Below are 52,843 nucleotides of genomic sequence, written 5' to 3' on the forward strand. Positions count from 1 at the left end.
GGCAAACGGGGTACTGCTTGCCCTGTCATCGCTCATGTCCGCCGAGGCCTTCGATGGATACGGTTGGCGCATTCCCTTCGTCCTGAGTTTTGTTCTCGTCATTGTCGGTGTTTATATCCGTTTGCGGGTGAGTGAAACGCCAGCATTTGAAGCGCTGCGCAAGACCGGGGTCGTGCAAGTCGGGCATCCCTTGCGCGATGCATTACGCCTGCATTGGCGAACCGTGTTGCGCTGGATGTTGTTTTTTTGTGGGCCGGCGGCCATTTTCTATTTGATCGTGGTGTTTTCGCTCAGCTACGTGACCAAGACTTTGGCGGTCCCGAAACAAACAGGCTTCCTTTTGCTGATGGGCGCGAACATCTGTGCGATCGTCGGGGCGCTTGCCGGGGGCATGTTGAGCGACCGTATCGGACGCCGGAAGGCGCTTGCATTGGGGTCGTGCATGACCTTGTTGATGCTCTTTTTGTACTTTCAGATCCTCGATACAAGGCACTTCTTCCTCATGCTGCTTGCGATGGGATTCTTTCTCGGTTTTACGCAATTCCAGAGCGGCATTCAGCCGGTTGCTTTTGCCGAGGCTTTTCCAACGAATGTGCGGTATTCAGGTTCGGCGCTTGCCTATACGGGGGCGAACTTGATCGCCGGTGGTCCCATGCCCGTGCTGGCGGTCTGGTTGTTTGCGGTCTGCAATGGATCGCCATGGGGTGTGGTGGCGGTTTGCGTCGTGCTGAACGTCATCTCTCTCGTCGCTATTCTTACGGCACCGGAAACCCTGGGCATCGATATGAACCGCGCTGATTCCAAGGTGGCGGTGATGGGTTCCTCCGCGCACGACGCGATCCAGTCCCACTCTCATTGATACGCAGGAAAAAAGATGAAACCTCGGGTATATGTGCTGAATGGTTCGAATCTCAACATGCTTGGAAAGCGCGAGCCGCATTTGTACGGTACGACGACGCTGGCGGAAGTAAAAGCGCGGACCGAGGCGCTTGCGCGCGAACTTGACCTGCAGTGCGACTTTCGACAAACAAATCACGAAGGCGTGATGGTCGACTGGCTGCAGGAAGCGTTTGAAGCCGACGCTGCCGTTATCATCAATCCAGCTGGATTTTCGTTCTCGTCCATTCCGGTGCTGGATGCCGTCAAGCTGATCCGCCGACCCGTGATTGAGGTGCACATTACCAACATCCACCAGCGAGATGAGCCATATCGACATTCCCTTATCTCGCTTGCCGCCCGCGGCGTCATATGCGGACTGGGGACCGACGGCTATTTGCTGGCGATGCGTGCCGTTTCAACCGCTTTGCACGTTTCACGAGGCTGAGGGCGAAGTTTAGTACAGATAGGGGTGGGTTATTCCGTTTGCGTGCCGGATCGTGGTGTGTCACGACGCAAGGCGTGACGCAATATGATCAGATAATGGCCGACCGCATGTGCACGGCCTTTTCTGTTTTGATCCATCGCGCTGAAAGTTACGGTTCGGGAACGTTCCGTGCGATATGAGCGTACCACTTTACACAGTAGCCAGACGTAGGCTGCGTACGCCAGGCTGACGCCTGAGACCGGCGAAGCGCGTTACGCGCTCGCTTCCCTCTAACGGTAGTTGGTGTCGCGAGCATGCAACGCCAACGCCTTTGAAAGGAGTGTCTCCATGTTCATGCACAACAAACGTCTGCAATACACGGTACGGGTTGCAGGCGCAAATCCGGGTTTGGCAAATCTCTTGCTGGAGCAGTTCGGTGGCCCGCAAGGTGAACTTGCGGCGGCGTGCCGTTATTTCACCCAAGCGGTGGGAGAGGACGATCCGGGTCGAAAAGATCTGCTTTTTGATATCGCAACAGAAGAACTCAGCCATCTTGAGATTATCGGCTCGATGGTCGCGATGTTGAATAAAGGCGCAAAAGGCCAGCTTGCCGAGGGCGTGGAAGAAGAAGCGACGCTTTATCGCGCCATGACGGGCGGCGGTAATGATTCACATATCACGTCCTTGCTTTACGGTGGCGGTCCTGCACTTACCAACTCGGCTGGCACACCATGGACAGCGGCGTATGTCGATACGATAGGTGAGCCCACGGCGGATCTCCGCTCGAATATCGCGGCGGAAGCGCGTGCGAAGATTATTTACGAGCGGCTGATCAATGTCACGGATGATGCGGGTGTGAAGGATGCCTTGGGTTTCTTGATGACGCGCGAAATTGCGCATCAGAAGTCCTTCGAAAAAGCCTTGCATTCGATTCAGCCGAATTTCCCGCAAGGAAAGTTGCCCGGCAAACCAGAGTTCACGAGCGTCTACTACAACATGTCATCGGAGGATGACGTGCGGGGTCCATGGAATTCGGGAGGGGATTGGGAGTTCGTGGCGTCGCCGGAGCCGGCGGTGGATGGTGGCAATGGCAAGGCGATGGTAAATGGCGCGCCAAACGACGTTGCCGCGTTGGAAGCGATGGCTGCCCGGACGGCATCCAACCCTAAAGCTGCTCCGATTACCGGGGCGGATCTAGGATCGGGCAAGGCCGTACAGAAATCGCTGTAGTCGCAAGTCATTGAGAAAGGCGTGGGGGGGGCAGTAGGCCCATCTCACGCAATCTTCGCCCCTTGGGTACCGCGTCCTTTTATTGGAGAACAGGAAACAGGATCTGCATGCTTGGCGGCGCCCATCCCGGACGTCCGCATCGCTTGCCGGTCTCCCGTTGCGATGTGATCCACGAACGAGAAAAATAGCAATGCGCATTGCAATGCTTACGCATATCAAACATCCGATACGTCAGCCCTTCGCAGGCGGGCTGGAGTCGTTCACGTATGACATAACATTGGGCTTGCGCCGTCGGGGACATGATGTCACGCTTTTTGCCAGTTCAGGTTCGGCGCCGGAGCTGCATCATGTCGCGATTCTCGACGATGAAAATTACGCCGCATCCGGTATCAGAGGGGCAAGGGAAGCTTTTTTCAAGGAATACCTGGATGAGCATGTCGCGTACATGACATGCATGCAGCGCCTCGACAATCAAAATTTCGACGTCGTATTCAATAATTCGCTCCATTACGTTCCCTTGACGATGGCATCGCTTATAGCAACCCCGATGCTCACCGTTCTGCATACGCCTCCGTTTTTCGAACTCGTAAATGCAATCTCCGGTGTACATCGTAAATCGAGATTGCGGTTTGCAACGGTTTCGAATGCGAATGCACGAAGTTGGGGAAAATGGGTACCACATTGCGATGTCGTCGCGAACGGCATCGATCTTTCAGTGTGGAGGCCCGGCGGTTCATCCACCTATGAGCATGCCATTTGGTTTGGTCGTTTAGTGCCCGACAAAGGTGCCCATCTCGCCATTGACGCCGCGCGCCTTGCCGGCCTTTCCATTGAGATCGTCGGTCAGGCGACAGACGAGGCTTATTTTCAGGCGGAGATTGCACCGCGGCTGAACGATCGGGCCCGCTATATCGGTCACTTGGCGCGAGCCGATCTGATTGAACGTCTTCAGCGCGCGAGCGTGTGTTTCGTGACGCCCTGCTGGGACGAACCATTCGGGCTTGTTGTTGCCGAATCACTGGCATGTGGCACGCCTGTCGCGGCGTTTGCAAGAGGCGCGATACCTGAGCTTTTGACGGCCGATTCGGGCTTCACTGCCCCGCCGGGCGACGTTGCCGGATTAGCCAAGGCGGCCCTGGCGGCGATGTGTCTATCTCGTGCGGATTGTCGTCTCATCGCCGAATCACGTTGGCGGCAAGCGGCCATGTTTGAAAGCTACGAGCGTCTCCTGAGCGCAACCATGCAACAAAGCGCGGTAGTCGATGCGTGAGGTTTCGATTGGCTATTACGCCCATCATCACGGTAGCGGGCACCTAAGACGCGCGATGGCCATCGCGAATTGCATGGACCATCCGGTAACCATTTTCAGCAGCGCGACGCTGCCTGATCACGTAAATAGTCGGATAAGGTCTTGCTTGCTACCACTTGATATCGCTCAGGAAACGCCCGTCGATTTTGCGGCGGTGCCGAGCTTTCACTATGCGCCAACCGGACTACGCGATATCGCAGGGCGGATGAGCGTGTTGGCGAAGTGGTTTCGTGCCGAGTGGCCCTGCTTGCTGGTCGTCGATGTCTCGGTGGAGGTTGCGCTATTTGCGAGACTCTGTTCGGTGCCAACGATTTACATCCGGCAAAACGGTGAGCGTGACGATCTGCCGCATGAATTGGCATATGGTAGCGCCGAGAAACTTGTCGCGCCTCTTCCAAAAGCATTGGCGCTTCGCGACGGGCGCGGGCAATGGGAAGACAAGACGATTTATACGGGCTTCATCTGCCGGTTCGCGAACCCGCCGCGCACGTTACCGTCTCCGGCACGGACGGTGGTTGTGCTTATCGGTCATGGTGGTACCAATTTGACGTTTGAACAGGTTCGCGCTGCCGCTGTCGCAACACCAGATTGGCACTGGTCGGTGCTCGGTCCGCTTGACGTAAGCATTGCGGCGTGTCCTGCCAATGTGTCGATCGAAGGCATCATCGATGATCCGCGTCCTTTTCTGAGCCAGGCCATGATCGTCGTTGGTTCCGCGGGTGATAGCGTGGTCGCTGAAATGGCCGTCTTGCGCTGTCGCTATATTGCGATTCCTGAAGTACGTCCTTTTGATGAGCAGGTCTCGACCGCTTGTGCCTTGATGCGGCTGGGCGTTGCAATTTCCTGCCCGCGATGGCCGGACGCCGGCGATTGGCCCGCATTGCTGCAGCGTGCTTCGCTGCTCGATACGCATCAATGGGACCGACTGGCCTCGCACGATGGCGCAATGAATGCCGCCCGTGCGATACGGATTGCAGCCTCGACCTGGCAGCAAAACTTCACAGGCTCTCGCCATGGTTAGTGTTCTTACATTGGTGCACGGACGGCCCCGCCATCTCGATAATGTATTGGCTGGGCTTGAAAACAGTGCAGTCAAGCCTGACGAGGTGATTGTCGTTCATATGAACGAGAAAGCGCAGCCTCGGAAAAGCCGGTGTTTTCCGATAGTGTCCCTGGAAGTATCTGGTGAGGGCACGTTGCCGCTTGCGGCCGCACGCAATATCGCGGCGTCTTCCGCTACCTATCCAGAACGCATCTTCCTGGATGTCGACTGCATCCCGAACGCGGAACTCGTGGGTCGTTACGTCAAGGCGATGAGAGACGCACCGGGTGCGCTGTACCAAGGAGAGGTGCGTTATTTACCGGCGCATGTCGATGCATCAACTGCCACCGTTGCGCACTTGCAATCTGTTGCGTGCGAGCATCCCCTGCATGCCTTCCGCACGGGCGGTGGCGAGATGCCGTATGCGCTCTTCTGGTCGTTGAATTTCGCTTGCACGAAGACGGTATTTGACAAAATAGGTGGGTTTGACTTGCGATACCGAGGGTATGGCGGTGAGGATACTGATTTCAGTTATCGTGCGCGACAGCAGGGTGTTGCGCTCGTGTCCTCGCCCGCGTTGGCCTTCCATCAATACCATCGCACGTATGACCCACCGCTCAACCATCTTGTCGATATCGTCAATAACGCGGAGGTGTTCCGACGGATATGGGGTGTCTGGCCCATGCGAGGGTGGTTGGACGCCTTTGAAGAGAGAGGGTATATCCGCATGCTTTCAGAGCACGTCGAGCGGATTCGGCTTCCATCGGACCACGAGATCGCAGCGTGTATGAACCAGACGCGAAATGGTTTCTGAGCACGGGAAGATGGCGTTGGCGCACTACCGGCGCAAATGATGCATTCCTCAAATAATCGGCAACACCAACAATCCCGCCAAGGCGCCGCCGCCAAGCAGCCAGAGCGGATGCAGGCGAATCCGGCTGGGCGACAGCAGTGACAGTCCGGCGCAAACGGCGGTAATAACCCAGGCGAACCACGTGGTGTTGGACGCCTCCGAGATCAATAGCGCGCTGGCACCGACTAATCCGGCTGTGACGGGTATCAACGCTTTCTGCGCGATCTTGCGCCATGGCCGATCCTTATACCGGTTCCATGCATGCAGTGTGATCAAGGTCACGATCGACGACGGCCCGAATTTGGCAAGCGACGTGACGAGTACGCCCCACCAGCCCGCGACATGCCAACCCACCAGCGTCACGACCATCATGTTCGGACCCGGGGCGGCCTGTGCCAGTGCGAACAGCGCGCTGAATTCGGCTGCCGACATCCAATGATGTACTTCAACGACTTGCCGCTGCATCTCGGGAAGGATCGTATTACCGCCGCCAAACGCCAGTAACGATAACTGTCCGAAGATCACTGCCAAGGAAATCAAGGTTGCGATCATTTCTCCTCCTCCGCGGCACGTTCGCGCTTCGTAATGATCCAGGTTGCCAACAGGCTGGCCACGCTCAGGACGATCATCGTCGGCAGCAGCGGCAGGCGCAGCAGGGCAATGGCGACAAATCCCGCCGCGGCAATGCTCAGCGCGATCGGCGATGTACGCAACGGCCACAGCACTTTGACGGACATGGCGACGAGCAGACCGGCCGCGGCGGCGGCGAGCCCGGCAAACAGATGGACGACAAGGGGGTTGTCTTGCGTGTGTTCATAGATTACCCCCAACGCAATCACGATCAGCGACGGTCCGGCGATCAGTCCGACAATAGAGGCGAGAGCGCCGCGCAAGCCGCGAAAACGCATCCCGAGTGCTACCGACAGATTAATGACGTTGCCACCGGGCAGGAATTGGCAGAGCCCGAGTAGTTCGGTGAATTCAGAGGCGGACAACCATCGACGTTGCTCCACGACGGTACGGCGAACCAGCGGTAAAGCGCCACCGAACGATGTCAGGCCGAGCCCGAGGAAGCCGAGGAATAATTCACGGGTGGTGGGTGTTGGCCCGCCCTCTACGGCGGAATCAGGCAGGGAATGCGGAGTGGGAGCGGTCATGGTGCCATTTCTATCGGTGTGGTGCTATTGGTCACGCTGGTCCCAAGCGTAACGCGCTCCGCCGCGCAAGCAAAACGATTTCTCGGCAGCACTTTGTGAGTTAAAATCACAAGAATGAATCGACGACTGCCCCCTTTTTCCGCGCTTCGCGCCTTTGAAGCTGCCGCTCGGCACGAAAGCTTTACTGCGGCCGCAACGGAATTGCATGTGACGCACGGTGCAATCAGCCGACAGGTGGCCGCGTTCGAAAGCGCGGTTGGTATCCCGGTGTTTCATCGGCATGGCAAACGGGTGCGCCTGACTGACGCCGGGCGGGAATACCTGATTGCGGTAAAGCGCGCGTTTGACGACATCGCAATCGCGACGGATCGGTTGCGTGATACGGGTGTAGTACACGTTCTTCGGGTGAATGCGCTTCCGACGTTTGCAATGAAATGGCTGCTGCCGCGTTTGTCGCAGTTTCAACGTATGGTCCCGAATGTCGAGTTGCGACTGGCGACGTCGAATACACCGGTCGATGTAATCGATGATTTTGACGTCGCCGTCCGTCGCGGTCCGGCACACTGGCCGAATTGCGCAAGTGGCCATTTTCTGGAAGAGAGTGAGTTGCCGGTCTGTAGCCCCGCCTTGCTCGAACGCATACCCATCCGAAGCCCCGACGATCTGGCAAAGCATGTGCTGCTGCACTCGGATACTCGCCCGGACGCCTGGCTTCATTGGCTCGATGTCGCGGGTGCCAAGACAAAGAGTCGCAAGCGTCAGTCGTTTGACCATTTTTATCTGACGTTGCAAGCCGCGGTGGATGGGCTCGGGGTAGCGTTGGGTCCGCTGCCGTTGATCGACGATGAGCTGGCATCGGGTAGATTGGTGGCGCCCCTTGCGGGCCCGCAACGCGATGCACGTGGCTATTGGTGGGTCGCGCGCCGTGAAGTGGCCGATGCGCCCTTGGTGGTGCAGTTTTGCCGGTGGTTGGAAACACAGGCCCGTCAGCCGGCGGAACCTTGACCTAGGTGCCGCCGCCGGTACAGGATGACGTCAACGACCCGCGATCGAATCCATACCGGTCTTGCGTATCACCGATTGCACGTCCGGCGAGGCAAGATACGCGAGTAACGCATGGGCTTCCACGGGATGCGTCGAATCGATGGGGATCGCTGCCGCGTAGCGGGTCACGGATTGGTCTTTTTCCGGGATACGGCCCACGAAGGTGATGCCTTTGACGGGCAACAGTTCTGCGACTTGCTGGAAGCCCAACTGATATTTACCCTCCGCAACGGCCTCGGCTACCGGAGTGCGGGGAATCATCGTCGATTTGCTGGCGATTTGGCGGTCGATGCCGAGTTTCTTGAACAGGTCGTCCCTCAGATAAACACCGCTGGCACTATCGGAATAGGCGATTGACTTCGCGTGCAACAACGTCGCCTTCAATTTTGGTTCCGTTGAAATATCGGGCGTCGGCTGTCCTTCGCGCACCGCCAGACCGATCCTCGAATCCCCTAATTCCACGCGAGAACCGGGTACGATTTTCCCTTCCTGGATCAATTTGTCCAATGCATAGCCGACCATGATCACGACGTCCGCTGGCTCGTGGCGCGCCAAACGCTTTGGAATGGCTTGTGGTGTGTCCCCCATCGACGGTCCGAGTATCGTGTCGAGCCCGACCCCTGTGTCCTGCGTAAACGCCGGTCCGAGCGCCCTATAGGCTGCGGTGAATCCACCTGAGGTCATTACGTGCAGCGTGGTGACCTCGCGGTTGGCAGCTTGCGGCACGGCGTCACCTTGTGCATGAGCCAAGGTCGCGCCGGTACCGGACAACGCCAATGCACAGATCAAGAGGGGAAATCTTCGCCCGAGCATACGTGGCACGCTGCGGGGTACCTCGCCCCGGCGGGGCGTCGCCGGGGCGCTGCGCGCTGTTTTGGTGCAGATGGAAAGGCGCATTTGCAACATCCCAGTCTCCAATATGGGTTTTTAATAGAACAATGATACGGCAATAGTTGCCTGGTGGGGTGTAGCCTATTTTTTGACGGCGCGATGACAGCGCGCGGTTTGCCAGAGCACTCAGATACTTAGGCAGCTTGTGGGCGATTTACCCACACCCTTGCCAACAGAAATTGTGGATAACTTTGCAGTATGTTTTTCTATTCAAGAAACGGTATATACTGTTTATATTGTTTATTCTATTTACGGGAGCCCCCTGATGATTTCCACCCAAAAACCAGCCGCTACGCTTGGCGATATCGACCCGGCAGGCGCAGCACCGGCGAAGAAGGCTGACGTAAAGAAGCCCGCGGGGAAGAAAGGAGTCCCGGTCACGGCGCAGCGCAAGACGAGCGAGGCAAAACCGGACGCGCCGAAGGCGACCGAAAACGCCCAAAAGAAGGCAACGAAGGTTGTGCACAAGCAGGTAAAGACTTCACCAAAGCCGAAAGCCAAGACTGTAAAGACGGCTAACGCGGAAGTCGCTGTGCCTGATACGTCAGTCGGCGCGCCGGCCAAGGCCAAGCGCGCGAAGAAGGAAAAGGTCGTTCGCGACAGCTTCACGATGCCAAAATCGGAATATGCGATCTTGACGACTTTGAAGCAGCAATGCCTCGATGCCGGTATCGCCGTGAAGAAGAGCGAATTGCTGCGCGCCGGGTTGGCTGCGCTGGCGGCCATGCCGTCCGTGCAATTGGTGGCGGCGGTGAAGGCGTTGGAAACGGTGAAGACGGGCCGTCCGGCGCAAACCGCATCTTGATCCGTCGCGTTGTCCTAGGCTGCGTTGATGCCGGCCGGCACGATCGAATCTGGCGAGCCGGTCAGGGATGGTCAGCGATCAGGCGTCGCGCGGTGCGGTCGACATAGCGTTCGTCATGACCGCTGGGAACGTGTTGGAAGGCGATATGTAAATAGGCGTGCGCCAGCGTAATCCGGGCGTTCGCATTGCCCACACCGTTGCGTGTCCTTGAGTGACAGTGTCGCATCGCGACCTGCATGATGAAGCTGACGGTGACCTTGCCATCGGTGCTCATATGCAGGTCGGCCACCAGGCAGCAGCGGCGATATTCTCGCGACGTTGTGGCGACGAGATATCGAAAGCACGCGGCTTATCATCAGACTTCGCACTGTTCGCGTAGTCGATCACGGGCGCGGCCGCGTATCCAGTTTTGGCAATGGCACCGCCAGCGATGCCTTCCGACACTGCCGACGCCCGACCGCTTCGTCTTTTCAAGAAATGCACGCTTGCTCTTAAGCATTTGTCTCGCGGGGTGGCGATATTAGAAAGAAGCGAAGGAGCGTGTCAACCAGAAGGCTCTGTTACCTATGAAATTGCGGTATATGGGCCTGGTTTCAAGTGGCTGGTCGGCATGCATCCGTTCGAGGCGAAGGCCTTGGTGATGCACGGGACCGTGCGGATCGAAAACGGCGGTGGTACGCAGGGCTACCACGGCGGGGACATCTTTCATCTGACCGAGGAAGCACGGCACCGTGAGTGGTTTGGTGTCAACGGCGTACGCTATCTGGTCGGCCGGAGATCCTGAATCGACTATGTAAATAGTCTCGGCCCTACGGCTACCTGCCTGATATACCACGCGAGCACCATTGGTCACGCGGATTGTTTATTCGAATAATTCTTCAGTGGTCTAGTGCTTTATGGTCGGTTATAAAATGCCCTAGGGGCAAATAGAATGGATGTGACGCAGATACGCGCCATAAACCGTCATACCGTCGTTACGATAACGGTTTACCCTTTGCTGCGAATGTTGTCTGCTGGCATGTGATTGGGGCGAGGGTCGATGAATGAAGGACCGGTCGGTGCCACCGCGCGTGTCGCCGAGACATCCGTCATCGACTATCAAACTGAGGCCATTGATGCAGCCACACGCTATCCATCAATCGTCCGCGCCGGGGCAACGCGCGGACGCATTGTTGTCGTCTGAAGGCTTTACAGCGAAAAGTGGGACGTCCGTTCCGGCGGCAAGGAAAAAGCCGGCGACGCGATTGTCGCCCGGCGATGGCCTCACGGTTAAGACCTTGCTGCGCTTCGCTTTTCTATTGGTCCTGCTCGGTACGCTCGCGATTGGCGCGATGTCGATATGGCAAGTGCGCCGCTTGAATCAGGCGGTCGGCTCGGTCTATGACCAGGGGCATCAGGCAACTCGCTCCGCTGAGGAGTTGCGCGGTGCCGTGCTGGCCGCCAGCCGGTCGCAAAAGATGTTGCTGACTGCCACTACGGCCAATGAGCGCACGCAGCTAGGCGAGGATATCGAAAAATCGCTCGCGGCCATTGCGAAAGAACAGGCGACATTGCAAGGCTATGCAGCGGGTGAGAAGACCTCCGTCGATGAGCAGAAAGCACTGGGCGATGCGGTGGCGGCGTGGCGTGACCATCTGCATACGTTCGTGAAGCTGGTACAGGCACAGTCACTCGACTTGTCGCAAATGAACTGGCAAGTCGGCACGCAGGACGTGGCGTTGTTGCTGGAAACCACGAAAGTGGAAAAACAGGTCAGCGCGATTGTCACGCACCAAGGGGAAATGGCCAAGTCGACGTTGGACACCGCCAACGGCGTGTATCGTTCATCGTATGTCACGTTGATAGTACTGACGATCGCGATGTTGGCGGTCGCGTTCCTGGTCAGCGAATGGGTTGTTAGACGGCTCGCCAGGCAACTGGGCGGTGAACCGGGCTACGCAAAACAGATCGCCAGCCGGATCGCGACCGGCGATCTGTCGGAGTCGGTATATCTCAAAAAGCGCGACGACAGCAGCATGCTGCGGGCGTTGTCGAATATGCAGGCCGAGCTTGTGACCACGGTTTCCGGGATTTCGAGCAGTGCCGAGGCAATCACCGTTGCATCGGGAGAAATCGCGATGGGCAACGCTCATCTCGCCACGCGCACCGAGCAGCAGGCCAGCGCATTGGAGCAGACCGACGCCAGCATGCAACGTCTGACGGACGCCGTTCGACGCAATGCGGAACACGCTCAGCAAGCCAGCGCGCTGGCGGATGAAGCGTCCCAGGTTGCGCAGCGCGGTGGTGATGCCGTGCAGCGCGTGGTCACGACCATGGAACGGATTGCCTCCAGCGCGCAGGATATCGGCAAGATCATCGGGGTGATCGAAGGAATCGCGTTTCAGACGAATATTCTGGCGCTGAACGCCGCGGTGGAAGCGGCGCGGGCCGGTCAGGAAGGGCGCGGTTTCGCCGTGGTGGCGGGCGAGGTCCGCAATCTGGCACAACGTTCGGCGGCCGCGGCCAAGGAAATCAAGACGCTGATCCAGGCATCCACGGCGTCGGTGTCTAGCGGGTCGGCGATTGCCGGCGATGCGGGTGCGACAATGCACCGTATTGTCCAATCGGTCCAAGGGTTTGCGGACATCATGAACGATATGGCGGCGGTGTCTCAAGAACAACGCGCTGGCATCGACGAAGTTCACGACGCGATGCAACGGATGGAAGAAGGTACACAGCAGAATGCGGCACTCGTGGAGCAGGCGGCGGCCGCGGCACAGTCTCTGGATGACCAGGCGAAGTCCCTGAAAGACATGGTTGACCGGTTCCGTCTGACGCGACGCTAGGCACGAACACAGTACGGGGCGCCTTTCAGTCCCGTGCCCACTACATTGCCCCCGTGTCATTCCATTTTGCGCTTTACAATAGACAAAGTTTGAAAGAAAGAGCGCTGTCTTTAGCATGGTCTGCATTGCTTTCCATACGGCGTAACCCAGTCGCTATCGGGGCTTGCGCCGCACACAATCTTAACGTTCCAGGCGGGTACGGGATTTGCTCGTAGTTTAGCCATGAAGCCCGAGCCCTCACATACGCTTGACCGTTTTATGACAGTAACCCGCCGGTTTCCGAGCAAGATGACGATATTGGTCGCAGATGACGAGCCCGCCGTGCGTGATGCGCTCGCGGGCCTGCTCGAGATCGAGGGTTTCAGCGTACTTTGTTGCGAGGATGGCGTGTCGGCGTTGACGTTGATGGCGCAGCAGCGTCCAGATGTGGTTGTAACGGATTTCATGATGCCGCGCATGTCTGGACTGGAGCTGGCCATCGAGATGAAGGCCAGTCGCCTGCTCTACGACGTGCCAATCATTCTTGTCAGTGGCGCGCATGCCACGCTGGCGCAACGCGAGTCCCCGTTGTTTGCCGCGATTCTCGAAAAACCCTATCTGGCCGATACGTTATTGCAACTGATTGACCAGTACTTACTTCCTCGCCCGCATACATCCGGAAGTACTCCGCCGGACCTCGATCCGCCGGCCATTACGCCACCATTGCAGACGGTCCGTACGACGAGTTGACCACGAACCTGCAAGCATGCCGGACCGCGGGAGCGGGATCCGATGCAGGACGGAAGCGCTGCAATAGGCACCGATTCCCGTGCAATGCCGACGATGAAGAACGTGTGACCGTCATCATAACGTCATGAAAATGCCATGACCGTGTCTCATGCGAGTGGCGCAATGCGGGTACTGCCACTCACGCGCATGCCATGGATCCGAAACCGTTCGCGGCATTACTCTTAGGTCCGCAAGTTCGTGTTGATGCCGGCATCGACACCGGTATTACGGCCCGGACCGGCGACCCCGCTCCCGATGCATTCGCGAGGTCGTCTCCGCGTATCCCTTCGCAAGACGAGTCCGAGCAACGGCATGACCCTGTTGGCACCCATCAGGCTGCCGACAGGCACACTGACGGGCCCGGTAAAGAGGGCGAAGATCAGGAGCCGGCGCCGATCCTGTATCGGACCATCTGGCTTTCCGACATCCACTTGGGATCGAGCGGTTGTCAAGCGGACTACCTGCTGGATTTTCTCAAGCATAACGAATCGGAAAATTTGTACCTGGTAGGTGACATCATCGACGGATGGCGTCTCAAAAAGGATGGTATTGGCCGCAGGCGCACAACGACGTAGTGCAGAAGGTGCTGCGCAAGGCACGCAAAGGGACACATGTCATCTACGTTCCAGGCAATCATGACGAGATGGCGCGACAGTTCTGCGATATAGCGTTCGGTGACATTCTGGTGCGGGATGAGGCATTTCATACGACCGCCGATGGCCGACGTCTATGGATCGTCCACGGTGATCTTTTTGATGGGGTGATTCAGCACGCTAAGTGGCTTGCCTATCTGGGAGACAACTTGTACTCCGCGATTCTCGTGCTGAACCGGTGGTTCAACCGCATCCGCAACAAGCTTGGTTTCGGATATTGGTCTCTGTCTCAATATTTGAAACACCAGGTGAAGAACGCCGTAAATTTTATTTCGGCTTTCGAGCAAGTGATGACCGACGAAGCGCGTCGACGGGGCTGTGATGGCGTGGTCTGTGGTCATATTCATAAGGCTGAGATCCGCGACATCGATGGGGTGCTGTATTGCAACGATGGCGATTGGGTGGAAAGTCTGTCCGCGTTGGTGGAGACATTCGAAGGCGAGCTGAAGATCGTCTACTGGACGGTGAAGCACTCGTCTGAAACCACGGTACGCGCCACGTCGGTGCCGGTGTGACCTTTCAACTGATTGCAGGGGATGCTTTGTCAATGAAGATCATGATCGTGACGGACGCGTGGGAGCCTCAAGTCAATGGGGTTGTGCGCACGTTGAAGAACACGACGCGCGAATTGATCGCGCAAGGCCATCAGGTCGAGCTGCTTACGCCACTCGAGTTTCGTACCATCCCGTGCCCGACGTATCCCGAAATTCGCCTGTCACTGTTTCCGAAGCAGCGTCTTGAGACGCGTATCGCCCAATTCGCACCCGATGCGCTGCATATCTCCACCGAAGGGCCGTTGGGAATGGCCGCGCGACGCTACGCGATCAAGCAAGGGCTGCCATTCACCACTGCCTATCACACACGTTTTCCGGAATACGTGCAGGCACGTTTTGGTCTTCCCGTGGGCCTTACCTACCGATTCTTGCGCTGGTTCCATGGTCCATCGCGGGCGGTGATGGCGCCCACGCCGGTGGTGGTCCATGATCTGGAGCACTATGGTTTTCGCAATGTCGTGTTATGGACTCGCGGCGTTGATCTCGATATCTTCCACCCCCAAGATGCGCACGCGCTGAACACGGCGCATCCCATATTTCTGTATGTCGGACGGGTGGCGGTGGAGAAAAACGTCGAGGCATTTTTGAAGCTGGACCTGCCCGGCTCGAAATGGGTGGCAGGTGACGGTCCGGCGTTGGCCGACTTGAAGACCCGCTATCCTGACGTCAATTACCTCGGCGTGTTATCGCAGCCGGATCTGGCCGAGGTGTATGCGAGCGCGGACGTATTCGTTTTCCCCAGTCGCACCGACACGTTCGGATTGGTGTTGCTGGAAGCGTTGGCCAGCGGTACGCCGGTGGCAGCCTACCCGGTCACCGGGCCTATCGATGTGTTGGCCGACGGTCCGGCAGGCGCAATGCGTGAGGATCTACGTGAGGCGTGCCTTGCCGCGGTTCAGATTGATCGCGCCACTGCGCGTGCGTGGGCGGAGCGCTTTTCCTGGGCGGCCGCGTCGGAGCAATTCGCATCACATCTGAAGCCTGTGGTACCCGCTGCGTCGCAAGACGTGCATCAGGCTGCCTGATGCATCCCATGCATCGGATACGGTCGGATGATGACGACAAAGCGGATGCTGTTGGTCCGTCGGACGTGTTGCCCGCGCGGAAACCACGTGCGCCATCGCCCCCGTCAGAAAGTGCGCCGCTGCCGTTTAACCCATATAAGGGTAATCGGGGCGTGACACGGGCTTGGCACGCCATGAAGAACTCGGTGGCCGGAGTAAGGGTGGCGATTCGTGAGGAGAGCGCCTTTCGGCAGGAGCTGACGCTGGCGGCGGTCCTCTTGCCAATGGGGGTGTTTATCCCCGTGGAACCGATTGCGCACGTGCTGCTGATCGGCTCGGTATTGTTGGTGCTGATCGTGGAACTGCTGAACTCGGGCGTCGAGACCGCGATTGATCGCATTTCATTGGAGCATCACGAGCTATCCCGCCGTGCCAAGGATCTTGGTAGCGCTGCCGTGATGTTGGCGCTAGGGCTATGCCTGATGACATGGGGCATTCTCGCGGGTCCCTGGGTCTGGCATTGGTGCCAGGAATGGGGAGGCGACTGGCTGCTGCCCCGCCTCACCGGCTGGCTTTCAACCATCAGGTGAGTATTAGTCGCCGCTGCGGCCGAACTCGTCCCGGCATTGCCTCTGATCGAGCAGATCACGAGAGCAGCGCCTAACGCGGAAATCAAATGGTCGCTACTGAACCGCCGTCGACCCGGTAGTTGCTGCCATTGACAAAGCTGGCGCGCTCGGAGCAAAGGAAGACGATCGCGGCGGCGACCTCCTCGACGCGACCTCTACGCTTCAATTCGATGAAGGGACGCTCCTCGTTGAGGAAGGTCCTCACGGCGTCGTCGAAGGACGTGCCTTTTTCCTTCGCGCGTTTCTGCATCATTGCGTCGGTCATCGGGGTCTGGATGTACGCAGGCGATACCGCATTGACCAGCACGCCGTGCCTTGCGTAGGTCTTCGAGAGGCCTTTCGTCAGGCTCAGGACGGCTGCCTTGGCCGCGCAGTAAGGCAACTCATCGATATATGGTTGCACGGCATCTTCGGAAGCGGTCAGCACGATCCGGCCCCAGCCACTTTCGCGCATACCTTCGATGAACGCTTTGACCAGCCGCACCGCGGCGAAGAAATCGATGTCGAGTGTAGTACGCCATCCTTCTTCGTCGATTTCATGAAACAGGCCGGTGGCGCCGGTCACACCGGCACAGTTGACGAGAATCTGCGGCTGTCCGACCTTGCTCAGAACCGTATCATGCAATGCCTTGACCGATGCAGGCTCCGTCAAATCCGCCGCGACGGCAAATACCTTCGGCTGCGTCGGCGTCTGTTCCTTCGCGAAGCGCCGTAATTTTTCACCCGCCGCTTCTATCGTGTCACGATCCTTGTCACTGACGATGACGGTCGTGCCCTCTTCAAGCAACATTCTTGCCGATTCGAAACCAATGCCGGAGTCGCCGCCGGTAATTAATGCGATGCGTTTGCCGATTCCCAGATCCATGATGTCTCTCCTGTCACCTAGTGGCCGTCATGGCGCGAACTCGCAAGAAGTGGTCCCGGATAGACGTCGGACGGCGGATGTCCATGGGTCACGGCGCACTGGCCCGAAGCATTGCCAACGCGTCACGCTATTCGGCGCGTCCTGGATGGGTATCTAAAAATCAATTGTCGAGGTGAGTGTGATCGTTCGTTCAAGACCGATGCCAAGCTGGCTTGAACCGGCCGATGCCCAGTAATGCTTGTTTGACGCATTGTCGACATTCAGCTGGAACGATGCGTGTTTGCGGAATAACGTTGTCTCATAACGTGCACCGGCCGAAAACAAGGTATAACCGCCGATAAAAGCCTGATTCGCATCATTGATCGGCCGGGAGCTGATGTAGTATGCACCGCCATTCAATGACAGGCCCGGCAAGTGGGGAACCTTGTAATTCAAGAAGGCACTGGCGGTATAGCGTGGTGTGTTTTCCGGGCGCTTGCCGTCTGTTGTTGGATCACTATTGTTCATCAGGCGGGAATTCAGGTACATGCCGCTGAGAACAATCGACAACCTTTGCGTGGCATCGCCCTGGAAGGCAAACTCGACGCCGCGATACCGGCCCATGCCGCTCAAGCCGTAGTAACCCGTGGCATCGGTGCTGGCGGTGGGCTGCCGCAAATTGAAGACGGCCAACGACACCATGGCCTGCGTGGACAAGCGATGTCGCACGCCAAGTTCTTCCTGCCGGCTCACCGCGGCAGGCAGCACCTGATAAGCATTACTGGCCGTGGCTGGTGCGCTGCCGGGTGACTCCAATCCTTCCACGTAACTGCCGTAGATACTGGTCGACGGTGTGACTTTGAAGACGAGACTTGCCGAGGGCGAGGTGCGGTGCACATCCTGCGTGACGGTTCCCGCTTGCGTCTGGTGGTAATCGGAATATCGTGCACCTAGGGTGAAATCCCACTTCGGCGTCAACGCGATGCGATCGAAAAGATAAACGCCTCGCGTACGTACGTGCTGCGCGTAAAACGCCTTTGATCCTGCCGCCGTTAAGGCGGTGATACTTCTCGGGGTGTACAGGTTCTGCGTTGCCGTGTAATAGTAAGTTGTGAAATCGGGCTGGAATAGCCAGTTTTCCTGTACACCGAGCGTGACGTCATGCGCGACCGGCCCTGTATTGAACAGCCCGTTGACCTCCGCGCGCACGTCCTTGTTCTCGTAGAACTGGCCATTCTGCTTGCTGCCCTGCAAAGTGCCTGCGCCGGTATTGACGTTGTATTTCTGCATGATCCACAGCCAGCGGTCACGTTGCGTGATCGACTGTCCAATCGTGAAGTTCGCCGACCAGTTATCCGTGAGGTTGTAATCCGCGCGTAGCAATTGCGCCGTGGAAGTTGCATTCGTTTTTTTGTCGTTCGGCACGAGCAGCGTGGTTGCGCTGGGTAGCCGCGGCAGGGTGATCACGCCATTGACGGCGGCCTGTGGCGTAATGCCCGCCTGTTCGGCGATGCGCTGGTCAATATGTTCCAGATCGTATTTCAATGTCAGGCGGCTGTTGACACGCCAGTCCGCCGCCACGCTGGCAAATCGCCGGTACCCTCTGTCACCCTCAATCGATGATTCGACATGTTCGTCCATCGCGTTGACGCGCAGGCCAAACTGGTTATCGCGACCAAACCGGCGCGAGACGTCCGCCTTGACCCCGGCCGAGCCATGTGAATCCAGTACCGTGCCAACACTGGTCACGGGCGTTTCGCCTGCGCGCTTCATCACCATATTGACGATACCGGCCGGGACGGTAAAGCCGTAATACAGCGCCGAGGCACCCTTGAGGACTTCGACGCGCTCCTTGTCCTCCATCGGCATCCAGATATTGTTATCGATCGGCAGGACGCCATTGAGGAAGTAACTCCCGCGGTTGTCCAGCGTGATGCCGCGTACCGTCAACTGGTCATAGGCAATCCCGCTTAATTGCTGGCGTGCGACTCCGGCAACGTTACGCAGTGCATCGTAAAGGCCCGTTGCCGCTTGTGCTTCAAGTAGATCGCGCGTGACGGTGCTGACTGTCGCTGGAACATCAAGTGCGTCGAGGCCGCGGTACTGCCCGGTTTGTACGATTTTGCCTGCGTAGTTGGCGCCATTGCCGAGAGTGGATGCCTTGACGGAGACGCCGGGAAGGGCTTCGCTATCCTTCGTGGTAGCAGCGTCTTTCCGCGCGCGCGCCGTGTCGGTCGTGTTGATGTTTGCCGTTGTTGCGCTGCTGATCGAGGCGACCTGCGCGTGTGCCGCGTATGCGCCTGTCGACAAGCCGGCGGCGATCAAGCCCTGCATGATCCAATGGGGCGTGGACGAGACAGTCATGGTTCCTTCGTACTTTTTGATGGGATCGCGAACCCGGGCATACCTCTGCCTGGTTTGCACCAGCGATGAACGCGTTAAAAATCATCTCGCCGGAAAATTAGCCGCTGAGCAACGCAAAACAGAGAATAAAAATGCGAACGATTATCGTTTGCGTGGCATATTGATTTAGATACGCATGTCATGTCAAGCAGTGTGTAAAAAATGCGTCGGAAAAATGATATATAAATGAAAACGATTTGTAGGGAAATTGGACGCTTTGTGCCCATCTCCTGTACTGCTAGACGCGTTTGAAGCCATCGCCCGCCAGTGCCGACCGGTGCGTCATGCGGGTCTTCAATGTCAATGGTGACCAGCAGGACTGAGGACAGGAGCAACCCTCCTCATGCTGTACAGCGCCATGGAAATGACGTCTTCATCAATTCATGCCCTAAGCATAACGAATGAAATGCGTATCAGAAAATGTCGTTTCCAGGCCCGCATCTGCCGTTTTCAGGAGGGATAGCGGTTTGTTTATGTCACGTTGATCGTTTGCTTATTCTGCAGGACGTGCCGCGGCACCCTTCACTGCGACGGGTTACGCGAATTGCCTGTTCCGGTCGCGGGCTCCCATGCTACGCTAGCGTTCGATAAAGCCAATCGATGCAAGAAAGCGAATGCGATGGCATTGCGCTAGGCCGCACGACAGTAATAGTGATGCAGGGGGCATGAACGTGACGTTAGAGCAGTTGCGGATTTTTATCGCGGTAGCGGAGCGCGGACACCTGACGCAGGCCGCGGAGACGTTGTCGCTGACGCCTTCAGCGGTCAGCGCCGCACTGCGCAGTCTCGAACATCGCTACGACGTCAAGTTATTCGATCGCATTGGTCGTGGCATTGCCTTGACCGAAAACGGCAAACTCTTCCTGACACATGCGCGTGCCGCTATTCAGAGCGCGGCCCAGGCGGAACAGGTGTTGACGGACCTGTCCGGGTCCGAACGTGGCAGGATTCGGTTGCGAGCCAGCCAGACCATTGCAAGCTATTGGCTGCCGCGACCGTTGGTGCGCTTTCGACAGCGTTTCCCAGGCATCGAGGTGGTGCTCGGCGTGGGTAACACGCAGACTGTCGCGCAAGCCGTCGTTGAAGGCAGCGCGGATGTCGGTCTGGTCGAGGGAGAAATCGACCAACCTTTGCTGGAGCGCGTGCAGTTTGGCGCGGACCAGTTGATCGTCGTGGTGGCCGCCAAGCACCGGTGGGCTCGTGCGCGCAATCTACGCGTGTCGGAACTGATGCAGGGAGAGTGGGTCAGTCGAGAAGTAGGCTCCGGCACCCGGTCCGAGTTCGAAGCTTTTCTCGAAAAACAGGGTGTCGCACCCGCGGCGCTTCCCATCATCATGACGTTTCCATCAAACGAAGCGGTGCTAAGCGCGGTAGCAGACTCTGACTTTGCTGCGGCCGTGTCTACTTTTGCCGCGGCTCCGGCGCTCGCATCGGGCCAGATTGTACGCGTTCCGGTGATCGTGGCGGAGCGGGCGTTCAGCGTGTTGACGCATCGCGAGCGTTTTCGTACGCGTGCCGTTTCGGCGTTGATTGCTGAATTGACCGGCATTCAATGACAAAGCGCCAAGCCCCATGCCCCATCTCTCTGATCGATTCACGCGTCCCCGGCTGAAAATGGATCCTGTCCCAGCGGAAGGGTCTGCCTATTATAAAAAAACTTTGTGACTCGCATTTTATTTTTTCAGTTGTCCTGGTAAATTATTTGAGATATTTATGCATTTTTAAAAATGCTTAAATTAATTAAAGTTCATGCTTTAGCCGGTCGTTATGCTATATGACCTGTCTCCCCTCATGCCACGCGATTGATTCTCGTAAGAAATGTCTAAAGTCCGGGCGTTGCCGGGAATAAAAAAACGACTCTACATAAGGCTAACCATGCGTTCGTTGACGCTGCGCAAGAAACTGCTTCTTCCATTGCTGATTTGCTGCATCGCATTAACGGTGCAGGCCGGTATTAGTGCATTTCAACTACGCGACAGCCAGCTTGCCGCGCGGAAACTCGACCTCGCACATGTCATCGATACGGCTGTCAGCATTTGCACGTTTTATGCGGATCAAGTCAGCAGTGGCAAGTTACCCCAAGATGAGGCCAAGGCACGTGCGATAGCGGCGATTGGCGCCCAGCGCTATGGGGTCAGTGGCTATATAACCAGTGTGACGACCAAGTCGATCGTAATCGACAATCCTTTGAGTCCGAAAATCAATGGCAAGGACATGTCGGGGTTCCAGGACGCGCGTGGTTTGTATCTTTATCAAGCGATTGCCGCTGCCGGTGCAACGCCCGAGGGACATGGCTATATCGAATATTGGTGGCCGAAGCCGGGTGAGAAAGACGCAAGTCCAAAGATGGGCTATGTCGCCCGGTTCGCGCCATGGCAGATGGATTTTATCGCGGGTGAATATTTCGATGACATCAACGCTGATTTTTATAAGGGAATCGCCAAATCAGCGGCGATGCTTGTCGTGCTTGCACTCGTCGTGGGCGTGGTGGCATGGCGTGTGTCGTCGGACGTGTATGGCTCGGTAGGCGGCGAGCCCGCCGTGGCAGCGGCCGCTGCATTGCGTATTGCACAAGGTGATCTGAGTGCGGACATTGTCACCCGAGAGGGTGATGGTACAAGTCTGCTGCTCTCATTAAAAGAGATGCGTGCACAGTTGTCACGCGCAATGGGCGATATCAAGCGCTCGACGGAATCGATCACGATCGCGTCCCGGGAAATTGCTTCGGGAAATCACGATCTATCGGTGAGAACCGAGGAACAGGCGGCCGCGCTTCAGCAGACCACCTCGAACCTCGACGAGCTGGTGAGCACCGTCGATCGCAATACGGAGAACGCGGTACGTGGTGCCGCTTTGGCGAACACCGCCTCCGAGGCAGCCGTGCGTGGCGGTAACGCCGTGGGCGAAGTCGTGACGACGATGCGTGGCATCAGCGAAAGCGCCCAGAAAATCGCCGAGATCACCGGCGTGATCGATGGGATAGCGTTCCAGACCAACATCCTCGCACTGAATGCCGCGGTGGAAGCAGCGCGTGCCGGAGAGAACGGAAAGGGATTTGCCGTCGTGGCGGGGGAGGTACGTTCCTTGGCGCAACGCAGTGCGATTGCGGCAAAGGAAATCAAGACCTTGCTCGACGCGTCTACGGCGCGCATTGAGACGGGGTCGCGAATGATCGAACGTTGTGGCGCGACGATGACCGAGGCTTTGCAATCGGTGGATGCGGTAACGAAGGTCATGGGTGACATTGCGCAGGCGTCGTCGCACCAAACGCAAGGCATCAATGAGATCAGTAAGGCGTTGCGGCAGCTTGATGGCGTGACGCAATCCAACGCTGCATTGGTTGAGGAAGCCGCCGCCGCGGCGCAGTCGCTTGACGATCAGACAGCGCGTTTGAGCGGTGCGGTATCGGTATTCCGTGTGTAATGGGGTGGTCTGTTCAAGCGATGCAACGTGTCTACACCGGCACGTCCCGCATGTAACAGGTTGCCGATAGTCTCGAAACCTTTCTTTCTTTTTATTACCCGGTACATGCTGTGGGATGACGATCATGTATCCACACTGCACGGTTTAGCGCAGAAAAATGCCTTAATCAAAGAGGTCTCCAAATATCACGGTGTGTTCACCGAATATTGGGACAAATGCGGTGGTCCACCCGCTGTACTGAAACTTACACATTGCTACGTACGCGTACAGCTTATTCGGGTTCAATGGTCTCAACCGGAAAGGGCGTGTCGTGGCGCATGGTGCGTTCAGGCTCGCCAACGATCCGGAGCAAATACCGGATCAGTTCCAAGGAGGGCAATGTGAAACGGTGGACCTTGATGATGGCGGCCGGCGTTGTACTGGCAAGTTTGCTGGGAGGATGTATTGTCGTTCCGGCACCGGGGTATTATGGCGGTGGCGGTTATTACCATCACCCGCATTACGACTACTACCGTTGACAGGATGGGCTTTTGAAAAGATAGCGGGCGGAGCAGTGGTGACCTGGATGTTGTCAGGCGAATCATAAAACCACTGCATCGGGATGACATCGCGGTGCTCCGTGCTCATGGGGCGCCGCTTTTTTCATCAAGGAATGGATGACGGATGCTGCCCATGCCACAGATGCCACGTCATGGGAACGGGTGGCGCCCATCGTCGGATGGCATCACGGCGACAACATGCCCATGCAAAGGTGATGGTGCCGTGGTTTATTTGACCGTGAATGTATAGTCGCCCTGCGTACGATGTCCATCGTCGGCAACCGCAACCCAGTGGACTGTATAACTACCTGCCTTCAGTGGCTTTAGCGGTACCGACATCCGGGTGCTTTCTTTCGGATCCACCGTCGACGGACCGGAAGAGACAGCCTGCCCCGCGGCATCGGAGACATCTATCTTGCTGAATCGTGCAGCCAGGCCTTCCGTGTAATTGATGGTAACGGCTGGCGGCGCGCTGTCGACCACGGCATCTTTGGTCGGGATCATGGTTTTCGGATGCGCGTGGGCGAATGCCAGCGGCGCGGCGCTGGCAATCGTAAGGAATAACGCAGTGTTTGTCAGGGTTGCACGAAAGCGGGTCATGGTATGAAAGTCTCGATCAAAAAGGATCAGGCACTGACCATATCCCCGCTGTCGATCGCCTCAGATGAAAGCGGTCAGGGACATGAACAGAGCACGTATTGTAGCGCCTCCATCAGCCAAAACGGCATGCTTTAGCGGAGTGCCGCATCCCGACGTACCCTTGTGCCCTTCTTGTCGAGGGACAATGCGGCCATCAGGCGCAAGATTGCATTCGCAGCCAACCATGCACCGACCATGGCGCTGCTATGGAACGTATGGGTGAGGCGACCATTACATTACCGAGACCGCCTGACTGCCGGCTTGCCAACAGGTGAAAAAGGCCCGTTTACCCGGTTTCGCAATTTTCGCGAGATATACGACAGCGTCGTATGGCAATGACGCGAACGGCTCGACAAAAGCCGGATGCGACTCATTCGTGCGAAATGACATTACGGAATGCAAGGTATCGATATGCCGTGAAGTAATCCAAGCACATGTTTGCAACATGATTACAAAGAAATGACTGCGCAATCTTTCGCTTTGGGATACTCCGGTTTACACGCCAGTACGACAGATAGGCAAGATGATAAGCGGGGTTACAAGATGAGGCCGAAGCACGTACGTCACATGGAATTTCGGGTGCCCTCCTCGAATTTTGGTGGTGATTCGAGATGTCGTGTGGATTGAAGCAATAGCGTCAGCGTGCGGTACTGTCGCGTTGCACGAATGCAAAACCCGTATCTATGGCATTGCCGGTCACCATTGACGCGGAGACGGTGTCCGCCGTTAGTGCGCTGAATCGTCGAAGCAATGTATAGGCGACGCGCTCGCCTATACCGCGCTCATCCACGCGTACCGTTGACCAGGCCGGATAGAGGTGTGCTGCCGCACTCCGATCGCCGAAGGCCCATCACGCCCGAGTCCCAATATCGCGGGTGCCGTCAGAATCTCCATCGTTACGGAGTGCGCATTGAGACGCTGGAGTTCGGCCATCGCGCTGCGGCTGCGGCGCAATTCACGAGGATCATCAACGGAAACGATCCCAAAACGGCGATAGCCCTTTTCGAACAAATGTCGAGCAATAGCGACACCCACCGCCTCATGTGAGAAACCAATGACGGTGTCGATTGGATTGGCGGTCAGGTCCCACATCTCCACAACGGGAATATGCGCTTGTTTCAGGCGTGACACGGTCAGCATAGTGTGGTCGATGCCCGCGAGGACCACGCCCGCCACACGCGCGACATCAATCAACGATACTTGCTCGGTGCCACGGTACAGGTTCGCTTCCGCATGGCCGGTATGTGCGTCGTCCGAGGTCTTGGCACCAGCCGCGGTCGGACGTGATGTCTTGTCTGCGGATCGTAGCGGCTTGCGTCGCGATTTTGTCAGGGGTGCCGCTTTTTTTTGGTTTTATGACCATCTGTCATCACCGTCATAAGCCTTTGCCGGTCATTCCCTCTCATTGGCCGGCGCGCTCGTCACATTGTATCTGCAGCCTCGTCCCGTAAGGGAGGCTCGAACCTTTCGCTGTCGGGAAAACCCTATGCGGTCCATGCTGGACAAAGCGCGAATGATTGCGCAGTCATTCGTTGCGTTTGCTGGCGCGTGCCGGCTTTCTGATGATGTTTATTTCCGCTCGACCAAGGTGGCGCCTCGTGTGTGGCGCTTGGAGATCGTCTATGTCACTTCCTCGAAATATCCCGTCTGCTGCGATATCGGTCGATAGCATTGCGTGGATTGGCTTGACCTCGGGCAGACTTCCTCTCGCCACAGCCACCAGTGATGCAAAGTTACTGACCGGTCGGCAAAAACCAATGACCGAGATTGCCATGCTGTTTGCGCAAATTGAGACAAGAGACGGTCATCGCGGTTTGGGTTTCAGTTATTCGAAACGCGGGGGCGGTGAGGGCCAATTCGCGCATGCGGCAGAAATTGCACCTGCTTTGATGATCGATGCGAATCAACAATGGGATTGTCCAACCGCTCAGCGAATGTGCCGTACTTTTGAACCATTGAACTTGATCTGGATCAAGGAGCCCCTGGATTGTTATGACGTTGACGGCCACGCTGCCCTGGCGGCAACGTTCGATACACCCATTGCAACTGGAGAAATGCTCAGGAGTCTGGCGGAGCATCGCGCATTTATCCAGGCAAAAGCCGCTGACTTCCTGATGCCTGACGGCCCTCGTGTTGGTGGTATTACCCCGTTCCTGAAGGTTGCCGCGTTGGCAGAAGAGGCCGGCATCATGCTTGCACCCCATTTCGCCATGGAACTGCATGTGCATCTGGCTGCCTGCTACCCAACGGACCCGTGGGTGGAACACTTCGAGCGGTTGGAGCCGTCGTTCAACGAACGAATTGAAACGCACGCGGGACGCATGATCGTTCCAACACGCCCTGGGGTGGGGTTGTCGCTCAGCGACCCGGTGCGAGGATAGACCGTCGCACGTTCCGAGATCGGCAAGCGGGCCTGACCACCATGTCGACGCGTGACCAACGTCAGGGCATTTCAGGATGCCTGCCCGGTGTCAATGATGGGGCTGGAAAACCTGTAGTGCCCGACGCGTGGCATCGTTGCGGCCTCGCGAGATGTAATCAAGAGCGTGATTTGCGTTAGCGCGGCGTCGATGGAAACCTCTCCCTGCAAACATATACTTTGTAACTGCCCTATAGAAATCGCCTGATCGCTCCGTAATCCAGATAGCGCCGTGAAGTTTTCGGCGCACCGAACACGTATCGGCTTATTGAGAAAAAAGAGGGGTAGGGGTGGAGGAAGACATGCAGCAGTCGAAGAAAGGCGTGACGGTCCGCGCTGGATTATTGACCGTCCTGGTGGCGTTTGCGGCTATGATCTTACTGGGGGGCGCGGTTGGGGTGGTCTCGCTGGGAGGCGCCGATCGGACGAATACGACGTTAGCGGAAGTCGCGCGCCAGGTGGTCCTTGCCAACGACGGCTACAAGGACAGTACGCGGACGCGCGCTGCCTTGACGCGGGCTTACTCGGCGTTAAAGGAACGGGGCGATACTGCGACGCGCGACGGCGCATTGAAATCGGCGCAGACGACGATCGACAAGGCTGCGACGGAGACCCAGGCATTGCGCGATGCCCCGGTGGTGGATGGCATCGACCCGTCGCTTGCCCGTGCGACTGCCGACACGTCCATTGCTCTGGCGACGCTGCTTGAATCGGCCCGCGATGCGCTACGTGCGGGCGACACCAATGCATACGTGGCAATCAATGACGCGAAGATCACCGTCGCCGGACAGCGGTATACGGCGAACCTGGAAAACTTTCAGTCACAAGCAAGCGCGGCGATGCGTGCGGCCAGTGAATCAGGCGCGGCGCAGTACCATCGCGTCATCGGATTGGTCGTCATCGGCATTATCTTTTCATTGGTGCTGCTATTAGTCACGCATATCACCCTAAGACGGTGGGTTATCGGACCCTTGCAACAGGCGAGTGGGCTCCTTGATCGGATTGCGGCCAATGACCTGACCGCGACCACCACGTATCGCAGCAATAATGAGATAGGGCAGTTGTTCGACGCGATGCGCAGGATGCAGCATGGCTTGGCGGAGACGGTATCGGTCGTACGAAGCCGCTGCGAAGCGATCAACACGGGCACGCGTGAAATTGCCGCTGGCAATCTCGACCTGTCGGCGCGTACGGAGCAACAATCCGCATCATTGGGTGAGACCGCGTCCAGCATGAAAGAATTGACTTCCACCGTGAAGCGGAATGCCGATCATGCCCGTGAAGCCAATAATCTTGCCAACTCCGCGGCGTCGGTGGCGAAGCGTGGCGGTGAAGTGATCGGTGACGTTATGCGCACAATGGACGATATCTCGGCCAGTTCGCGCAAGATCGCCGACATCACGGGCTTGATAGACGGTATTGCCTTCCAGACGAACATCCTTGCCTTGAACGCCGCGGTAGAAGCCGCGCGTGCTGGCGACCAGGGGAAGGGCTTTGCGGTTGTCGCGTCCGAAGTGCGCAGCCTGGCGCAGCGGAGCGCCAGCGCCGCCAAGGAGATCAAAGGCTTGATCGAGTCCTCGGTGTCGGACGTATCGCATGGAAACCGGCTGGTGACCCAGGCTGGGACGACGATCAGCGAGGTGGTCGGCAGCGTGGATTCATTGGCAACCTTGATGGCTGAAATATCGGCGGCCACGCTTGAACAAAGCGATGGTATCTCCCAAGTGGAGCAGGCCGTAAGCCAGATGGATCAAGTAACGCAACAGAACGCCGCGCTGGTGGAGGAGGCGTCTGCGGCTACGAGTTCGCTCGAATCACAGGTCGAGGACATGGTCTCGGCAGTGTCGGCTTTCCGTTTGAGATAAGGTATGGGGCGTGCGGCGGCGATCTTCAGGTCACGCCGCACCATGTCACTCTATTGCGCCGACCGAAAACGCATTGCCGACGCTGACGAAATTGCCGCCACCCAAATAATGCAGCGTGTGTAGCGAGGGTTGGCTGCCATCGAACCGCCAGTGACCATCTCGAAAAATGGCGGGATCGGCCGCGGCGGATACGACGTCGCAAAAGCAGGTGTCGTACGCGTCTTCCGTATGCGCTTCCGGTATCAAACGACATTCGAGCCAGGCAGAGCATCCCTGTTCAATCACGGGCATCCCGAGCACGGGTCCAACCAGCGATGGAATACCATGAACGGCAAACTTGTCTTCATCGCGACCCGACACAATGCCAACGTCGCGCGTCATCCTTGCACCATCGACATTCGGCACACAGATGGCAAATTGCCCGCTCGCTTCTATAAGTGATTTGGTGAAGGTTTGCTTGTCAATCACCACGGCGAGGCGAGGGGGCACAAATTCAACGGGCGTGGACCATGCTGCGGACATCACATTGCGGCGTCCATCGTGCAGTGACGTAATCATGACGGTTGGACCGTGGTTCAACAAGCGGCTCGCGTGTTCAAGGGCGACCATGGCGAAGCGGGAGCCCGCAGGAGGGGGGGTGACGGTATTCATCTATGAATGCAAAGGAGCAAGGTAGGGGAAGAAAGTCGCTGGCTGTGATATTTGCCGACGGAGTCCTGAGTGCGATGACGCGGCAGTCATGGCGATCCGCCTCGCTTGGGACGCGAAGCACGGATGCAACCGTGCGCGTCAGTCAGTATAAGCTGTGTGCTGATGGCGTGTGCAACGCCGGGATAACTCGCTATCGGAGGTAATCAGCAAAATGAGACAATCCGTCACCCATCATGCATCGGCGGTAGTTCCGCTACTCTTCCTCATTGCCGTCTGCGCGGTTCCTCCGGCCAATGCAGCGAACTTTGTGGATAATTTGAAGGCGCAAGCGCAACAGCAGTTGAACGGCGGCCAGCTTGACGGGTCAAAGGGTGCCGGCAGCACGGCTAATGCAATGAGTGGTGCGCTCGGAAGCTTGGGAATGCCGGCGATGAGTAGTCGCACTGGCATCAATGCGGCCGGCGTGTTGGTTTACTGCGCTAAAAACAAATATCTGAACGCGTCAAACGCTCAGACTGTCAAAGACAAATTATTGCAAAACGCAGGGCTGAGCGGTACAACGGCACAGCGGGACAGCGGCTATCGCGAGGGCGTTTCCGGCTTACTCCAAGGCAGCAACGGCACGACGCTCAACTTGGACAATATCAAGGACAATCTGAAACGCAAAGCTTGCGACTACGTGTTGGATCATGCGAAGTCGTTTATCTAGCGATTTTGCATGGCGACCGCCTCGACTGCGTAGTGGCCATTAAAGTGATAACAGGTGCATGGCCAGCAGACTCCATGCGCCCAAGGCGACAAGGGCCAATATCGCAGATGCCACCACGCGACCACCAGATCGCGCTATATCTCGAATGTCGACGCCCAGGCCGAGTGCCGCCATCGATAAAATGGTCAAGAACGTGGAAACGGATTGTGCGGGTGCCAATGCCGCCTGCGGTAGCGCATCAATCGAGCGCAAGCCCATCAGTGCAAGAAATCCAACGACAAACCAAGGGCAAAGCTGATGCCATGCAACCGTTTGTCGGCTTTGCGTCGCGTCGGCACGTCGCGCGCGCGGTAGCCATGTCGAAAGTATCAACAATACCGGGCCAAGCATCAGCACCCGGACCAGCTTTACCAACGTTCCCACCTGAACGCTCAACGCGGAGACTGGCGCGGTAGCGGCCAATACTTGCGGGACGGCATAAACGGTCAAGCCAGCGAATACGCCATATGCGCGCGGTGACAACCCAAGTAGACCTCCCAACATGGGCAACAACAGCACGACTAAGACGCCCAGCACCGCGGTAAATGCGATGGCCGCGGCGATGTCCCGACCTTTGGCGCCGACTACGGGTGCCGCCGCGGCAATCGCCGAATTGCCGCAGATGGCATTTCCGCAAGCAACCAGTAGCGCCAACTCGCGATGGAGTCCGATTAGTCGCCCTACAGCGTAACCTGTCACCAGCGTCGATGCCACCACGGTGGCGATTGCGATCAGCAAGCCCACGCCCTGCGCCAGCACGACATGGGCACTGATCGATGCGCCGAGCAACATCACCGCGATCTCCAGTAGCGTCTTCGCACAAAATGCGATGCCCTTTTGATAGCGGTCTGACAGGGGCACAGCGCTCCGGAGTGTTACGCCGATGAGAATCGCCAGCACAAGGCTATCTAGCCAGGAGCGATGGAATAGCCAAGTTTGCAGTGCATTGACGGATAGCGCTGCGCCCCCTACGGCGACACTCATGACCAGCCCGGGGGCGATATCGGCGATTGCTTCCACGAATCGCGCGAGCGCATTTGGGCGCTCGGGAACGTTGACGCACTGAGAAGGAGTGGTGATTGACATGTTTTAGCACTTTTGTGCATATCGATATGATCAAAAGTGTGAAGCATCCAATCGTGTTAATCAATCAAATGTTTGTTGATATATTGTGCAATTTAATCGAATGATGTATCAATACGGGCATTTGAGGTGGAAGTGCTTCATCACTTGAGCAAGGCGCTTGAGGTTTCTGGTGTGCTGGGCGGAGAGTATCTGTCTGTGCTGCTATCGCGCCAGAGCAAGCAACGCGCTTTCGCGATGGCGACGTCTCGATTCGCATCGATGGCCAGGAGCGACGCTATGCGATTAAGATGGAATTACACATCGTACGCACATTGGACCTGGAACGATTCATTGCCCAGGTCGACAACTTGGATTACTGCTTGCGGCATTGTCACGTTATCGGGCGTGGACCGGGAAAAGGGCATTTCACTGCCTGCTTTCAAAACGCGGACGGATTTTGGCTCCCAAGCGTCAATTGCTGCCATGACGCAAGATGCGCCGTGATCTGACGGCGGTGTTCGATGGCGCCAAGTGTTTCGCGCTTGAGTGCAAAATGCTGTCGAATTGGGCCGAAGTTCGAGAGGAAGCCCTGGGCACGTCGCCGATCTCTTAAGCCGCGCATGCGGCGCTCACGTTCACGTGTTGGTTGATGGCTATCTTCGGCACGGTTATTTACGCGTGCGGCAGCCCGTATGGAGATGTGCTTCGTCTTGGCCAGCGCGGGCACTCGGGCTTTGGCAACCGGATAGCTAAGAAGCTGATCGGTCACGATGACCCGCGGTGCCGGGTGCTTGCGCAAGATCCTCTTGAAGAATTGTTCAGCTGCGGCGGTATCACGACGCTTTTGCAAAAGGATGTCGAGTTCTTGCCCTTGCTCGTCAACGGCGCGCCAGAGCCAGTAAGGCTCACCGCGTAGACGCACGAACATTTCATCGAGATGCCATGTTTTGGCGCTACGGCCGGTGATCTTTACATGTGCGGCAAATCGCGCCCCGAATTTATCGCACCACCGCCGTATCGATTCGTAGCTGACGATCACGCCGCGCTCGAGCAATAATTCGTCCATGTCGCGCGAGCTCAGCAAGAAGCGAAAGTACCAGCGCACCGCTAGGCCGATGATGGCAGGTGGAAAACGGTGTCCGCGGTAAATGGACGAGGTGTTCATGCGCCAAGCTTACGTGACCGCTTCGAGAACGTAACAGTGCTCACCATAGCCTTTCAGAATAACAGACCGCCTTATTGCGACAGAACCCGATAAGTGTCCCATCGGAACTGCTGCTTTTGAGCGACGCGAGCTTCATGGTGCCTGTCTCCTTCGTTGTGTATTATCCGAGCGGACGGCCGCCGTCGACGGGCAGCACGCATCCGGTAGTGAAATGCAGATGGCGCACGGCGGCCAGCACCGCGCCCGCAATTTCCTCGGGCTGCGCGAGGCGGCCGAGCGGCGTGCGGCCCGCCTGTGCATCGCGCCACGCGCTATCCATCGACTTGACGAACTCCGTGTCGACGAGTCCCGGCGATACCGACACCACGCGGATCGACGGCGCGAGTGCACGGGCCAGCGATTTCGTGAGATTGTCGAGCGCGGCTTTCGACGCGCAATAGATCACGTTGCTGCCCATCGCCGTCTGCGCGGCGATCGACGAAATATTGACCACTACGCCGCCGCCTTCGAGCTCGCTTCGAGCGAGCAGCGGACGCAGCGCGCGCACCATTGCGAACGGGCCGCGCACATTGGTCGCGAGCACGTCGTCGATCAGCGCGTCGTCCACGCCGTCAAGATCTTCATGTGCGACGAAACGGGTGGTGCCCGCACAGTTGACGAGCACATCGCAACGGCCGTAGCGGGTCGCGACCGAATCGGCGAGACGCATGAGCGCCGCGCTGTCGGTGACGGGCGCGGCGCGCGCGCAGTGTCCGACGCCCGGCAACTGTTCGACGAGCGTCTGCGCCCCGGCAGCCGAATTGCGATAGCCGGCGACGATGGAGAAACCCGCCTGCGCGAGCGTGCGGCAAATCTGCGCGCCGAGTCCGCCTGTCGCGCCGGTGACAACGGCGACAGGATGTGAGCCATGCGCTGGGATGGGTGTCGTCATGTCAGTCCCGCTTGCCAAGACGGCGCACGCGGATGTCGGCCTGTTCCTTGTGGCCCGAGAAGTGCTCCAACGCGCACAGGCGCGAACAGACTTCGCCGATGTGCACCGACGCCTCGTCGGTCAGAATGCGCTGGTAGCTATGCGTCTTGATGAACTTGCCGACCCACAGGCCGCCCGTGTAGCGGCCCGCGCCCATCGTCGGCAGCGTGTGGTTGGTGCCGATCACCTTGTCGCCGTACGAGACGTTCGTGCGATGGCCGAGGAACAGCGCGCCGTAGTTGGTCATACGTTGCAGGAACCAATCAGGGTCGCGAGTCATCACCTGCACGTGTTCGGAGCACAGACGTTCTGCTTCCTGCAGCATTTCTTCGTCGGTATCGCACAGGATGATCTCGCCATAGTCGCGCCACGCAACGCTCGCGACGGGCGCCGTGTCAAGGCGCGCGAGCACTGTTTCGATCGCGGCGGGCAGCTCTGCGGCGATCTTCTTGCTGGTCGTGATGCAGTAAGCGGGTGACGTCGGACCATGCTCGGCCTGACCAAGCAGATCGACAGCGACGAGTTCGGCGTCGACGGTGTCGTCGCAGATCACGAGCGTTTCCGTCGGACCGGCGAACAGGTCGATCCCGACGCGGCCGTACAGTTGCCGCTTGGCCTCGGCGACAAACGCGTTGCCGGGGCCGACGATCATGTCGACGGGCGCGATGTGTTCGGTACCGAGCGCCATCGCCGCGACGGCTTGTACACCGCCCATCACGTAGATTTCATCGGCGCCCGCGAGCGCCATCGCAGCGATGATCTCCGGCGACGGCTTGCCGTCGAACGGCGGCGCGCACGCGATCACGCGTTTCACGCCCGCGACCTTCGCGGTCAGCACGCTCATGTGCGCCGACGCGAGCAGCGGATATTTGCCGCCCGGAATGTAGCAGCCGACCGAATTCACCGGGATGTTCTTATGTCCGAGCACGACACCGGGCAGCGTCTCCACTTCGACATCTCGCAGCGACATCAACTGAATTTGCGCGAAGCGGCGGATCTGCGCCTGCGCGAACTTGATATCTTGGATGGCCTGCAGGCTGAGCGAATCGATGCACTCCTGGATCTCCTCAGCGGACAGATGGAAATTGGCCGGATTCCAATTGTCAAAACGCTCCGAATAGCCGCGCACGGCCACTTCGCCACGCGCCTCGATATCAGCGATGATTTTCTCCACTGTCGCGCGAACCTGCGCGTTATTGTCCGCTTTCACTTGGGCGCTCTGGCCCGTTTTGATGTGTTCGATCATATCGGTTGTCCAATGGATCAGAAAAAGAAAGGGGGCCTGCGGCTAGTTCTCCGCCGGGTTCTCGACCACGTGCCCGAAAAGCAGCACGTTCGCAAAGAACGGCTGAAGCAGCGCACGCCACTGCGAGATGGGCGTGGATCCGCGAATGCGCTGCATATGGTCGTCGACCTTGATCCAACGCACGAGCCAGTCGGTATCCACTGGTAGTCCTCGATACAGCGCTGAAGCTCGTGATCGCTATAGCCCGGCATTGCAGCGAGGAATGCTTGCGCCGTGGCAAATGCTACTCCGAAGCCCGAGTTGCTACCGGGCGCGATGCGACAGTCTGCGATTTCGAGCATCATCGCGGGCTCCAGTCAGGCAGCGCGAGACCGGGGGCGGGCGAGTGGAAGCTCGCAAGCGTCGTACCGATACGGCACGCAGATCGGGGTCACCGAATGTGATGCTGGCCATCATCAGCGCGACCGTGCCGCGGCACGCGTCCATCAGTTCGGGCGTGGGCGTGCCTTGCTGGCAATGCTCTTCGTAGCGCGCGAGCGCTTCGGGATTGCCGTCGTCTAGCAGTGTCCACACTTCGCCTTCCAACGTGAGCGTGATCAGCTTATTGGTGAGGATCAGCGTGATCCACAGATTGCCGTGCGCATCGAACGCGACGCCGTCCAGGAAGCCGCCTAGATCGTGCGGGCCATAAATTTCGTGGGCACTGAGCGCGCCGTCGCCAGCTACGCTCAGACGCGAAATGCCGTGTTCGTCGACCAGGCCGACGTAACGGTCCACCGTCTTCTCGCTGATCGAGCGCGTCCACGGCACCTGGCGCATCATGACCGTGAGCCAGATGCGGCCTTTCGAATCTGTCAGCACGAAATTGGTCTTGCCGAGCGGCGCGCCATCGCGCGTCATGAGTTCGATCCCGTCGGTGCCGAAGTTTGCGATCACGATGTTGCCTTCGCGATCGAACGCGAGGCGATTCGGCAGTGTGCCGCCTAGCACGAGTTGCTGCTCGTCGCGGGAAGCGGGCGTGTGAGCATGATCGGGCTGCTGCGCGATCAGCGCTTGCGTACCGTCAGGTGCGATGCGCATCCCGCCGCCGCGCGCATCAGCTGTCCATAAAGTGGCGTCGGTCTCGGCGAGGATGCATTCGGGGCGCAGCAGGTCTCGGCCGGCCATCTGAATGTGGTCGCAGCTCACGTGCCATCCGCTCAAGGGATTGAACGATGTCGTCATCGGAAAATGCATTGTGGGTGGAAGAGGGGAGCGTCGTCGAAGGCTTGTTGCGCGTCACGCCGCCGGTCTGTCGATGGCGAACGGCTGGAGCAGTTCGATCAGGTTCCCGCATACATCGCGCTAGAATGCCGTTGGATTGCCGTCGACGACCAGTTCGAACGCGATGTCGGCACCCCGTGAGCGCAGTGCGGCGACGGCGCCGCGTAGGTCGGGTAATTCGAAGCACATGTGCTTGTTGCCGTGCGTGCGCAGATCCAGGTTCGGCATGCGCCGCTCGTCGGGCAGCGGCGCCGCGCCGGGCACTTCGAAGAGTTCGATGCGAAAGCCGTCGCGGCCCAGGAAAGCGATGCGCGCGGAAATCTTGTCGATCGTCATCTGCGATTCAAGCGCGAAGCCGATCATGCGCCCGTACCAGTCGATTGCGGCATCGAGATCGCGCACGCCAACGCCAAAGTGATGTGGGCGCAGCACGGAAAGAAGCGGCGGGTTCGGATGGTTCGAGGTCGAGGTCGAGGTCGAGGTCGAGGACCGAGGGGCTGCTGCGCGGTCATCGTCGAGATGCGGCACGTCCTCGGACAGCGTCAGAAGCGCAGTCGTCATGGCGGGTGTCTCCTGCTTGTCTGGCGCGCTACGAGGCGCGTCATGTCGTTTGCTTGCTAGTACTGTAGAGGCTTTCACCTGTCGAGACTATCAATTCCTAGTGGAAACACGCATTGATGTGATCGAATGATTGCCGGATAGTGCGGCCCCATGAGACTGCGTCATTTCGATATGAATTTGCTCGACGCGCTGCTTGACATGCGCAGCGTAACACGAGCGAACGCCTGCATATCGGCGCATAGGCGACGAGCAGCGCACTGGGGCGGCTGCTCGCGTATTCCGGCGATCCGTTGCTGATGCAGGTGGGCCGGCGCATGGAGCTGACGCCACTCGGCAGGAGCCTTGCACAGCCGGTGCGCGAGATACTGCTGAATGTGCAGTCGACGGTCGTCGCGAGTCTCGAGTTCGATCCCGCGCTGGCGCGCCGCAACTTCGTGATCCGGGCGTCGGACTATCTGACCACGGTGCTCGTGACGATTCTGGTGCAAATAGGTAAGATCGTTGAGAACATGTTTATATGTAGGATGACATATCAATAGGAGATGGCGGGTTCCATACATCGTTCGTGAAAGCATCCTTGGTACCGAACTTAGTCAGGTCGAACTACTCCTTGCGAATACGACGCATCAATTCGATTCCTGCAACTGCGGTTGCAGCATTGCTGAAACACTTGAAACCGAGCATCTAGCATTTCTCGATATTGCAAACGTCAATAGCCTCATCGCGATTCATCGGGTCAATTCCAGTGTCTTTAAAACAGATACGGAATTTCGCAAATGTGCTGCCTGTTCGCGCAACGCTTCAGCCGCTGCCGCTCCTTCCTCGACAAGCGCAGCGTTCTGTTGGGTGACGATATCCATCTGGGTGACGGCGTCTTTGATCTGATCAATGTCCCTGCCTTGTTCATCGCAAGCCTCGGAAATCTCGTTCATGATCCCCGTGACACGTTGTATCGCTTCACGCGCCTTGATCATGCTCGCGACTGTATCGTTGACCATTCGCGCCCCTTCATCAACACGGTCGGCGGAGTTGGTGATGAGGGCCTTGATTTCCTTCGCAGACGCAGCCGACCGCTGGGCAAGCGTGCGTACTTCGCCCGCTACCACGGCAAACCCACGGCCGCCCTCTCCCGCCCGCGCCGCTTCGACGGCAGCATTGAGCGCAAAGACATTAGTTTGAAACGCGATACCCTCGATGATCCCAATGATTTCGACCATTTGCCGAGAGCTCGCCTCAATGCCCGCCATCGTACTAACGACGCCGGTCACCAACGTCTCGCTAATCGTGGCGACTTCTGACGCACCCTGCGCGAGCTGCCTTGCCTGCGTCGCATTATCTGCATTATGTTTCACGGTGACACTCAACTGCGCCATGCTCGCCAACGTCTGCTGAAGGGATGCCGCCTGCTCTTCGGTGCGAGCAGCCAGATCATTGTTACCCGATGCGATCTCATTGGTTGCGGTGAAGATCGAATCGCTGCCGGTACGCATGACCGTAACCGTAAGGCTCAAGCGGTGTTGCATGGATTCGATGTCGCTCAATAGACGCCCCATTTCATCACTTGTACGGCTGCGCACTTTACCCATGAGGTCACCGTCCGCGATTCGGGAGAAATGGCCAAGCGCCTCGTTCAGCGGCGTCATAATCGCTCGGCGCAGCAACAGCCAACTCAGCGAAGCGGCCGTCAATCCGAAGACGACCAAGCCGATCGTCAAGGCGTGAATAGCGCGCGCCATTGCCATGGCCCGGTCGGCGCGCGATGTCGCCTGTATTTTGATAAATTGCTTTAATTTTCTGATCGCGCCGTCGACTTGGACAAAATTAGACGGTAGCACCTCGCTGGAAACTCGATAGATCCCGGCAGTGTCTCGCTGATCGATCGTAGAGCGCAATTGGTCGATGGCTTCGTGTCATCGCGATACGCTTCACATCGGCGTCGGCCGCTAGCTCTTGCTCTTCTGGCAACTTCGGCGCACTCATATAAAGCTTGAACGCATTATTCGCCTTATTCTGCACATCAACCGAAATGTCCCGGAGTCGCGAAAAATTGGGCGCATCCAGATTCAGCGCCATCTGGTTTAGCACCAGCGTAGTGATCGCCAGATACGCGTGCGTGTCCCCCAGATCAGCCATCGCTGGTAAAAAATTTTGTGACATCCGTTCAGCGGCGGCGGCACTTCGACCCTGCCCCCAAAGGCTCAAACCGCCCACCACGCTCAGTAACAGTCCAAGGAGCCCCGTGGTTGCTGCAAGCCTTGCTTGTATCGATAACGTCTTCAAGAGCGCCGGCCACGACAGCCACCCGGTTGTGCGAGTCGATGAATGTCTTCATGAATAGGCCTCTTATAGTAGCGTGAAAGCCTGTCACCGGAGGGGCTGGCGTAGCGCTTCCTGCGCCTCGACCATCACGCTGGTGTGTTCTTCGCGCGATCCACCTTGTTGTTCGAGTACCCCCATACGGTTGGAAGCACGGACGACCAGTCGCGCACGTTCATAATGCCTTTCGGCATAATTGATCAACGCGTCCTCAATGGCGTCATGTCGTTCGAGTTCCTGCGCGAGTACAATAGCGCCCTCGACCGCTATCCCCGCGCCCGACGCAAGGTGTGGGGTTGTTGCGTGGATCGCATCGCCGAGCAATACGATGCGTCCTTTATACCAAGGCGCCTCGATCAAGTGACCCGCAAGTGGTCGGTACAGCACGCGAGGATTATTGAGCGAACCATCGAGCAAACCCGCGCGAAACGTCCCAATGGCACCGCCAAATTGCTCGAGTAAGTCGGCAAGCATGCGTGGCCATTCCTCCGGAGCGACGAACTCCGATCCCGGGCGTTTGTCGAGAACGAACAAATAGCATTCCGTCGCACTAATGGGGTTCATTCCCGCTTTTGTGGTTTCGCCCATGTAGATAGTGGAATTCTGATGAAGGCGCGGCACGACGGCCCGCCAGGAGCCTTGACCCGTGAATGACGGTCCCGCAAAATCAGGCATGACGATTTTCCGAACCGCGGAATGTAGGCCATCCGCGCCAATCACGAGATCGTAAGTCCGATGGCTACCGTCAGTGAACCGGACCTCGACGCCGCTGCTATCCTGTTCTATCCGGTCGAAGCTTAGTCCGAGCCTTACGTTTGCGCCGGCATTCTGTGTGGCAGTGCCCAAAATATCTGCGAGAACCGTGCGCATGATGCCCGCGCCTCCGGGAAGGTCCTCCGCGCCGATCGCCGAAGCAACGGGAACGGTGGCATTAACTTTTCCGTTTGCATCGCAGATGTCGACGGTCCGCCACGAGCCTCCGCGCCTCAACACCTCGTCGACCACGCCTATCTCGCGCAAGCTACGCAATGATGGGCCGCTAATCGTGATGCCGGCGCCGTCAGCTGCCCATCGCGGGTTGATCTCAATGAGATCGACTTGTATACCCTGTTTGCGCAGCATGATGGCAACGCACATTCCGCCAATGCCGCCCCCGATGACCAAGACCTTGTTGATAGGTGTCATAGTGAATATCTCTGTCCGATGTTGAACCGCAATGCTCAGACCACCGTTCCGCCGAGCTGTCCAGCAAGCCAGTCGGCAATGCGATTACCCGCGTTCAATGGATTGTCGAGCGAGCTGTGTTCGACCCCGCCTTCACGTGCGGTGAATACAAACAATGCTTTATCCGGGCTGTTAATCAACTGCTCGAAGCTTTGATAGGCGTATTTCAAAGGGATCTGACGATCACTTTCCCCGTGCGTGATGAGGAAAGGCACACGAATTCGATCGAGCACGCCATTCAGGTGCATGTGTTCGGCTTTCGCCAGAAAGTCATCCATGTCCTTTGCGCCAAAGACCCATTGCACGTGTTTCCAATAGTGCGGCACTGGATTCTCACCCTCGCGTTTCAGCCTGGTCTGTTGCACCTCGCGCCAATCATGATTCGCGCCCCAGACCGCCCCGCACGCGAACCGCGGTTCGAACGCCACGGCACGCGGACAGTAATACCCGCCCAATGACACACCGAGCGCACCAATTCGGTCAGCCGCCGTGTCGACGTGTTGCTCTAGCCAATCCACGATCGGTGTCGCCCAGGCCTCCGAATCGTGTACGGCGTGCAGTCCCTGCAGACGTAGTGCCTCGCCGGTACCCGGCTGGTCGACAAAAAGCGCGGACAGGCCACGGCGGGCGAACATCGTGCCCATCACACTTTTTTGCAACATTTCCTTGGTCGAATCGAGACCATTCATGACAACGACGATCGGCGCGCGCGTACCTGGCGCCAGACCTTCGGCTCGTACGTAGAGCCCGGTGAGGTACGTGTCTCGATAAGGAATCTCGACACGGACACAGTTCTCCCGTGCGAGCTTGCGTCCTTGCTCAAACAGCTCGAGCGACTTTCTATAGATGGCTAGCCGCGCCGCGAAGCCGTGGGCCTGCATCCGTTCGGCAATGCCATAGTAGAGGCCGGCACGACTCAACTTCTCGCCCGCGGACAGTGCATGGCCTTGTGCAAGATCTTCTTCGGCTAGCGCGATCAGCGCGTCCGCCCCGCGTTTCCATGCTTCATAGAACGCTTGTGTACCTGGATCATCACCGGCGCGAGCGGCTTCGAGAAGCGGCGCACACATGGCATCCACCTCTCCGATATTGCCGCCATGCGTCAGCGCAATCATCGTGGAAAGGCTCCATACGTAGTTTGTTTGAAAGTACTGAAACATGATGTGGTCGCCTTGGTTCAGATAGGTTAAATCAGTCGAAGATCGAGGGGATTTGGACGGGAATCCATACCATTCCGTCTTCGACGTGCACGGGCACCGGGTTCAGGCGTTTGCCTTTACAGGGTCCGGCAAAACATTCACCGGTTCGGATATCGAAGTGCGCGGAGTGCGCATAGCAGACGATATGGCTTCCGTCGGCGGAAAGAAAACGGTCTTGGCGGTATTCCATCGGCCGATGTTCATGCGGGCAGTCGTTGCGCCAGATGAATACGTCTTCGCCTTGCCGCACGACGCATAATTGATCGTCAAGGCCTTCGCGCAAAAAGCCTCGCGAGCCGCCGTCTGGCAGCTCATGAAGATGGCAGAGCACGCGTAATGCAGTCATGGCGCTCCCCTTTCATTCACCGGGCGCCCATTTGTCGCGCGCATCGAAGAGAAATATCTGTGAATTGTCCGATCCTGGATCGCACGCGCGGGGCGTCCAGCTTTCGTCGTGCAAGTCCATATCGGCATCGAATTCGATCGTGGCACCGAACGGACTATTGAAATACCAAAAATAGTTACTCCCGAGGATATGGCGCCCGGGCCCCCAAAAACTCTTGTACCCACGCTTAACGAAATTCCAGCCGTGCTGCAGCACCTCGTTTGCCGATCCCAGATGAAATGTAAAGTGATTGCAGCCGATCATGTGTTCATTCTGGCTTTCGATCATGAAAAGCGTGTGGTGATCGTTGGTGCCGGCCGGGCGCATGAACGGACCGAGATTGTTGAACCGATCGGTGACAACGAAACCAAGCCGCCGATAAAATATCTCGGCCTTTAGGGCGTCTTCCACGAAATACACGACATGCGACAGCGTGCGTGGCTTGATGATTTCTTCCGGATTCGCCGCGCAATCGTTCAATGCACGACCCGGGGGCTGACCCGGGACATTGAAACCCAGATGACGTGCTTCATATGTGTGCCGCTTTGTCACCATGAAGCCGATACCGAATCCTGCATCGTCAATACTGTGGACCGTTCCGCACTCGTCGATCGTTACGTCACGGTCGACTGCCAAATTCTCATGAATGGCTGCTAGCGTTTGCCTGTCCTTTACCCCATATACCGTCTCGCGCAAGCTGGGCGTTGCCGCTTTGGGGGGTAAGGGTGGGAGCGCGGGATCGTCGGCCGGGCGCAGGATAAGTCCGGTGCCATCCAACGCGGTAAAAATACCGCCCCGCTCTGAATCGTAATGCCTCTCTTCAAGGCCGTAATCTAGTAGATATTGTCGGCTACCGGCCAGATCGTCGACGCCGAAGACGAGGAATTCAAGTCCGATGATATTCATGGATGTAGTTCCGATAATGCGCGGATGACACACCGCGTTTCAGGCGGAGGTTGCCCGGGTGATGAGTTGTTCGACACTGCCGTCATGCCGCAATCCGAGTCGCTCCGCTTGCGGTGCCAGCATCGGTGGATAGGATGCGAAAAGGCGTTCGATAAACGGATCGGGGGCATACGTGACAAGTGTCTTCCGATCCACGCCAAAGCGCTCGGCAAGCCCATCGACGACGTCACCGACACTCAAACGGAGGACGGGCATTTGATACGTGCGGCGGGCGTTGAAGCGATGCGGATCGACGGTCGCGGCATGCAGCAGATTGTCCACGCACCGAGCGACCGAAATCCACCATGCCGTGCCTTCACGCGAAACCGGGACGGTAATCGGCTGCCCCGCTGCCAGCTTCCAGAACAATAGACTCATGAAAGCGGACATCATGCCTGCGCCATCGCCGGGTCGTGCGACAACACCCGGCAAGCGCAGCGAGCATCCGTGCACCCAACCGCGGCGAGAGGCATCGGCAACGGCAAACTCTCCCATCAATTTTTGCGCGCCGTAGCTCAGTGCGGGCGCTGGCAGGGTATCTTCGTCAACGGTATCGGGTAACTGCTCCCCGTACACTGCAATCGTGCTCGCAAACACGAAACGCGGCGTGTCGACTTGACTTGCAAGGTCTTCGAGCATCCCGAGCGTTGCGTCGAGATTAATCGAGCGCCCGAGTGCATAGTCCTTTTCCGCCGCGCCGCCAGGGATACTGGCGAGATGGAATACCGCATCCACCGGGTTGCTGAACGCCTGCGCTCGAACCGCCGCATCCGCGATACTGCCTGACACTTGCACAACGCGCCGATCTGGATGCGGCTCGTCGAAGTGAATGTCCATCAGCGTCAGCCTGGATAATTTGCGTGCGCCCAGGCCTTCCGACAACAAACGCCCGACGAGCGCGCGTCCGACAAACCCCTCCGCACCTGTCACCACGACATGCGTCATCTCTGCCCCCCTCTACGGAAAGGCAGCGTTGCCAGAAACGCGAGACGCGAAGCGCCGAGCATTTTTAGGCCCGCGCGAGCCGACGCGGCATGGAGTCGAGCCTCCATCGGCATCGTACCAAAGCTTTTGCCTTTAATGACCAGTTCGTTGCCGACACGCTCGAGAGACTCGACATGTATCAATTCTTCGTCGGCGGCCCCGCGCAGTACCATGCCCTCCTTATTTACGTTGGCGACCGGTGATGGCACGCCTGTGTCTTGTCGAACGCTTGCCGCGACGCTACCGAAATCCATGCCAAGCTGTTCGAACATTCTGATTGCCGTCGCGCGTCCGGCACCATAGACGCCCCCTCCGGGATGCTGGAAAGGTCCGGCAAGATAGAGCCGCTCGACGCCTGGCACCGTGTATTGCCCGAGGTCTGGGGTCGGCCGATGACCGGCGCTTTGGTAAAAGTACGGCGCCACGCCGTGCAGGTCACCGCGCATCATGCTGTTCGGGCTCGATCGTTCCAGATCCACCGGGCTAACTATGCTGCGGGCGACGATGTTGTCGGCGGTCAGGTTCGATACGAACTTGCGGTAATGTGCAAGGGACAGGTCACCAATTTCTTCCTTGAATTCGTCCCATTGCCGGCCAGCCCATCGTTTGTCGCTTAAGTGATACGGCGCGAAAGTAATGCCATGGAACATACCCGCACCGGTCGGCACACGCGTCTTGTCACCTATGCTTTCATCGCCACCGGCGCACAGGCGACGCTCGGTGATCACACCGCGTTTGAGGTCGTCAAAGTCAGCTAGCATTTCGTCGAGTCTATCCGTTGCCATGAATTCGAGCATCTTCGCGTAGCCAACCTCGTCACCGGCATGAAAGCGTGCATTCTCCTTCAGGTCGTAGTGGCTAACCATGATCGAGAATGATGCAAGCGTCGCACGTTCTGCCCGTTGCGTGACGGGTTCCGGTACACCATCGACGAACTTCCGGATCACGTGCGGGTGAATGGCGCCGATTACGCCGTCTTTCGCGAAGATCTGTTCTCCCTCCACGAGCTGGACCCCGGTGGCGCGTCCCGCGCTGGTAAGTATTTTCGAGACTTCCGCATTGCACCGGACTTCTCCGCCATATGATTCGATGCAGCGTACTAGTGCCTCTGTCAGCTTTGCGCTTCCGCCTACGGGCTGTGATACGCCATAAGTGTGAATGATGCCCAGCATCAGCAAGACGCCCATGCTTTTGCCCAGTTCATTCGGTGCTTGCAGGTTTTCGCTCACAAGCCGCAGTAGATGGATCTTGATCTTATCGCTCTCATAGAGCTGATTGACGAGGTCAAGACAATCCCGATTCATGTAATCAAGCATCAGCCGACCTTCCTCGCTGCGGTCCAGCATAGCGACAAGCTCGCCAAGCGGCGGTGGTGCCCCATACAATCCCGGCATGAATACCTGCAGGATTTTCTGACTTATCTTGACGAAATCGCGATACGTTTCAGCATCTCTAGCCGAAACGGTGGCAAACGACTCGCAGGTCTTGTCGATGTCCTTATAAGTAAACAGCACGGACTGATCAGGGAAGATCGTGGCGTGGGGCACGGATGAATAGTGATATTTGAGGCCATGTTTCGACAGCAACCCGAGCTCATCCTGCCTTAGCATCGGATTACCTTGAATCATGATGTGAACGCTGGAATGCTCGTCGTGCCAGTACCCCGGGGTGTTCAACTGCCGCGTGCTAACACCCCCACCGGGCCAAGCCTTGCGTTCGAGCACGAGCACTTTCTTGCCCGCCTTTGCCAAGTACGCTGCGGCCACAAGGCCATTGTGACCGGCCCCCATCGCGACGATGTCGTAGGTTTGAGTCATGCGCGCGCTCCTACCTGAACGAAGCGATGATCGATCGCACCGAATATCGACTGACTTTCCAGGTCGAACATCTCAAAGCGCAATCGCTCGCCGAACGATAGCCAGGGAGTGGACGATGCGCCGGTTTCGATCGTCTCTATCGCGCGCTGTTCTGCCAAGCAAGCAGCGCCGGTGCGGTGATAGTCTGCATTGGAAAAAGTGCCAGATCCAAGGATCGTTCCCGCGCGCAAGTTCCGGTTGTACGTGATGTATTCGATCAGTTCGTGAAAACCGAAGCTCATTTCCCGGCCGTTTGGATGCCCGAACGTCACACCATTTCGTGTGACGTGGAGGTCCAGATGCACGCGTCCGTCGCGCCACGCCTCGCCCAGCTCGTCTGGCGTCACTGCGACCGGTGCGAACGCCGTTGCTGGCTTGGCCAGAATAAAACCAAAGCCCATGCCGAGTTCGCGAAACAGATGCTTGCGCATGCTTACGTCATTGAAGAGGGTCAAAAGCCGTACGTGCGAAAGCGCGTTGTCCGCATGGGTGCGCATCGGCGTGTCGGCGAGTATCACCCCCACTTCGCCTTCGAAATCGCAGTTGTCCGCTTCGTCGGGAAACGGATAGTCGTCGTGCGGGCCGACGAAATCGTCGCCCTGGCGTTGAATCAAAATCGGAACAGACGGATCAGATTTCTTCTCTGGATGGTAAGCCTGCGTCATTATTCGGCCATGGTTAAGAAATGCGGAAGCGTCAACAAACTGATGCGTACGCGGCAGGGGTGCCGTACACGCATGTGGATCGAAGGCGAACGCCTCGGCCGCTTCGTTGTGGTTCAATGCCTGGTAGCGCGCCAGCAAATCGGGGAATACGTGATCCCAGTTGTCGAGCGCGGCGCGCATGCTGGGTACCGCTGCGCTTACGTCGAGCGCGTTGCGCAAATCCCGGGACACGACGATCAACCTACCATCTGGATAAGTACTTTTAAGTGATGCCAGCTTCATGATGACTGTCTCCTTCGTTTTCCGGAACTGGCGAACGTGCGCCTCACTCCGCTTGATGCTAGCAAGACGGATGACTCGTGAATCGCGCTTCATAATGCGCTGCCGAGGGCGGCGCAGCGAAGAATGGCTGCAGCAGAGCACGCCATTCGGCGAAGCGCGCCGATTCGCGAAATCCTTTTATATGATCTTGCACCGTGTTCCAATGAACCAGCAGGCGATATTCGCAAGGATCTTCTATACAGCGGTGCAATTCGTGACCAAGATAACCCGGCATGCTCGCCAGGATAATTTGGGCGATAGCGAAAGCAGCTTCAAAACCAGGATTGTCCGCGCTTGACTGAATGCGAAAATGCGCAATCTCTAAAATCATGTATTTCTCCAATGGGCAAGCGGTAACCCGGCAATCGGTGACCGAAAGCTTGCAAGCGCGCTGCCGGCAAGGCTGCCGAGATAGACTGTGCGCAGGTCTGGGCCACCGAAAGTGATGCTTGCCATCATCGGTGCAATCGTGCCTCGGCAGGCACCCATTAACTCGGGTGTCGTCGTACCATTTGCATAGTGCGATTCGTAACGCGCGAAAGCGGCGGCGTTGCCATCATCCAGGAGCGTCAATACTTCACCGTCAGGCGTAAGTGCGACGAGTTTCTCGTTGAGGATCAATGTGATCCAGAGATTGCCAAACCCGTCGAAAGCACAACCATCGGGGAAACCACCGAGGTCGGGAGGACCATAGACTTCGCGATGGCTTAACGACCCATCTTCCGCAACGCGCAACCGCGAAATACGGCGTGCATTTGTTTCCACGACGTACAGCCACTCTTCGTTGGCGTCCAGACGGATTTCGTTCGTGCCAACAAAATGATCTGCGACGATTCGGATCCCATTTTCATCGATAAGTCCGACATAACCATCGGCGGTCTTTCCATTAATGGCGCGGGTCCAGGGCACCTGCCGTGTGGTGACCGTGAACCAGATGCGTCCCCGGGAGTCGCTAAGCACGAAGTTGGTTTTACCCAGCGGCGCTCCATCGATCCTGTCATACAACGTTCGCGACGTGCCATTACGCGACATCAGTTCGATCGCATCGGTGCCAAAATTGGCGATTAGAATATTGCCGTCGCGATCGAAAGCAAGCCCGTTCGGCAAGGTCTTGCCGAGCAGGAGTTGCTCGGTACTTGAATCGATCACTGAACTGATCTTTTCGTCTTGCTGCGTAATCAGCGTTTGCATGCCGCTGGCGTCGATGCGAACGACACCGCCACGCGCATCCGCCGTCCACAAGGTGCCATCTGGTTCGGCGAGGATACATTCAGGTCGCCGCAGGTCGTGGCCAACCATTCGGATGGCGTCTCGATCGACGTGCCATCCACGTAAGGGATTGAAAGATGACGTCATGACTGTATTGATCCCGAGGAATGGATTGATCAGGAAACGTTACAATCCGCAGCGAACGGCTCCAGCAATTCGATCAAATTGCCGCATACGTCTCGAATGAACGCAGTGGGATTGCCGTGGACCATTTGCTCCATGGCAATATCGACGCCACGCGCACGCAACGCCACCACAGCCTGCGCCACGTTCGGGATATCAAAACACATATGTTTATTGCCTTGCGTACGAAGATCGTAATTCGGAACGTGGCGCGTTTCGGGCAAAGCAGCAGCGCCCGGCATGTCGAAAATCTCGATACGAAAGTCCTCGCGATGCAGAAAAGCGATTCGCGCGGCAATAGTGTCGATCGTTAGCCGTGACTCGATGGTGAAACCCAGGATGCGAGCGTACCAATCGCAGGCCGCGTCAAGATTAGGTACACTGATCGCGAAATGATGAGGACATAGCACCGGTAGGAGGGGCGTGCCGTTTTCAATAATATGCGTTGGCGCATCGCGTTGCCCGGCAAAAGTACTCGCCATGACTGCCTCCTTTTTTTGTAATCGACGATGCCGTCGAATCGATTTTTTTGATTGCAAGGCTGTACTGTATGGCGGCTTATCTATCGAGACCATCAATTCCTAGTGGAAACACGCATTGATCGTATCGTATGGTTCGTCGGATAGTGGAGCCATGAGATTAGGCCACTTCGACATGAACTTGCTCGTCGCTCTCGATGCGCTGCTTGATACGCGCAGCGTGACGCGCGCGAGCGAACGCTTGCACATCGGCGCGTCCGCCACGAGCAGTGCGCTCGGGCGACTGCGTGAATATTTCGACGATGAATTACTTATGCAGGTTGGACGGCGGATGGAGTTGACCCCGCTCGGGCGTAGCCTCGCGCAACCCGTCCGGGAGATCCTGCTGACCGTACAATCCACCGTAGTCGCACGGCTGGAATTCAACCCCGCTCAGGCACGCCGTAATTTTGTCATCCGCGCATCGGACTATCTCACCACGGTGTTACTTGTCGATGTGGTGCAGCGACTGCAACGCGAAGCGCCCGGGATTACTTTACACATTGCCAACATGACGGACGACGTCCAGGACCAGTTAGATCGGGGAGAAGTCGATTTCGTCATTTATCCCAGCGCCTCGGTCAGTCCAGCACATCCATCGCAGACGCTGTTCGAGGAAACGTTCAGTTGCATCGTATGGAGCGGCAATGCACTAGTGGGCGAAACACTGACGTTGGATCAATATAAGAAAATGGGGCATGTCGCGGCAACATTCGGCGACAGTCGCAGCGTCAGTTTTGAAAGTCTGATGATGGCGAATCTCGGCTTGTCGCGCTCGATAGAAGTCACGACAACTAATTACAATACGCTACCGCAGCTCGTGATGGGAACAACCCGTGTTGCAACGGTTCACACCCGACTCGCGGACATTTATTGCCGCTACCTTCCGTTACGGCGTTTCCCGCTGCCGATGAAAATACCGCCGTTCGTAGAAGTCATGCAATGGCATGCAATCAACAACAGCGATCCGGCACATCTCTGGATGCGGCGAGTTCTGATTGAGCAGTCGGAACAGCGCACGGATATGCCCGCAGTCAGCCGAATGTGAATGGCGTTGGTGCAAACGCCTCTTTCAGGTCGCATCTGTTGATGCGGTCAAATGGTGCCATCAACGCAATCTGATTGTGTCGTACGGTGTCTACCGGAATTATTCGTCTCAGACAAACGGGAAGCGTTCATAGCGGACTACCTACCGCGCCGGATCGCGTGCCCGACATAAAAAGGAGACGAATTCGTGCACGTTCAAATGTGTAGGCCGAGCGCTGCATCGGCACCCCGCGAGGCGACGCTATTTCACGCGCTGATTCTACTTAGCACCGTGATCTGCGCCACGCTCGCACCAACGGTGATCGGACCGGTCTTACCCGTTATAGCACACCACTTCGCGGATGTGCCCAAGATCGATACGCTAGTGCCGATAATTGTCACGATGCCCATGCTGATTCTCGGCGCGCTCGCCATGCCGATTGGTGCGGTCAGTGACCGCGTGGGGCGTAAACGCGTGCTGGTTAGCGCGCTGGTTTTATATGCCGTGGCAGGTACGGCGCCGCTGTATCTCAATTCCATCTACACAATTCTCGTCAGTCGTGCATTGGTTGGACTGGCCGAGGCAGCGGTAATGACGGTGAGCACCTCGTTTATCGGGGACTATTTTAGCGGTGCGGAACGCGACCGCTATGCGTCGTTACAAGTGACGGTTGCGTCGTCATCCGCATTTCTTTTCAATCTGGTCGGCGGCGCCTTAGGTGCATATGGATGGCGCGCGCCTTTCACCGCTTACGCATTGCCGCTTCTGCTAGCACCATTCGTACAAATTTTTATATGGAACACGCACCGTGCGAACGACGTTCGCGACGTCACGGTGACTGCTTCTTCGGTAGAGCCGGTATTTAAACCTTGGTTGCTTGCTTTGATCTGTCTGGCCGCATTCCTGGTGGGGCTGGTGTTCATGGTGGTACCAGTGCATCTCTCGTTCATGCTGGTGGCACTCCACGTTCATTCGACAGGCGCGATCGGCATCGCCTATGCGTTGAATAGCGTGGGTGTGATTGTCGGTACGCTCCTGTTCGGATGGCGTTTGGCGCGCAGGTTCACGGTACTACCGCAATTCGCACTGAGCGCGTTGTTGTGCGGAATAGGTTTTCTTACAATGGGCGCTGCTCGCGATTTCGCGGTATTAACATTAGGTAGTGCGATCAATGGACTAGGATGCGGCATGGCCGTTCCGGCGATGATCAGTTGGGGGCTGCGGTCTTTACCGTTCGCTCGCCGTGGCTTTGGCACCGGTGCATTCACGTCGAGCCAATCAATCGGATACTTCTGCAGTCCTATCATTGTGATGGTGCTGGTCGGGCACGGCGGGTCACGCTTTACCGTCCTGCAGTCATGGGGGATGGCCTTTACTGCATTAGCGGTATTGGGATTCGCGGTATCGTTCGGTGCCAGCCGATACACGTCACGCTGATCTGTCCCTCCATGAAGCCTCTATTCAAATGCGCACTGCCCGTGCGGCGCGGCCATCGCCTCGAAGGAAAGGCCGCGCTAGTGACCGGCATCGGCAGCGGTATCGGCCGAGCACGCGCGTGCCTCTTCGCCGCACAAGGTGCTCAGGTGATCGGTTGCGATATCGATTCTCAGTCTGCGAAGCAGAAGGGTGAAGACGCACGTAGCCTTGGGCTAAGCATGGAAAGCCTGCATCCATGCCACCTTACGCAGCCTGCAGACACTGCGCGCCTAGTACGGTTATCCCGCGAACAGCACGGTGGTTTCGATGCGCTAGTCAATGCGGCAGCCTTTGGTGCTTTTGCCTGGCTGCAGCAGATGAATTACGAGACGCAGTGGCGTTGCACGTTGACGGGTGAACTTGATATCGTATTTTCACTTTGCAAGGCCGCCTGGCCAGTACTGATCGCGCGCGGTGGCGGTTCTGTCATCAACTTTGCGTCGGCGAATGCCTCGGTCGCACTTGATGGGTCGCCAGCCTTGGCCCATTGTGCGGGCAAATGGGGTGTGCTCGCCATGACTCGGCAACTCGCCATGGAAGGCGGCCCACATGGCATTGGTATGAATAGCATTTCGCCCGCGCTCGTCGAGACTTCGGCGACGCGCGCGCACATGCAAACCGATCCGGCGTTCGTTACCTCGGCACTCCACAAGATGATGATCCGCCGTATCGGGTAGCCGGAAGATGTTGCCTGGTGCGCATTGTTTCTCGCTTTTGATGAAGCTAGCTGGATCACGGCGGCCGATTTTCTGGTAGACGGTGGCGCAACCGCCTGGTAAGCGACAAGTCACGCACTTTCTTACCTTGCAATTGACCGTGCCCTCGAAGGCACGGCTGGGACCGTATTGCCCTAAAAAAAACACAGCAGGAGACAGCAGTGAAATTTTATCAGCCTGAACGCTTACCTCGGCACAAAACAAAACGATTGCATGCTGGCGCGATTTTATTGGCAGCGATGTCCCAGTGCGGCACGACACACGCGCAGGCAACGTCCGACACGCCCGCGCCGACCGCACTATCCACCGTGAATGCCGCGTCCTCAGCAAGCAGCTCCGATCGTGCCGTTGCCACGCCGCGAATAAAACATGACAGTGTTCAGGGCAGAATGGGCTCTTTGACCGAACTCGCGACTTCTAAAGAGACTGTCGCCGCAGTCGATCAAGCGCATGTATCGCGCGTTGGGAATGTGACGCCGGAGCCTTCGGCAACTCAGCGTCATGGGATGTTGTCGGGGATTGGCGCAAGAATGAACGACTGGGGCTTTACGCCGATATTCAACGTCGTGCAGATGTACTTGGCCAACCCAAACATGGGCGAAAAAACCGGCAATCACGAAGCGCTGACGTTCTTTTCGATCGGTGCCGATTTCGACATGCAGAAAATTGCGGGGCTCAAAGGTGCCACCATTCATTTTCAACAGGTGTTCGTGCCGTTCACAACGGACCTAGGATGGGGCCTGCAAGCCGGTGACGTGCTGGCAGGACAGCCCGGGCCCTATGTACCGAAGGTGTCGCATCTCGTACGATTTACCTGGGAACAGAAAGCGTTGCGTGATCAGCTAGATATCGAATTTGGAAAGAGCAATCCTGGCGCGGATTTCGGTTTGCCTGTTTGCAACCAGGGCTTTGGCTGCCAAAGTGCGATCCTGCAAAAGAATGCGGGCATGAATCCCCCGATCTATTCGAATTGGGGTGGGCGCGTGAAATATAACCTGACACCTGCGTGGTCGGTGCAGGCCGGAGTATGGCGCTCTAACCCAGCGTTTCCGACCACCAATGGTTGGGAGTGGACTGATGCCGTGACGGATAGCAACACCTGGCTTGCAAACATCGTCTACGGCACTACCTATCGGACCGAGTCCTATCCGAAACGCTATGAATTGCTTTTCTACCATAACACCGCAACGCAAACGGATCCGCTAACGCTGCGAACGCACCACGGCACATCTGGTATGTATCTGGGCGGCAAACAAGTCGTATACCGGCCGGATGGTGGCAAACGAGACCTCAGCGACCCCACAGCGGTTTCCATATTCGGCAGTCTGACGACAAGCTTCGATGCGCACGCGAGTACCGGACTGGCGACAACCGGAATCGGAGGCGTGATGGTGGAAGCGCCGCTTCGCAGCCGCCCCCTCGATAGCTATGCTTTAAGCTTTTTGTGGGCCACACTCACGCCGAACGAGCAATCGTATTTGAAACAGGAGAATGGGGCGGCCGGGGGCGGCGGCTACACGGTTGGGCGGACCCAGTTTGGCTTGAAGCTTGATGCGAATATTGCAGTCGGACGGAACATTGTCCTCAGCCCGTACGCGATGCGCACCTGGAATACAAGCACCTGGGGCAACCCTGTGTACGCAGGGACGCCGAGGAATGGCTATGTCGCAGGGATTCTCGCGAGTGTATTTCTAGACAGAATGTTGGGACTGACGGAAAACTAAGAGGCGGTTTCAAAAAGCCGCAATAGATCGCTGGAGAGTATTCCAGCAGATTAGGCAAGCAGCGAACTTCAAGAAGGCTGCATGGATCTTTGCCAGTCGGTCGTAGCGGATTCGCAGACGGTAGAAATTATGGAACCAGGCGTGAGTACGTTCGACTACCCATCGATAGGTTCCAAGTCCGCTGCCATGTTCAGTGCGGCGCTTGGCGAGAACAGGTTTAATACCCC

Annotated in this window: 52 protein-coding genes and 2 pseudogenes; 25 read left to right on the forward strand and 29 right to left on the reverse strand. The window is 57.5% G+C overall.

Annotated features, from left to right (window positions below; translation table 11 throughout):
- The 6 genes from WM40_RS20695 to WM40_RS20720 form a co-directional block, all read left to right on the forward strand.
- The coding region (locus WM40_RS20695) for an MFS transporter (RefSeq protein WP_046153844.1) at window positions 1-859 on the forward strand (859 nt) is incomplete at its 5' end.
- Between the two features lie 15 nt (window positions 860-874).
- Window positions 875-1,324 (forward strand): type II 3-dehydroquinate dehydratase, encoded by a 450-nt coding sequence (locus tag WM40_RS20700; RefSeq protein ID WP_024904292.1) that lies wholly within the window; start codon window positions 875-877, stop codon window positions 1,322-1,324.
- 327 nt (window positions 1,325-1,651) lie between these two features.
- The gene (locus WM40_RS20705; RefSeq protein WP_024904293.1) at window positions 1,652-2,533 is read left to right on the forward strand and encodes a manganese catalase family protein; all 882 of its coding nucleotides are present in this window, start codon (window positions 1,652-1,654) and stop codon (window positions 2,531-2,533) included.
- Between the two features lie 190 nt (window positions 2,534-2,723).
- On the forward strand, window positions 2,724-3,803 hold the full coding sequence (locus tag WM40_RS20710) for a glycosyltransferase (protein WP_046153845.1): 1,080 nt from the start codon (window positions 2,724-2,726) through the stop codon (window positions 3,801-3,803).
- A gap of 55 nt (window positions 3,804-3,858) precedes the next feature.
- Window positions 3,859-4,863: a glycosyltransferase family protein gene (locus tag WM40_RS20715; protein ID WP_236693622.1), complete on the forward strand. Its 1,005-nt coding sequence runs from the start codon at window positions 3,859-3,861 to the stop codon at window positions 4,861-4,863.
- Window positions 4,856-5,698, forward strand: a complete 843-nt coding sequence (locus WM40_RS20720; protein WP_024904296.1) for a glycosyltransferase family 2 protein — start codon at window positions 4,856-4,858, stop codon at window positions 5,696-5,698. Before WM40_RS20715 ends, WM40_RS20720 begins: the two co-directional genes overlap by 8 nt.
- 48 nt (window positions 5,699-5,746) lie before the next feature.
- Here WM40_RS20720 and WM40_RS20725 read toward each other — a convergent pair whose 3' ends face one another.
- Window positions 5,747-6,289, reverse strand: a complete 543-nt coding sequence (locus WM40_RS20725) for a chromate transporter (RefSeq protein ID WP_024904297.1) — start codon at window positions 6,287-6,289, stop codon at window positions 5,747-5,749.
- On the reverse strand, window positions 6,286-6,894 hold the full coding sequence (locus tag WM40_RS20730) for a chromate transporter (protein WP_024904298.1): 609 nt from the start codon (window positions 6,892-6,894) through the stop codon (window positions 6,286-6,288). Before WM40_RS20730 ends, WM40_RS20725 begins: the two co-directional genes overlap by 4 nt.
- Before the next feature lie 114 nt (window positions 6,895-7,008).
- On the opposite strand from WM40_RS20730, the gene WM40_RS20735 reads away from it, so the two are divergent.
- Complete coding sequence (locus WM40_RS20735) at window positions 7,009-7,899, forward strand: transcriptional regulator GcvA (protein WP_046153847.1); 891 nt, start codon at window positions 7,009-7,011, stop codon at window positions 7,897-7,899.
- 30 nt (window positions 7,900-7,929) lie between these two features.
- Here the strand turns inward: WM40_RS20735 and WM40_RS20740 are convergent, their stop codons facing one another.
- Entirely contained in the window at window positions 7,930-8,751 is an 822-nt protein-coding gene (locus tag WM40_RS20740) for a substrate-binding domain-containing protein (RefSeq protein WP_081765014.1), read from the reverse strand.
- A gap of 244 nt (window positions 8,752-8,995) precedes the next feature.
- On the opposite strand from WM40_RS20740, the gene WM40_RS30935 reads away from it, so the two are divergent.
- Window positions 8,996-9,634 carry a hypothetical protein gene (locus tag WM40_RS30935; protein ID WP_236693623.1) on the forward strand — a complete coding sequence of 213 codons (639 nt, stop codon included), beginning with the start codon at window positions 8,996-8,998 and terminating at the stop codon, window positions 9,632-9,634.
- Window positions 9,635-9,695: 61 nt separating this feature from the next.
- Here the strand turns inward: WM40_RS30935 and WM40_RS20750 are convergent, their stop codons facing one another.
- Window positions 9,696-9,908 carry a hypothetical protein gene (locus WM40_RS20750; RefSeq protein WP_046153848.1) on the reverse strand — a complete coding sequence of 71 codons (213 nt, stop codon included), beginning with the start codon at window positions 9,906-9,908 and terminating at the stop codon, window positions 9,696-9,698.
- 336 nt (window positions 9,909-10,244) lie between these two features.
- On the opposite strand from WM40_RS20750, the gene WM40_RS30300 reads away from it, so the two are divergent.
- From WM40_RS30300 to WM40_RS20780, 6 genes and pseudogenes are all read left to right on the forward strand, one after another.
- Entirely contained in the window at window positions 10,245-10,418 is a 174-nt protein-coding gene (locus tag WM40_RS30300) for a hypothetical protein (protein ID WP_157685098.1), read from the forward strand.
- A 331-nt stretch (window positions 10,419-10,749) separates the two neighbouring features.
- Window positions 10,750-12,459: a methyl-accepting chemotaxis protein gene (locus tag WM40_RS20760; RefSeq protein ID WP_046153865.1), complete on the forward strand. Its 1,710-nt coding sequence runs from the start codon at window positions 10,750-10,752 to the stop codon at window positions 12,457-12,459.
- Window positions 12,460-12,717: 258 nt separating this feature from the next.
- Entirely contained in the window at window positions 12,718-13,188 is a 471-nt protein-coding gene (locus tag WM40_RS20765; protein ID WP_157685878.1) for a response regulator, read from the forward strand.
- 191 nt (window positions 13,189-13,379) lie between these two features.
- Window positions 13,380-14,395, forward strand: a pseudogene (locus tag WM40_RS20770) (UDP-2,3-diacylglucosamine diphosphatase).
- A gap of 32 nt (window positions 14,396-14,427) precedes the next feature.
- Window positions 14,428-15,459, forward strand: a complete 1,032-nt coding sequence (locus tag WM40_RS20775; RefSeq protein ID WP_024904306.1) for a glycosyltransferase family 4 protein — start codon at window positions 14,428-14,430, stop codon at window positions 15,457-15,459.
- The gene (locus WM40_RS20780) at window positions 15,459-16,028 is read left to right on the forward strand and encodes a diacylglycerol kinase (protein ID WP_082103061.1); all 570 of its coding nucleotides are present in this window, start codon (window positions 15,459-15,461) and stop codon (window positions 16,026-16,028) included. Before WM40_RS20775 ends, WM40_RS20780 begins: the two co-directional genes overlap by 1 nt.
- A gap of 82 nt (window positions 16,029-16,110) precedes the next feature.
- On the opposite strand, the gene WM40_RS20785 is transcribed toward WM40_RS20780, so the two are convergent.
- Together WM40_RS20785 and WM40_RS20790 are read right to left on the reverse strand one after the other, a co-directional pair.
- Window positions 16,111-16,932, reverse strand: a complete 822-nt coding sequence (locus WM40_RS20785) for an SDR family NAD(P)-dependent oxidoreductase (RefSeq protein WP_046153849.1) — start codon at window positions 16,930-16,932, stop codon at window positions 16,111-16,113.
- A 153-nt stretch (window positions 16,933-17,085) separates the two neighbouring features.
- Window positions 17,086-19,275 carry a TonB-dependent siderophore receptor gene (locus WM40_RS20790; RefSeq protein ID WP_081765011.1) on the reverse strand — a complete coding sequence of 730 codons (2,190 nt, stop codon included), beginning with the start codon at window positions 19,273-19,275 and terminating at the stop codon, window positions 17,086-17,088.
- A 704-nt stretch (window positions 19,276-19,979) separates the two neighbouring features.
- Here WM40_RS20790 and WM40_RS20800 point away from each other — a divergent pair.
- The 3 genes from WM40_RS20800 (at window position 19,980) to WM40_RS31695 (ending at window position 23,255) form a co-directional block, all read left to right on the forward strand.
- A complete protein-coding gene (locus tag WM40_RS20800) occupies window positions 19,980-20,870 on the forward strand; it encodes a LysR family transcriptional regulator (protein ID WP_201779155.1) in 891 nt (296 codons plus the stop codon).
- Between the two features lie 319 nt (window positions 20,871-21,189).
- Entirely contained in the window at window positions 21,190-22,737 is a 1,548-nt protein-coding gene (locus tag WM40_RS20805) for a methyl-accepting chemotaxis protein (protein ID WP_046153850.1), read from the forward strand.
- Window positions 22,738-23,117: 380 nt separating this feature from the next.
- The gene (locus WM40_RS31695; protein ID WP_186303538.1) at window positions 23,118-23,255 is read left to right on the forward strand and encodes a hypothetical protein; all 138 of its coding nucleotides are present in this window, start codon (window positions 23,118-23,120) and stop codon (window positions 23,253-23,255) included.
- A 249-nt stretch (window positions 23,256-23,504) separates the two neighbouring features.
- Here WM40_RS31695 and copC read toward each other — a convergent pair whose 3' ends face one another.
- Both copC and WM40_RS20820 read right to left on the reverse strand, forming a co-directional pair.
- Window positions 23,505-23,876, reverse strand: a complete 372-nt coding sequence (gene copC, locus WM40_RS20815) for a copper homeostasis periplasmic binding protein CopC (RefSeq protein WP_024904313.1) — start codon at window positions 23,874-23,876, stop codon at window positions 23,505-23,507.
- A gap of 810 nt (window positions 23,877-24,686) precedes the next feature.
- Complete coding sequence (locus tag WM40_RS20820) at window positions 24,687-25,109, reverse strand: type 1 periplasmic-binding domain-containing protein (protein WP_052738432.1); 423 nt, start codon at window positions 25,107-25,109, stop codon at window positions 24,687-24,689.
- A 428-nt stretch (window positions 25,110-25,537) separates the two neighbouring features.
- Here WM40_RS20820 and WM40_RS20825 point away from each other — a divergent pair, with 428 nt between their 5' ends.
- Window positions 25,538-26,296: an enolase C-terminal domain-like protein gene (locus WM40_RS20825; protein ID WP_046153851.1), complete on the forward strand. Its 759-nt coding sequence runs from the start codon at window positions 25,538-25,540 to the stop codon at window positions 26,294-26,296.
- Window positions 26,297-26,636: 340 nt separating this feature from the next.
- Window positions 26,637-28,199: a methyl-accepting chemotaxis protein gene (locus tag WM40_RS20830; protein WP_046153867.1), complete on the forward strand. Its 1,563-nt coding sequence runs from the start codon at window positions 26,637-26,639 to the stop codon at window positions 28,197-28,199.
- 45 nt (window positions 28,200-28,244) lie between these two features.
- Here the strand turns inward: WM40_RS20830 and WM40_RS20835 are convergent, their stop codons facing one another.
- The gene (locus tag WM40_RS20835; protein WP_024904317.1) at window positions 28,245-28,850 is read right to left on the reverse strand and encodes a flavin reductase family protein; all 606 of its coding nucleotides are present in this window, start codon (window positions 28,848-28,850) and stop codon (window positions 28,245-28,247) included.
- Between the two features lie 211 nt (window positions 28,851-29,061).
- Between WM40_RS20835 and WM40_RS20840 the strand changes: the two genes are divergently transcribed.
- Complete coding sequence (locus tag WM40_RS20840) at window positions 29,062-29,559, forward strand: DUF2501 domain-containing protein (RefSeq protein ID WP_024904318.1); 498 nt, start codon at window positions 29,062-29,064, stop codon at window positions 29,557-29,559.
- A 39-nt stretch (window positions 29,560-29,598) separates the two neighbouring features.
- On the opposite strand, the gene WM40_RS20845 is transcribed toward WM40_RS20840, so the two are convergent.
- The 7 genes from WM40_RS20845 to WM40_RS20870 form a co-directional block, all read right to left on the reverse strand.
- Window positions 29,599-30,684 carry a YeiH family protein gene (locus WM40_RS20845; protein ID WP_081765012.1) on the reverse strand — a complete coding sequence of 362 codons (1,086 nt, stop codon included), beginning with the start codon at window positions 30,682-30,684 and terminating at the stop codon, window positions 29,599-29,601.
- 418 nt (window positions 30,685-31,102) lie between these two features.
- Window positions 31,103-31,828 carry an IS6 family transposase gene (locus WM40_RS20850; protein ID WP_046153852.1) on the reverse strand — a complete coding sequence of 242 codons (726 nt, stop codon included), beginning with the start codon at window positions 31,826-31,828 and terminating at the stop codon, window positions 31,103-31,105.
- A gap of 160 nt (window positions 31,829-31,988) precedes the next feature.
- On the reverse strand, window positions 31,989-32,759 hold the full coding sequence (locus WM40_RS20855; protein WP_024904321.1) for an SDR family NAD(P)-dependent oxidoreductase: 771 nt from the start codon (window positions 32,757-32,759) through the stop codon (window positions 31,989-31,991).
- A gap of 1 nt (window position 32,760) precedes the next feature.
- The gene (hisD, locus tag WM40_RS20860; RefSeq protein ID WP_046153853.1) at window positions 32,761-34,044 is read right to left on the reverse strand and encodes a histidinol dehydrogenase; all 1,284 of its coding nucleotides are present in this window, start codon (window positions 34,042-34,044) and stop codon (window positions 32,761-32,763) included.
- Between the two features lie 42 nt (window positions 34,045-34,086).
- Window positions 34,087-34,245 carry a hypothetical protein gene (locus tag WM40_RS31700; RefSeq protein ID WP_236693624.1) on the reverse strand — a complete coding sequence of 53 codons (159 nt, stop codon included), beginning with the start codon at window positions 34,243-34,245 and terminating at the stop codon, window positions 34,087-34,089.
- 102 nt (window positions 34,246-34,347) lie between these two features.
- On the reverse strand, window positions 34,348-35,268 hold the full coding sequence (locus tag WM40_RS20865; RefSeq protein ID WP_236693625.1) for an SMP-30/gluconolactonase/LRE family protein: 921 nt from the start codon (window positions 35,266-35,268) through the stop codon (window positions 34,348-34,350).
- A gap of 120 nt (window positions 35,269-35,388) precedes the next feature.
- Window positions 35,389-35,868 (reverse strand): VOC family protein, encoded by a 480-nt coding sequence (locus WM40_RS20870; protein ID WP_082103063.1) that lies wholly within the window; start codon window positions 35,866-35,868, stop codon window positions 35,389-35,391.
- A 314-nt stretch (window positions 35,869-36,182) separates the two neighbouring features.
- On the opposite strand from WM40_RS20870, the gene WM40_RS28150 reads away from it, so the two are divergent.
- The gene (locus WM40_RS28150; protein ID WP_157685880.1) at window positions 36,183-36,407 is read left to right on the forward strand and encodes a hypothetical protein; all 225 of its coding nucleotides are present in this window, start codon (window positions 36,183-36,185) and stop codon (window positions 36,405-36,407) included.
- 189 nt (window positions 36,408-36,596) lie between these two features.
- On the opposite strand, the gene WM40_RS20880 is transcribed toward WM40_RS28150, so the two are convergent.
- The 12 genes from WM40_RS20880 to WM40_RS20930 all read right to left on the reverse strand — a co-directional run bounded on the left by WM40_RS20880 (window position 36,597) and on the right by WM40_RS20930 (window position 47,637).
- The gene (locus WM40_RS20880) at window positions 36,597-37,610 is read right to left on the reverse strand and encodes a methyl-accepting chemotaxis protein (RefSeq protein WP_157685881.1); all 1,014 of its coding nucleotides are present in this window, start codon (window positions 37,608-37,610) and stop codon (window positions 36,597-36,599) included.
- 79 nt (window positions 37,611-37,689) lie between these two features.
- Complete coding sequence (locus tag WM40_RS28155; protein WP_157685882.1) at window positions 37,690-38,148, reverse strand: Tar ligand binding domain-containing protein; 459 nt, start codon at window positions 38,146-38,148, stop codon at window positions 37,690-37,692.
- An 84-nt stretch (window positions 38,149-38,232) separates the two neighbouring features.
- Window positions 38,233-39,369 carry an FAD-dependent oxidoreductase gene (locus WM40_RS20885; RefSeq protein ID WP_046153854.1) on the reverse strand — a complete coding sequence of 379 codons (1,137 nt, stop codon included), beginning with the start codon at window positions 39,367-39,369 and terminating at the stop codon, window positions 38,233-38,235.
- 35 nt (window positions 39,370-39,404) lie between these two features.
- A complete protein-coding gene (locus tag WM40_RS20890; protein WP_046153855.1) occupies window positions 39,405-40,568 on the reverse strand; it encodes an alpha/beta hydrolase family protein in 1,164 nt (387 codons plus the stop codon).
- Between the two features lie 31 nt (window positions 40,569-40,599).
- Window positions 40,600-40,953: a Rieske (2Fe-2S) protein gene (locus WM40_RS20895; protein WP_046153856.1), complete on the reverse strand. Its 354-nt coding sequence runs from the start codon at window positions 40,951-40,953 to the stop codon at window positions 40,600-40,602.
- Between the two features lie 12 nt (window positions 40,954-40,965).
- Window positions 40,966-41,898, reverse strand: coding sequence for a VOC family protein (locus WM40_RS20900; RefSeq protein WP_046153857.1), 933 nt, complete (start codon window positions 41,896-41,898; stop codon window positions 40,966-40,968).
- A 39-nt stretch (window positions 41,899-41,937) separates the two neighbouring features.
- A complete protein-coding gene (locus tag WM40_RS20905; protein ID WP_046153858.1) occupies window positions 41,938-42,882 on the reverse strand; it encodes an NAD-dependent epimerase/dehydratase family protein in 945 nt (314 codons plus the stop codon).
- Entirely contained in the window at window positions 42,879-44,738 is a 1,860-nt protein-coding gene (locus tag WM40_RS20910; RefSeq protein WP_046153859.1) for a phytoene desaturase family protein, read from the reverse strand. Before WM40_RS20910 ends, WM40_RS20905 begins: the two co-directional genes overlap by 4 nt.
- Window positions 44,735-45,724: a fumarylacetoacetate hydrolase family protein gene (locus tag WM40_RS20915; RefSeq protein WP_046153870.1), complete on the reverse strand. Its 990-nt coding sequence runs from the start codon at window positions 45,722-45,724 to the stop codon at window positions 44,735-44,737. Before WM40_RS20915 ends, WM40_RS20910 begins: the two co-directional genes overlap by 4 nt.
- Window positions 45,725-45,782: 58 nt before the next feature.
- On the reverse strand, window positions 45,783-46,106 hold the full coding sequence (locus WM40_RS20920) for an antibiotic biosynthesis monooxygenase family protein (protein WP_320534035.1): 324 nt from the start codon (window positions 46,104-46,106) through the stop codon (window positions 45,783-45,785).
- Window positions 46,091-47,119, reverse strand: coding sequence for an SMP-30/gluconolactonase/LRE family protein (locus WM40_RS20925; protein ID WP_046153861.1), 1,029 nt, complete (start codon window positions 47,117-47,119; stop codon window positions 46,091-46,093). Before WM40_RS20925 ends, WM40_RS20920 begins: the two co-directional genes overlap by 16 nt.
- A 29-nt stretch (window positions 47,120-47,148) precedes the next feature.
- Entirely contained in the window at window positions 47,149-47,637 is a 489-nt protein-coding gene (locus tag WM40_RS20930) for a VOC family protein (RefSeq protein WP_082103068.1), read from the reverse strand.
- Between the two features lie 151 nt (window positions 47,638-47,788).
- Between WM40_RS20930 and WM40_RS20935 the strand changes: the two genes are divergently transcribed.
- From WM40_RS20935 to WM40_RS20950, 4 genes and pseudogenes are all read left to right on the forward strand, one after another.
- A complete protein-coding gene (locus tag WM40_RS20935) occupies window positions 47,789-48,721 on the forward strand; it encodes a LysR family transcriptional regulator (protein WP_046153862.1) in 933 nt (310 codons plus the stop codon).
- Window positions 48,722-48,907: 186 nt separating this feature from the next.
- A complete protein-coding gene (locus WM40_RS20940; protein ID WP_157685883.1) occupies window positions 48,908-50,137 on the forward strand; it encodes an MFS transporter in 1,230 nt (409 codons plus the stop codon).
- An 11-nt stretch (window positions 50,138-50,148) separates the two neighbouring features.
- Window positions 50,149-50,955: pseudogene (locus WM40_RS20945) on the forward strand (SDR family NAD(P)-dependent oxidoreductase).
- 98 nt (window positions 50,956-51,053) lie between these two features.
- Window positions 51,054-52,616 (forward strand): carbohydrate porin, encoded by a 1,563-nt coding sequence (locus WM40_RS20950; RefSeq protein ID WP_052738436.1) that lies wholly within the window; start codon window positions 51,054-51,056, stop codon window positions 52,614-52,616.
- A gap of 9 nt (window positions 52,617-52,625) precedes the next feature.
- Here WM40_RS20950 and WM40_RS28990 read toward each other — a convergent pair.
- Window positions 52,626-52,843 (reverse strand): transposase (locus WM40_RS28990; protein ID WP_157685884.1); only part of this gene is annotated, 218 nt, incomplete at its 5' end.

Source organism: Robbsia andropogonis (assembly GCF_000970345.1).
Lineage (GTDB): Bacteria > Pseudomonadota > Gammaproteobacteria > Burkholderiales > Burkholderiaceae > Robbsia > Robbsia andropogonis.

Coding starts and splice junctions, on each gene's coding strand:
- WM40_RS20825 (WP_046153851.1), top strand. CDS start 25,538: ATGTCACTTCCTCGAAATATCCCGTCTGCTGCGATATCGGTCGATAGC.
- WM40_RS20730 (WP_024904298.1), bottom strand. CDS start 6,894: ATGACCGCTCCCACTCCGCATTCCCTGCCTGATTCCGCCGTAGAGGGC.
- WM40_RS20780 (WP_082103061.1), top strand. CDS start 15,459: ATGCATCCCATGCATCGGATACGGTCGGATGATGACGACAAAGCGGAT.
- WM40_RS20765 (WP_157685878.1), top strand. CDS start 12,718: ATGACAGTAACCCGCCGGTTTCCGAGCAAGATGACGATATTGGTCGCA.
- WM40_RS20705 (WP_024904293.1), top strand. CDS start 1,652: ATGTTCATGCACAACAAACGTCTGCAATACACGGTACGGGTTGCAGGC.
- hisD (WP_046153853.1), bottom strand. CDS start 34,044: ATGATCGAACACATCAAAACGGGCCAGAGCGCCCAAGTGAAAGCGGAC.
- WM40_RS20880 (WP_157685881.1), bottom strand. CDS start 37,610: ATGGCAATGGCGCGCGCTATTCACGCCTTGACGATCGGCTTGGTCGTC.
- WM40_RS20905 (WP_046153858.1), bottom strand. CDS start 42,882: ATGACGCATGTCGTGGTGACAGGTGCGGAGGGGTTTGTCGGACGCGCG.
- WM40_RS20855 (WP_024904321.1), bottom strand. CDS start 32,759: ATGACGACACCCATCCCAGCGCATGGCTCACATCCTGTCGCCGTTGTC.
- WM40_RS20840 (WP_024904318.1), top strand. CDS start 29,062: ATGAGACAATCCGTCACCCATCATGCATCGGCGGTAGTTCCGCTACTC.
- WM40_RS20735 (WP_046153847.1), top strand. CDS start 7,009: ATGAATCGACGACTGCCCCCTTTTTCCGCGCTTCGCGCCTTTGAAGCT.
- WM40_RS20835 (WP_024904317.1), bottom strand. CDS start 28,850: ATGAATACCGTCACCCCCCCTCCTGCGGGCTCCCGCTTCGCCATGGTC.
- WM40_RS20715 (WP_236693622.1), top strand. CDS start 3,859: ATGGCCATCGCGAATTGCATGGACCATCCGGTAACCATTTTCAGCAGC.
- WM40_RS20760 (WP_046153865.1), top strand. CDS start 10,750: ATGCAGCCACACGCTATCCATCAATCGTCCGCGCCGGGGCAACGCGCG.
- WM40_RS20725 (WP_024904297.1), bottom strand. CDS start 6,289: ATGATCGCAACCTTGATTTCCTTGGCAGTGATCTTCGGACAGTTATCG.
- WM40_RS20930 (WP_082103068.1), bottom strand. CDS start 47,637: ATGGCGAGTACTTTTGCCGGGCAACGCGATGCGCCAACGCATATTATT.
- WM40_RS20910 (WP_046153859.1), bottom strand. CDS start 44,738: ATGACTCAAACCTACGACATCGTCGCGATGGGGGCCGGTCACAATGGC.
- WM40_RS20700 (WP_024904292.1), top strand. CDS start 875: ATGAAACCTCGGGTATATGTGCTGAATGGTTCGAATCTCAACATGCTT.
- WM40_RS20900 (WP_046153857.1), bottom strand. CDS start 41,898: ATGAATATCATCGGACTTGAATTCCTCGTCTTCGGCGTCGACGATCTG.
- WM40_RS20850 (WP_046153852.1), bottom strand. CDS start 31,828: ATGAACACCTCGTCCATTTACCGCGGACACCGTTTTCCACCTGCCATC.
- WM40_RS30300 (WP_157685098.1), top strand. CDS start 10,245: ATGCATCCGTTCGAGGCGAAGGCCTTGGTGATGCACGGGACCGTGCGG.
- WM40_RS20885 (WP_046153854.1), bottom strand. CDS start 39,369: ATGACACCTATCAACAAGGTCTTGGTCATCGGGGGCGGCATTGGCGGA.
- WM40_RS20915 (WP_046153870.1), bottom strand. CDS start 45,724: ATGAAGCTGGCATCACTTAAAAGTACTTATCCAGATGGTAGGTTGATC.
- WM40_RS20790 (WP_081765011.1), bottom strand. CDS start 19,275: ATGACTGTCTCGTCCACGCCCCATTGGATCATGCAGGGCTTGATCGCC.
- WM40_RS20750 (WP_046153848.1), bottom strand. CDS start 9,908: ATGAGCACCGATGGCAAGGTCACCGTCAGCTTCATCATGCAGGTCGCG.
- WM40_RS20935 (WP_046153862.1), top strand. CDS start 47,789: ATGAGATTAGGCCACTTCGACATGAACTTGCTCGTCGCTCTCGATGCG.
- WM40_RS20805 (WP_046153850.1), top strand. CDS start 21,190: ATGCGTTCGTTGACGCTGCGCAAGAAACTGCTTCTTCCATTGCTGATT.
- WM40_RS20895 (WP_046153856.1), bottom strand. CDS start 40,953: ATGACTGCATTACGCGTGCTCTGCCATCTTCATGAGCTGCCAGACGGC.
- WM40_RS20870 (WP_082103063.1), bottom strand. CDS start 35,868: ATGACGACTGCGCTTCTGACGCTGTCCGAGGACGTGCCGCATCTCGAC.
- WM40_RS20740 (WP_081765014.1), bottom strand. CDS start 8,751: ATGCTCGGGCGAAGATTTCCCCTCTTGATCTGTGCATTGGCGTTGTCC.
- copC (WP_024904313.1), bottom strand. CDS start 23,876: ATGACCCGCTTTCGTGCAACCCTGACAAACACTGCGTTATTCCTTACG.
- WM40_RS20890 (WP_046153855.1), bottom strand. CDS start 40,568: ATGTTTCAGTACTTTCAAACAAACTACGTATGGAGCCTTTCCACGATG.
- WM40_RS20775 (WP_024904306.1), top strand. CDS start 14,428: ATGAAGATCATGATCGTGACGGACGCGTGGGAGCCTCAAGTCAATGGG.
- WM40_RS28150 (WP_157685880.1), top strand. CDS start 36,183: ATGGAGCTGACGCCACTCGGCAGGAGCCTTGCACAGCCGGTGCGCGAG.
- WM40_RS20710 (WP_046153845.1), top strand. CDS start 2,724: ATGCGCATTGCAATGCTTACGCATATCAAACATCCGATACGTCAGCCC.
- WM40_RS20785 (WP_046153849.1), bottom strand. CDS start 16,932: ATGGATCTGGGAATCGGCAAACGCATCGCATTAATTACCGGCGGCGAC.
- WM40_RS20800 (WP_201779155.1), top strand. CDS start 19,980: ATGAACGTGACGTTAGAGCAGTTGCGGATTTTTATCGCGGTAGCGGAG.
- WM40_RS20845 (WP_081765012.1), bottom strand. CDS start 30,684: ATGTCAATCACCACTCCTTCTCAGTGCGTCAACGTTCCCGAGCGCCCA.
- WM40_RS20830 (WP_046153867.1), top strand. CDS start 26,637: ATGCAGCAGTCGAAGAAAGGCGTGACGGTCCGCGCTGGATTATTGACC.
- WM40_RS20865 (WP_236693625.1), bottom strand. CDS start 35,268: ATGACGACATCGTTCAATCCCTTGAGCGGATGGCACGTGAGCTGCGAC.
- WM40_RS20925 (WP_046153861.1), bottom strand. CDS start 47,119: ATGACGTCATCTTTCAATCCCTTACGTGGATGGCACGTCGATCGAGAC.
- WM40_RS20720 (WP_024904296.1), top strand. CDS start 4,856: ATGGTTAGTGTTCTTACATTGGTGCACGGACGGCCCCGCCATCTCGAT.